Raw genomic sequence first — 57,671 nt, 5'->3', positions numbered from 1 at the left:
CCAAAGTGCCTTTAATGGTTATATTTGTATCGCCACTAAACAAAGGTGCAGCCATTAGTAATGCGGTTAAAAATTGGCTTGAAATACTGCCATCTATTTCAACTGAGCCGCCCTTAATTTGTCCACCCACGATTTTAAGTGGTGGGTAGTCTTTATGTTTAGTATAGGTAACATCACCACCAAGCGATTGAAGAGCATCAACTAAATGCCCTATTGGACGTTCTTCCATACGAGGTTCGCCAATTAACTCATACTCACCAGCAACAGCGGCAAGTACAGCGGTTAAAGGTCGGTAAGCGGTTCCTGCGTTTCCTAAAAACAATGGCTCACTAGGTGTTTTAAATACACCGCCAACACCCTCAACAGTCGCTACAGTGCGTTCGTCATTTAGCGTAACATTAACACCCAATAACTTTAATGCGCCCAGCATATGGCGAATATCGTCGCTATCAAGTAAGTTTTCTACAACAGTGGTGCCATTAGCAAGTGCTGCTAATAACAAAATTCGGTTCGATAAGCTTTTCGAACCAGGTAATGTCACACTGCCATTTACACGAGAAATTGGTTCTAGACGTAATTGTTCCATTAGCTGTTTTCCTTTGCAAAGGCAGCCATAAAATCAACTAATGCTTGAACGCCTTCAAGTGGCATTGCGTTGTAAATACTAGCGCGCATGCCTCCTACAATTCTGTGTCCTTCAAGTGCAAGTAAACCTGCTTCATTTGATTGAGCAACAAATTTGCTATTCAAGCTTTCATCGTTCAACCAAAATGGAACATTCATACGTGAGCGGCAATGCTTAGCTACTATATTTGAGTAAAAATCAGAGTTATCAATAAAATCATAAAGTAATTCAGCCTTGGCAATATTTTGTACTTCCATGGCTTTTACACCACCATTGCTTTCAAGCCATGAAAATACTTCAGCTGCTAAATACCATGCAAAAGTAGGTGGCGTATTAAACATACTGCCCTGCTTTGCTTCAAGTGCGTAATCTAAAATGCCAGGCTTAGGCAAGCCTTCGCGTTCAAGTAATGTTTTGCGCACAATAACAATTGAAATACCCGACGGACCAATATTTTTTTGTGCTCCAGCATAGATTAAATCAAATTTATTAACGTCTATTTCGCGAGATAAAATAGTTGAAGACATATCAGCAATAATTGGCGCTGTTGGATGACTCGGTACATCAAAAATCTCTAAGCCATCAACGGTTTCATTGGGGCAATAGTGGATGTACGCTGCATCTTCTGGTAATTCCCAGTCAGCAACTGCTTTAATTGAAAACTCGCCATCGGCATCATTACGCACATCTGTAAAAGATGTTTGAGTAAATTTACTCGCTTCATCTCTTGCGCTTTTAGACCAAACACCATTCTCGCAATAAAAGGCTGTTTTACCTTCTTGGTGTAAATTTAAAGGTACTGCACTAAATTGACCACGACCGCCACCATGCATAAATAACACTTCAAATTCATCACTAATGTTCATTAAGCGGCGTAAACTGGCTTCACATTTGGCTGTTAGTGCTAAAAAGTCTTTGCTGCGATGGCTTATTTCCATCACAGAAACACCTAAATCTTGCCAATCTAAAAATTCTTTTTGTGCTTTTTGCATAACGGCTTGCGGAAGCATAGCGGGTCCCGCACAAAAATTATATTTACTCATTACCTTTGCCTCATTCCAGTAATTCAAAATTAATACGAATTGCATTAAATCAGCGTTCAATCATAGTGACCAATAAACAGCGCTTTAAAAATAAAATTTTATATGTAGTGTTTCTACTTGAAAATTTTTAACGCAGTTAATAGGTTATTTAGCCTAATTAAATGATCATCATTTTAATTCAATTTGTATAAATGCCTGATTGATCTACAAGCAGGCTACATTAGTTTTATTCAATACCATTAAAAAAAGCGGCCTTAGCCGCTTTTTTAATCTCAATTATTCTGAAGGTGGATTATCATCCGCTACTTCTTCAATAACCGTATCAACTGTCTCAACGTCTTCGATATCGATTAAGTCACTTTCAGTAACTTCAATCTCTTCTATACGTTGTAAACCAACTACTTGCTCTTCGTCAATAGTTCTGATCAAAATAACACCTTGCGTGTTACGTCCAACCGTAGAAACTTCATTAACGCGAGTTCGTACTAAGGTACCACGATTAGAAATAATCATTATTTCATCGTTGTCATCAACTTGCACAGCACCAACAACAGCACCGTTACGCTCACTCACCTTAATAGATACAACACCTTGTGTTGCACGGCTCTTAGATGGGTAATCTTCAAGTAGCGTACGCTTACCGTAACCATTTTCGGTTACCGTTAAAATAGCACCATCGGTTTTTGGAACAATTAACGATACAACACGTTGCTGATCTGGCATTTTAATACCACGAACACCGGTTGCTGTACGACCCATTGGACGAACACCTTTAAACTTAATTTCAGGGTTACCGTTCTCGTCTACAACCGCATTACCGTCTTCATCAACAATAGCTGTTTCTTCTGCTTCTTTAAAGCGTACAACTTTACCTGCGTCAGTAAACAACATAATTTCGTTGCTACCATCGGTAATATCAACACCAATCAGGCTATCGCCATCATTTAAGTTAACAGCAATAATACCGCTGGCACGTTGTCGGCTATAGGCCGTTAATGGTGTTTTCTTAACTGTACCAAATGCAGTTGCCATAAAGATGTATTTATCTTCTGCGTACTCACGTACTGGCAATATAGCGGTAATACGTTCATCTGCTTCAAGTGGTAACAAGTTAACAATTGGCTTGCCGCGCGCGGCACGACTCGCAAGAGGTAACTGGTACACTTTAAGCCAATATAAACGACCGGCTGTTGAGAAACACAATATAGTATCGTGGGTATTAGCAACTAATAAACGTTCAATGAAATCTTCATCTTTCATTTTCGTTGCTGATTTACCTTTACCACCACGGCGTTGTGCTTCGTAATCAGATAATGCCTGATACTTAACGTAACCTTCGTGAGAAAGTGTTACAACAACGTCTTCTTCAGTTATTAAATCTTCAAGGCTGATATCGTGAGCCGCTGCATTTATTTCAGTACGACGTTCATCACCATATTGCGCTTTAATTTCAACAAGCTCATCGCGAATAACTTCCATTAAGCGCTCTGGCGTTGCCAAAATATATAAAAGCTCAGCAATTAAATCTAATAACGTTTGGTATTCACTTATAATTTTTTCGTGTTCAAGACCTGTTAGCTTATGTAAGCGTAAATCTAGAATAGCTTGGGCTTGTTGCTCAGAAATAAAGTACTGCCCATCACGAATACCTAAATCGGCAGCAAGCCAATCTGGGCGAGCAACATTATCCTCGCCTGTTTTTTCAAGCATAGATTTAACATTGCCTAATTCCCACGAACGTTCTGTTAAAGCAATTTTAGCTTCTGCAGGTGTAGGTGAGTTACGAATAAGTTCGATAATAGGGTCAATGTTTGCAAGTGCAATCGCTAAACCTTCTAGCATATGTGCACGATCGCGCGCTTTGCGTAAATCAAAAACAGTACGACGAGTTACTACTTCACGACGGTGAATAATAAACTCTTCAAGCATTTCTTTTAGATTAAAACACTTAGGCTGGTTATTAATTAAAGCAACCATATTCATACCAAACACAGTTTGTAACTGAGTTTGTGCATATAAGTTGTTTAATATAACTTCGCCTACGTCACCACGTTTGATCTCGATAACGATACGCATACCGTCTTTATCTGATTCGTCACGAAGTGCACTAATACCTTCAATTTTTTTATCTTTAACTAGCTCCGCAATTTTTTCAATCAAACGTGCTTTGTTAACCTGATAAGGTATTTCGTGAACGATGATAGTTTCACGATGTGTTTTTTCATCTACTTCAATTTCAGCGCGGGCACGCATGTACACTTTACCACGACCCGTTAAATAGGCTTGCTCTATGCCTTTTTTACCGTTGATAATAGCGGCTGTTGGGAAATCAGGACCCGGGATATAATCCATTAACTCTAAAATAGTTAATTCAGGATTTAAAATAAGTGCTAAACACCCATTCACAACTTCAGTTAAGTTATGAGGAGGAATATTTGTAGCCATACCTACCGCAATACCCGATGAACCGTTCACTAGTAAGTTAGGAACTTTCGTTGGTAAAACGTCAGGAATTTGTTCAGTGCCATCGTAGTTAGGAACGAAATCAACCGTTTCTTTTTCAAGATCGGCTAATAATTCATGCGACATTTTTGCCATACGTACTTCTGTATAACGCATTGCTGCTGCTGAATCACCATCAACCGAACCGAAGTTACCTTGACCATCTACTAACATATAACGAAGTGAGAATGGCTGTGCCATACGTACTATAGTGTCGTAAACTGCACTATCGCCGTGTGGATGGTACTTACCGATTACGTCACCGACAACACGTGCCGATTTTTTGTAAGGCTTGTTCCAATCATTACTAAGCTCATTCATTGCAAACAAAACGCGACGGTGAACCGGCTTTAAGCCGTCACGCACGTCTGGTAATGCACGCCCTACAATTACACTCATTGCGTAATCTAAGTAGGAGTTTTTCAACTCGTCTTCAATATTGACCGGCTGAATGCCATGGGCGAGATCAGTCATTGATATCACATTCCTTCAGTATCTGCTCTCAACAACCCGGTATTAGGTATCAAGAGTATTTGTTATTATTGCTAACAACTATGCTATCACAATTAATTTTAATTTACAGGCGCAAAACTTTGCGATTTATCAATTTTGCCCTATATAATGGCCCCAGATTGACGAGGAAGTATTTTATGACCGAACATCAAAATGTAGATCACGCAGAAATAGCAAAATTTGAAGCCATCGCAGAGCGTTGGTGGGATTTAGATGGAGAATTTAAACCTCTTCACGAAATTAACCCGTTACGTTTAGACTTTATTGCAAATAAAACCCAAGGCTTATTTGATAAAGAAACACTCGATGTAGGCTGTGGCGGCGGTATTTTAAGCCAAAGCATGGCGCGTATGGGCGCAAAGGTAACTGGCATCGATATGGGTCAAGAGCCTTTAAACGTTGCTAAATTACATAGTTTAGAAACAGGCGTAAGTGTAGATTACATAAAAGTACCTGCAGAAGAATTTGCAGCACAGTATCCAGAACGTTATGACGTAATAACATGTATGGAAATGCTAGAGCACGTACCCGACCCAGCTTCTATAATCCATTCAGTAGCAGCACTTGCAAAACCAGGTGCCGATGTATTTTTTTCAACTTTAAATAAAACACCTAAAGCGTACTTGTTTGCCATTGTTGGTGCTGAAAAACTTTTAAAAATGGTACCTGAAGGCACACATGACCATAAAAAGTTTATAAAACCTGCACAACTTATTGCATGGGCAGAGCAAGCTGGTTTAAAAGTACGTGCAAGCACTGGGCTCTCTTATAACCCATTATCAAAGCAATATACGCTTAATAATGACGTTAGCGTAAATTACATACTTCATTTTGAGAAGTTAGCTTAATGACTAGCTTTCAATCACCCCTTGTTGAGTACGATGCATTTTTATTTGATTTAGACGGCACCCTACTAGACACCGCTGATGATTTAGGCGCCGCTTTAAATAAAGTTCTGCGTGCGCAAAACATAGATGAAGTAACAAGTGATGTATACCGTCCTGCAGCATCTAATGGTGCTGCTGCGCTTTTAGAGGCTGGTTTTAAGGATAAGTGGGTTGAACAACCTCAGACACAGCTAATAAAGCAATTAATTGACGAATACGCTAAAAACATAGCAACACATACAACGTGTTTTACAGGTGTTGAGCCTTTACTTATTGCGCTTGATCAAAAAAAGATCAAATGGGGGATCATGACTAACAAGCCTGGTTTTCTAACTGATCCTCTTGTGGCTGCTATTCCAGCATTAAAAAATGCGCAAGTTATTATAAGTGGTGACACGCTAAAAGAGGCTAAACCTTCCCCTCTTCCTTTACTACATTGTGCAAAGCTAATGGGTATAAAACCAAATCGGTGTTTGTACATTGGTGATGCGCAGCGTGACATTCAAGCAGGTAAAGCAGCGGGTATGCATACCGCTTCTGCTCTTTGGGGGTACGTGCCAAGCCTTAACGAAGTTTTGAGTTGGGAAGCCGATTTTAATTGGCAAAGTCCTATTGACGGTTTTAACCATATATAGTGCCATGTTAATTAATAAACACTATATATTGTGATCTAGTCAGTTTTTAGCCAAAGTTTGTCGATAAAAAACTCAGTTACAATTTATTTTTTTAAAGCGCAAATTTAGCATATGATTAGTTGATTTTTGCAAATTTCAACTTAACCGAATGATCAAAGGTTAATGCTCACTAACACAAATGTGTTATCCCAAAGTTATCCACAAATAGGGGCAATTATGTCCCTTGCAAAACGACTCAGACCACACTATCTTGTGATCTCTAAATTGAACAACACCAGATATTGTGGCCAAATGTTATTCAATAAATTCACTCATTAGGTGAGAATTATAATAAACGAGTATATATCTTGCTATTGCGAGGTATAAATCATTGGCCAAAATACTAAACTCCCTAGGAACACAGGCAAAGCTATGAACCAACAGTTATCTGTAAGCAAACGTGACGGTCGTAAAGAGCCACTTGATCTTGATAAGATCCATCGCGTTATTGAATGGGCCGCCGAAGGTTTAAACAACGTTTCGGTTTCGCAAGTTGAATTAAAGTCACACATTCAATTTTACGATGGTATTCGTACTAAAGACATTCACGAAACCATTATTAAAGCCGCTGCAGATCAGATTTCAAAAGAATCACCAGATTACCAGTACTTATCAGCCCGTTTAGCTGTATTTCACTTACGTAAAAAAGCGTATGGGCAATTTGAGCCACCACGTTTATTTGACCACGTAACAAAAATGGTTGGCGATAAGCGCTACGACGCTCACTTACTTGTTGATTATACAGAACAAGAATTAGACGAGCTTGATGCATACCTTGATCATTCTCGCGATCTTAATTTCAGCTATGCGGCAGTGAAGCAATTAGAAGGTAAATACCTTGTTCAAAACCGTGTATCTGGCGAAATTTATGAAAGTGCACAGTTTTTATACATTTTAGTAGCGGCGAGTTTATTTGCTGACTATCCACGTGAAACACGCGTATCTTACATTAAGCGTTTTTACGATGCCGTATCGTTGTTCAAAATTTCGTTACCTACCCCTATTATGGCGGGCGTACGTACCCCAACACGTCAATTTAGTTCATGTGTATTAATAGAGTGTGGTGATAGCCTTGATTCAATCAATGCAACATCATCTGCGATTGTTAAATACGTTTCACAACGTGCAGGTATAGGTATTAATGCAGGTCGTATTCGTGCGCTAGGTAGCCACATTCGTAACGGTGAAGCGTATCATACTGGTTGTATTCCTTTTTATAAGCACTTTCAAACAGCGGTTAAAAGCTGCTCGCAAGGTGGTGTACGTGGCGGCGCTGCAACATTGTTTTACCCGCTTTGGCATTTAGAAGTAGAAAACCTACTTGTGCTTAAAAATAACCGTGGTGTAGATGACAACCGTGTTCGTCACCTAGATTACGGCGTACAATTTAATAAACTAATGTACTCTCGTTTAATTAAAGACGACTACATTACGTTATTTAGCCCATCAGATGTGCCGGGGCTTTACGATGCATTTTTTGAAGACCAAGCTGAATTTGACGCGCTTTACGTAAAATACGAACAAGACGAGTCTATTCGTAAAAAACGTATTAAAGCCATTGAGCTTTTCTCTATGTTTGCTCAAGAGCGTGCAAGTACAGGTCGTATTTATTTACAAAATGTTGATCACTGTAATACACACAGCCCGTTCATTGCTAAAGTTGCGCCTATTCGCCAATCTAACTTATGTTTAGAAATTGCATTGCCAACTAAGCCACTTAATAACGTAAACGACGAAGAAGGCGAAATTGCCCTTTGTACACTGTCTGCGTTTAACCTAGGTGCAATAGAATCACTAGACGAGCTTGAAGAGCTAGCTGAGCTTGCAGTACGCGCACTTGATAACTTACTCGATTTCCAAGACTACCCTGTACCGGCTGCAAAAAATGCCACTATGGGTCGTCGTACGTTAGGAATAGGTGTAATTAACTACGCATACTACCTAGCTAAAAACGGTAAGCGTTATTCAGATGGCAGCGCAAATGCACTGACTCACAAAACGTTTGAAGCGATTCAGTACTACCTAATGAAAGCATCAAACGAGCTTGCTAAAGAACGTGGTGCATGTCCTAAGTTTAACGAAACAACGTATTCACAGGGCATTATGCCAACAGATACGTACAAACGTGACTTAGATAAAATTTGTGATGAACCACTTCACCTTGATTGGGATACATTACGTGCCAGCATTAAAGAGCACGGCATGCGTAACTCAACATTAAGCGCGTTAATGCCATCAGAAACATCGTCGCAAATCTCTAATGCAACTAATGGTATTGAGCCACCACGTGGTCATATTAGTGTTAAAGCAAGTAAAGACGGTATTTTGAAGCAAGTTGTTCCTGAATATGAACGCTTAAAAAATAACTACGAGTTACTGTGGGACATCCCATCAAACGATGGTTACTTACAGCTTGTGGGCATAATGCAAAAATTTGTTGACCAAACAATATCAGCAAACACAAATTATGATCCAAACAAGTTCGAAGGCGGTAAAGTACCTATGCAAGTCTTATTAAAAGACTTACTTACTGCATACAAACTAGGTGTTAAAACGTTGTACTACCATAACACCCGTGATGGCGCATCAGATTCACAAGAAGATACTCCAGAAGTGGAAGATGATGATTGTGAAGGCGGCGCGTGTAAAATATAGTTATTAATTTTTATTTTAAGCGGGCATTTAGCCCGCTTTTTCTGATAGTTTTTTTGAGTGATAAACATGTCTTATACTACTTTTAGCCGAAACCATAACAACCAAATGCAAGAGCCAATGTTCTTTGGCCAAACAGTTAACGTATCTCGTTACGACCAACAAAAATACCCTATTTTTGAAAAGTTAATTGAGAAACAACTTTCTTTTTTTTGGCGTCCTGAAGAAGTAGACGTAAGTAAAGACCGTTTAGACTTTCAAGCATTACCTGATCATGAAAAGCACATATTTTTAAGCAACTTAAAATACCAAACATTGCTTGATAGTGTACAAGGTCGTTCACCAAACGTTGCCCTACTTCCTATTGTATCGTTACCTGAGCTTGAAACATGGATAGAGACATGGGCATTTAGCGAAACGATTCACAGCCGTTCATACACGCATATTATTCGTAATGTAACGCAAGCCCCTGAGCTTATTTTTGATGACATTGTTAGCAACGACAAAATTAGCGAACGTGCCGATGCCGTAACTAAATACTACGACGACTTAATCAACTCAGTATCGCTTTACAATTTATACGGTGAAGGCAAGCACGAGATTAATGGTAAAACTGTTATCGTAAATTTGTTTGAGCTTAAAAAGAAACTATACCTAGCTATGATGTCGGTAAATATTCTTGAAGCGATTCGCTTTTACGTAAGCTTTGCATGTTCGTTTGCGTTTGCTGAGCGTGAATTGATGGAAGGTAACGCTAAAATCATCAAGCTTATTGCGCGCGATGAGGCACTTCACCTTTCGGGTACTCAGCATATTTTAAACATTATGCAAGACGGTAAAGATGACCCAGAAATGGCGATTGTTGCAGCCCAGTGCCGCGACGAAGCGATTAAAATGTTTGTTGATGCTGCAGAGCAAGAAAAAGAGTGGGCTGAGTATTTATTTAAAGATGGTTCAATGATTGGCTTAAATAAACATATTTTATGTCAGTACGTTGAATACATTACTAATGCACGTATGACTGCTATTGGCTTACCTGCGCAATTTGAAACTAGCAGTAACCCAATTCCATGGATTAACTCATGGTTGGTGTCTGATAACGTGCAAGTAGCGCCTCAAGAAGCAGAAATTAGTTCATACCTTGTTGGTCAAATAGACTCTCAAGTTGATGCCTCACAATTTGGTGACTTTGATTTATAATGAGTGACAGAATCACTGCAAGTGTAACGCTTGCAGAAAACAGCCAGTGTATAGAATTTACCACTGGCTGCCCTTCTGTTTTACAGTGCTTAGAATCCATGAAAATAGACGTTGCGTATCAATGTCGCGAAGGTTATTGCGGCGCCTGCAGGGCAACGTTAGTGTCAGGTAGTGTTGAGTATAACGAAGAGCCACTGGCGTTTGTGCGCGAAGGCGAAATACTCCTGTGCTGCTGCAAGCCTAATGGTGACATAAGCATAAATTTAAAATAATTTATGAACAAAATAAAAAGCCGATAATAAATTATCGGCTTTGTTATTTATAAATCAACGACCCAGGGAGATTGTTGTTTTATCATATTATTTTTCTTTTAAGTAAACGGTTTTCTTTTCTAGATATTGCTCTAAACCAAACTTACCGTCTTCACCGCCAAAACCACTTTGTTTCCAGCCATTATGAAAACCTTGATGCTGCTCACCCATACCACGGTTAATATAAACTTCACCCACTTCTAATTCGTTAATAGCTTTATTAATATCAAAAAAGTTTTGAGTGAATATATAGGCGCTTAAGCCATAAATACTGTCGTTACAGTATTTAATCGCTTGATCCATATCTTTAACTTTTACAATAGGGAGTACTGGGCCAAAAGTTTCTTCGTGTACTGCAATGTTATCTTGCTTAACGTCTACAAGTAACGTTGGTTCGTACCAACAACCACCTTCGAAACCCTCAACAGACGCAACTTTACCACCAGTGGCAATGCTTGCACCTTGCTTAATACTTTGTTGAACAATGTGATCAATGTTGTCTATTTCACGTTGATTACATTTAGGCCCCATTTGTGTATCTGGGTTCATAGGATCCCCAACACGAAGTGCTTTTACTGCTGGTATAAATTTAGCCATAAATGCATCGTACACAGACTCTTGAACATATAAACGCTCAACACAGGTACATACTTGCCCGCAGTTAGCAAAGCGACCCCAAAGCGCACCTTCAACAGCCTCATCAAGGTCGGCATCTGCCATAACAACCATCGGGGCTTTACCGCCAAGTTCAAGCATTACAGGCGTCATATATTCTGCGCTAGTTTTATAAATTTGCTTACCTGCAGCAGTAGAGCCTGTCATGGTGATCATTTTAGTAATTGGGCTTTCACACAATGCTTGGCCAACAACAGAACCTGATCCATTAATAACGTTTAGCACGCCAGCAGGAATCCCCGCTTCGTTTGCTAAACGACCCAGCTCGGTGGTTGCTAAAGGTGTTTCTTGGGTAGGTTTTAATACAATAGAGTTACCTGTAATCAACGCAGGTCCAATTTTACGACCAGCCAATGCCAGCGGAAAATTCCACGCAGTAATACCAACAACTACGCCACGTGGCACTTTATGAATGTATATTTTTTCATCTTCGTTATCTGAAGGTAAAATATCGCCTTCAATAGTAAGTGCATGGTCGCATGCATAGTCAATAAAAGTCGCTGTTACGTCGACTTCCATTTGTGCAACTGATAGCAATTTACCTTGCTCTGCAACAAGCATTGGTGCAAGAATATCTTTATTTTCACGAATTTTATTAGCAAACACGCGCAATATATTTTGACGTGTGCGAGCTGTCAATTTAGCCCACTTTTTCTGGCCTACATTCGCTGACTCAAGTGCATACTGCGCATCTTCTATACAGCCTTTTGGTATTTCACCAATTTTTTTACCCGTAGATGGGCTTAATATTTCAATGGTGCCACTTACTTTAGAAGCGACATATTCACCATTTATAAAATTCACATTATTATGAAAGTTCATTGTACTATCTCCCCATCCATCCGCCATCAACCAATAAAATAGCGCCGTTTACATAACTAGCAGCCTCAGAAGCCAAGAACACTGCGGGCCCTTTAAAGTCTTCAGGATTTCCCCATCGACCTTGTGGAATGCGCGCTAAGATGGCTGCATTACGCTCTTTGTCATTGCGTAATGCTTCAGTGTTATCGGTATCAATGTAACCTGGCGCAATGGCATTTACATTAATGCCTTTGCCAGCCCATTCATTTGAAAGCGCCATAACCAATTGCCCAATAGCACCTTTACTAGCTGCGTAACCTGGTACTGTAATACCACCTTGAAAGGTAAGCAAAGAAGCTGTAAAAATAACTTTACCCTCGCCATGTTCTATCATTTGTTTGCCTATTTCGCGGCTTAAAATAAATTGAGCATTTAAGTTAACTTCAATCACTTTATCCCATAAATCATCACCATGCTCAGCCGCAGGAGCACGTAGGATTGTACCTGCATTATTAACTAAAATATCAATTTTTGAAAAATCACTTTTTACATCATTAATAAAAGAATAAAGCGCATCACGATCACCAAAATCACATTGGTAGGCTTTAAAGTTTCGGCCAAGGGCTTTAACTTCTTTTTCTACTTCTGAGCCTTCAAGCTCTAAGCTTGCAGATACACCAATAATATCAGCGCCAGCCTGCGCTAAACCTAGTGCAATACCTTTACCAATACCGCGCTTACAACCTGTAACTAAGGCTACTTTGCCTTCTAAGCTAAATTTTTCTAGCATCTGATTCATTTTCATACCTTTATAATTTTTATTATTGTGGATTACATTCAACAAGCGCTTTCATGCCTTCTGGATTTCCATCCATACTCGCAAATGCACTACCAATATCAGTTAACGAACTAACCGAACTAATGAAAGGTTTAAGATCTATTTGGCCCGATGAAATTAATTCGATAGCCCAATCAAAATCGGCCGCTTCGTATACACGTGCACCTAATAACTCCAACTCTTTCCAAAAGAATTGAAATAAATCGATTTCAGGTTTAACACTGTGAATGGCCACCATTACTATACGACCCCGACGCCCTGCTATTTCGGTCATAGCCTCTATTGCGGGTTTTACGCCTGATACTTCAAATACAACATCTGCACCTTTTGTTTGTGTCCAACTGTCTACATAGGCAGCTAAATCTTCTTCAATGGGATTAACCGATTTAACACCTAGCTCATCGGCAAAAGCACGGCGGCTTTTGTTAGGCTCAGACACGAGTACTTCTGCACCAACACTTTTAGCAACCGCAGCAACTAATTGCCCAATTGGCCCGCCACCAAGTACAACCACTTTCTCACCCGCTTGTAAGCGCGAGCGTCGTACATCATGGCACGCAACCGATAAAGGCTCTATTAATGCACCTTGCTTTAAATCAACGCCTTCTGGTAATTTATGCAAAGTACGCGCTTTAACTGTCCAGCTTGACTGAAAAGCACCTGGTGTATCTATACCCATAAACTTTAAATTTTGACAAATATGCGTATGCCCCGCATTACACGTAGGACAATCGCCACACCAATCTAATGGGCGTACTACCACGTTTTCCCCTACAGCAAAGCCTTCAACGCCTTCACCTATTTCTGCAACAACACCTGATATTTCATGGCCAATTGTTTGCGGAATAGACACTCGTTGATCCATTACGCCGTGGTATATGTGCATATCTGTACCGCAAATCCCAACGTATCCAACACTCAATCTAATCTCACCCGCTTTAGGTTTAATAGATGTGCCTTCAACAATGTTAAATGACTTGTTACCTATATATTGTGCAGCTTGCATATTTTTATACCTTCAAGAATGTTTAATTAAATAGTAACCAAGTAAAGCATCATCAAAACAATGCCGATACGAGGAATATCAAAGTGAACTATCACACCTTAATATGGTTTATTGTTAACAATTTACACCTAGGTATGTTGTTTGTAAAGCCACTATCAAAATTTAATATAACTTTAGAGCGCAAAAGCCAATACGTTAAAAAGCATTAAGAATAGTTATTAAAATTTACTTGTATGTTTTAATATCAACATATATTGTCAACAATTAACATAGTATAAAGAGGGACAATAATGATTAAAAACAAAAAATCTGCGCTTAGCGTAGTGATTATCAGCGCTCTAAACTTAGCGGGATGCAGTCAAAACATACAAACACACACGCCCAGTAGTAAAACAAATAACAACGTAGTCTTTTCTGACGTATCTGAACAAGCAGGTTTAATAACACAAAAAAATTGGAAGTATGGCGGCCCTACCATTGCAGATATAAACAGTGATGGTCACTATGACCTACTACTAACAAATCACGACACCACTCCTATTCGGTTGTTTATGGCAAATGGCGATAATACATACACACTACAAGATAATATTTTTCCACGAGCAGATCTACACGGTATGTCGGCCGGTGATTACGACAACGATGGCGATCTCGATGTACTTATTGCACTAGGCGGTGGAAATGGCACCACACCTCAACCCCAGCGACTACTTAAGAACAATAATGGTAAATTTGAAGATAAAACTGTTGAAGCTGGCTTATCTAAAATGGGGGCTCGCGGGCGCTCTGTGCGCTGGGTTGATGTAGATGCCGATGGTGATCTTGATTTTATACAAGTAAACGCCGAAAAATTAATTCACGAAAACTCACCACGCAATATCATTTTTGAAAATCTCGGTAATGGAAAGTTTACTTATCACCCATCAGCTACTTTTGAAAATATAAAAGCCGAGCGTGTATTATTAACCGATTACAATAACGATGACATACTCGATATTTTTGCTTTTGATGGATACAACGATTTAACTATTTATCAAGGTAATAACGACTTTACCTTTGCCAATGTTACTAAAGATCTATTAGGTGCAAATAGTGAAGCCTACAAAGGCACGCTCGCAGTTGCACAAGCTGATATAGATAACGACGGCGATATGGACTACTACCTTGCTCGCGGAAAGCTAAGCTACGCTATCGCTAATAACAGTCTATCGTTTAATAAAGGCAGCAAACGGCTAGACCTGCGTGATGAAGGTAATAAAAGCCACGATGGCATAACACTCATTACCGACAACACAAACTCAGGAAGTCTTATACTAAGTGACTTTTATCACTTCCCGCGTGCCAAGCTATTAAGCCAAATGGATGTATACATAGGTGAGAAAAAAGAACTAATAAATACACCTAGTAAAAACACCACCATTAGCCAGAAAAAAGCGCAAGGGTTTCCAACTAAGCTTGATAAAACCGGCTGGTACATTGGGTATTTAGGGAATAATAAATGGCGAGTGGAATGGGTACTTACCGACAACCTTGCATGGGATGTACGCGCATCATTCAAAAATGTAAAAAACTATCAAAGCGATTGGCAACCACAAAATCTCGCCCTTCCTGATGTATTACTACGTAACGATAATGGTAAGCTGGTTGATATTTCATCTAAATTATCAGCATTAACAAACAGTAATAACTGGGGAGTTGTACCCGGCGATTTTAATAACGACACAAAAATAGACTTTATGGTCTATCGCTTTGGCGAACTAAAAGAGCGAGTTGCTGATGTTTTACTCATTAACCAAGGTGATTACAAATTTAAAGCAACAATCACTCACAACGCTGATACCGAACGTGGCTTAGACTCACACGGCGATATGGGAGCCGCATTTGACTTTAACCTAGATGGAAAACTCGACCTACTAAGCGGAGATGAAGATAACGGCCAATGGCATTTATATAAAAATACCACTGAGTTAAGTCACGCCCACTTCACCCTTATTAGAGTTGGATACTCAAAAAGTGGGGTTGATCCGTATGGTGCAAAAGTACAAATTAAAACAGCAACTGCGAACCAATATCAAGTTATTGGCTCACAAAGTGCTACTCACTCGCAAAGCTTACTTAATATTGTGCATTTTGGATTAGCACAAGCTGATACGCTTTCATCAGTTGTAATTACATGGCGAGATGGCAGCCAAAAAACGCTCACTAATGTTAAGGTAGACTCACTAATAAAAGTGGGAGAATTTAAGTAAGTCCTGTTTAATATGTACTAGCTCAGGCTTGATCTGACAGTTACCCATTTTTCTAATGATGACTGTTAGTTTAGATTTGAGCTAAATTATTTTCTGCCCAAACCGTTTTTCCATCCAGTGATGTTTTAAGTGGTGTTCGACCGCAACATACTTTCCCTTGATGAGTCCGATCATTGTTGTAGTAATCCATCCATTCGTCCAGATCTTTTTATAGTTCTTCCTTAAGCGTATAGCTAACAATTGAACGAACACCACTACCTGAAAAAAACACGCCTAATTTACGAAGCTCATTGCTGCTTCTATGATGGCCGTGAGCAGGATAGTCAACTGCATATTTAATGACGGCTTGCTCTGTTTCTTCGTCAACGCGATTCTTTATATTTAGTGTACGGTGGTTCTTTTCGATTAACGCATCAATCCCCCCTCATTAACGAGTTCTTGATAACGATAAAATGTATCTCGTGATACGCCCATGACTTTACAGGCTCTTGATACATTGCCTAGTTCTTCAGCAAGGTTAAGTAAACCGGCTTTGTGTTTTATGGTTGGGTTGTTAGTGTGCAACATGAGAGTTACCTTTTTGTTTGTTTTGATTTAAAGATTCGACACCTTTATCAAAACGGGTAACTCTCACTTTTTCAAGTTGAATTGTCAGATATTGTCTGAACTAATACATATAAGTTAACTTAATATATTTTTGCCTTTATTCTCTTGTTGATGAATAGTTACTGGCCATCCTGGATACTGATTACTTGCTTTACCATCGGCTATATCTATTAAAAACTTATATGCTTCCATTGTGTATGTCAGCTTTTCAGAATCAAATGTAATAAAGCCAAAACCACTCCCTTTCTCATGTGCCTTTACATAACGATTACTGGATTTACCAACCTGTGGATTTCCTACCGCATAGACATAAATCTTATTACCGAAAGTGTCATTATATTCGCCAGTTTCGCCAAGGCCGTGTGCTGGCCGGTTTTGGTAAGGCATGCTCATCGAATCAGGTTTCCACCATCTTGGCCAACCGGCAGAAATAGCTGGCGTACAAAAAGCCCAATTGCTATCTCTTTGCTGGTTTACGCCATATTGCGATAAAGAACCTAAATGGGTATCTCCACAAATATGTAACGCCATAGAGTCACGCATTGCGTCAATTGCACGGTTACGTGCAGATGCAGGCCAACCACTCGAATCAAAATCATATTTCAAGAAGCGATCAGGTAGGGGCTGATGAGTAGAAATAGCAGCAAACACCGTTTGACTTAATACCGCTTTTAATTTATGCCCACGCCAATCATTACCCCACTTTATAAGAAAGTTCTCTTGGCGGTTTCCTAACAGGTCTAAGCCGGGGGGATTGAATATAGGATTATAAAAAAGTGGGTCTTCATCTTGTCCCGTTTCGCCAACCGCAACATTAATACGCTCTGGGCCACTTTTCCATTGTCTGTCGGCAAGAATCGCAAAACCGACACCGCCATATAGCATAGTGCCATAATACGAGCTAATACCATTAGTTGGCGTTGGATCATAAGGATCTGGATTATGGTTGAGAGTGGTTTTATGTATCATATTTATCACGCGTGCAGAATCAATATAACCACCTAATGCACTTGCTGAAGGGTCTTTGGAAATGTTTTCCATCCTTGCACCACCTTCCCCCCACAAATTACCTTGGAGTACATCATGATCATCGGGCAAACAAATTGTCGGTTGATTACGCATTACCTCTTTGAAAGCCAAGCCAAACTGATAGAATTTGCGTAAGTAATTTAAAATCGCTAAATTATCTGGAGTACGAATTACACCAAATCCGCCATGACTTTCATAAATTTGATCACCAGAAAAGAACACCAAATCGGGGTTTAGTTTTTCGACATTTTGAGCAACAGGTTGGTACGGAAAACCATAATCATTTTGACACGTGAGCGCGGCCATTCGTAATTTTTCACTCGCTGGGTTCGCTTTTATAATCCCTGAATATATATCTGGGGTTTGTGTACCATCTGTGTGTTTTTCACGGTATACAACCCGAAAAGGCGTATCGCGTGTTTCATCCCAATTAGCAATACGAAAGGTCGCCAACCAGCCATCATGGTCTATGACTTGCGAATCAATAGCGAGCCACTGATCATCACGCTGTATTTGTAGTTCTATTTGCTGATTATCTTGTTCACCTATAGGCCCTGTGTAAGCACTCAACTTCATCACAAAGCCTTCATCACTCAATGTATCGTTTAACGAATACATAGTCCAAAGTATCGGACCAAACGCTTGTTCATCTATTACTGAAAATGCTTCACCTTGCATGGTCCAATTACTAAATTTATATCGTGCGCCCAACTTGTCTTCAGGTGCATTTTCATATGTGACGGATGGAATCGAAAAGTTACTCACCAACGCCACATTGCCTAATAATTCAGTGGCTGCAGCCAAATGAGTGAGAGTACCTATCACTTTTCCTGACGACGTTAAACTAACCGTTAACTCTAAAGCCATGGCACCTGATTGAGGTGTTCCAGTCAGCGTTAAAGTAACAGCTTGATCCTCTATCGGAATCGATATAGGCACGGTGTTATTGCCTAACACTAAATCGTTGTTTTTAATACCAAGGTCATAACCCTGCTGTACAAAACAATTACTACGGTATTCATTTAATTCACTTTTAGCACCAAGACGAATACCCGCGCCACCATCGTTGCTGTTTTGCTCTAAGCGAGACACTTGCACCGACATTGTAAAAGATTGGTCAAGATGCGCTATTTGGTGAGTGAGTGAATGAACACTACGATTACCACCTCTACTTCTACATTCAGCAGCACCATTAACTACGCGCCAATCCTCCATTGGATTAGCCCAATATTGTTTTCCAAGCCATACTCTATCATACGTTTTATACCAATTATCATGATGAGATTTAGTACCGCGGGTAGTTGTTGAAGCCACTGTCCCAAAACTGCTAGTGCAACCAGAAATTCCTGTAGCAGCAACACCAGCAGCAAGCATTTTGAGGACTGAACGACGAGATATGTTTTTGTTCATAGTTTTAATCTCACAAATCAAATATTGTTAACAGTAAACAAACTATATTTGATTTTTTACTAAAGATCAGCATTTTTTTTTTCTAAAAACGGTTACAAATTGATAAAAGTTAATTGCAAGTATTATCAGAGATGTTTACCTAGACACTAAATATTTTAGCTAGCTTGTTATAAAAAGGTATTATTGCAGATAGTTTTCTTAACCCGCCCTATATAAAGCTTTGTTTAGATAACCGATTAGAGCTTCCCACTATGAGAAAACTACAGTAACAATTTCTAAAATGAGATAGATTCTCCACTTTCAGTTAATAAATTTTTTGGGCTTGTTTATAAGTCATATCGCCTTTTTCTACAGCGTCGACAACTTGCAATTTAAAGCCTAATGAATAATCTCGTGTGTTCTTTTAATCGGTGTGTTCTTTTAATCGGTGTATTATTTGACTTGGTCATAATAAGTCCTAAATGTGTAAACACATTTCAGGACGAGACAAGTAACAAAAGCCAAAAAGCCCGCAGAAATGCTGCGGGCTTTTTATTAGATTAAAAATTTAGAAATTAATACGGGTATTAAGTCTCAATGTCCGGCCTGTTTTATATGCGTAAACAGTACGTGATTTAGTTGCATCGCCTTCAAGCGGGCTGCCTTCAGAAAACGTTTGGCCACCAGCATTTAAGAAACGACTGGTAAAGTATTGTCTTACGCCTTCGTCGGTTACATTGGCAACTTGTAGTGATACCGTCATGTAGTTATTTACTTTATAACTTGCAGAAAAGTCGAGCGTTTTACGTCCCTCTTCCCACAGCGATCCGTTTTCCCATGAGCGTTGTACTAGCTGATCGGTTGTCCCTTGGTAAGATAGACGTAATTGATGACCATCTTTTTCCCAAAAACCCGTTACGTTGTAGCTATGCTCTGGCGTATAGGCAACCGCCAATGAAGGAATTTTTACATTATTATCAATCGATGATACTTCTTGATCGTACTTACTGTCTTGATATGTATAGTTAGCCTGCAAGCCAAGGCCGGACCAAATACCCGGTAAGTTATCGTAGGTTTGCATGTATTGAAGCTCTAACCCTTTAATACTTGCCCCTTTACCATTTTTAATTCGGGTGGTGTTAAATTTGGCACACATTTGCTCTAAGTCGCCCGAATACATCCACTCTTTTTGATAATCCTGGCCACCTTGAAAACGCTTAGGCATACATTTTTCTAAGCTATCTTGGCCTGCAATAAGTACTAAATCGTCTGGGTTATAAGATTCGCCCTCTTCGAGTCCCACTCCACGTAGGTCATCCATGTAGGTAACAATCGTTTCAGACTCTTCAAAGTTTGTCATGTCTTTATAAAATAATGATGCTGCTAATAATCCCGAATCGTTGAAATACCATTCATATGATAAATCAAGGTTTATTGATTCAAGTGGATCGAGTTTAGGATTGGTAAGCGTAATTGAGTTGTTACGGTTTTCACCGCCCCATTGTGTTTCTCTTACTTTAAAACCAGGACGTAGTGAATCTATTTGTGGACGAGCCATTGTTTTAGATGCTGCAAAACGAATAATGGTGTCTTCACTTTGCAAGTAGTTAATATTGATACTGGGTAAAAACAAATCGTAGTCGTGCTCACCAGTTACTGCAAACGAGCGTAAGCTTCTGTCTTCTGTTGGTAATAAGTTTCCATTTGCATCAAATTTACGCTCGCCATATATCCAGTTTTTTTCGGTTGATACATCAGAATGGCGCCATAACCACCACTCAGATTCATTTGGATTACCACGTACAGCGTTAGGATCATGACACGCGCCTTGAGCAGGAATAGCCACATCGTCTGATTTATCAATAGTGCCTTTTGTGTCGTAGCCTAGACCATCGGTTCTCGACCAGCGTATTTCTTCGTTGTAATCTGCACCATAAAATTGCGTTGCAGCACACAGTGGTAAGCTAGTATCACGCAACTCTGCTAATTTAAATGGGTCCATTAAACGAGCATTATTTGAAGGGTCAAATGCAAACTGTACACCCGATGCACCTTGCACTTCTACAGTCGTTTTTACATAACGCACACCCACATCACCTGTAACACGTCCATCTGCTAATTCAAAATTTAGCTTGGTGTAAAATGCTAAGTTATCTAGCTCTGTATTGCGAGTGTTTGAATCGTCTGTGGCAAAAGCAACTTCTGGACTCCCTAAAGCTACTTCAAATGCTTTAAAAGCCGAAAATCGATTCCACCCATCGGTTACATTGTCGCGGCCATAACCTAAATCAGCCATAAAATCGTCAACAGGAAACCCTTCACCGTTGGTTATTAAATCACCAGAAATATCTCTTAAACCGCTACCAAGTACTGCAGGTTGGCCTGTTGCAGGGTTTATAACTACAACCCCCTCGCCTACACTATTAAAGGCACCTTGCTGAGCATCTACATATTTTGTACGTTTTGACCATTTTGCACCAAATTCAATTGAGCGTACATAGCTTGTGTCAAGCACGTAATCAAAATCGACAAAGAGCGATTTTTGTTCATCTTCGACTTCGTTGAGGGTTCTGCCCATGTACGATAAATGCTGCGCTTTTAGCTCATCCGGATTAAATCCCGTGGTGCTGTAGTTATCCCATAGATTTGTTGGGTCACCAAAAGTGTCGTTTTCGCCGTAATCAATTAAGCCGGTGCCTGTAACTAATTTACACGGACCGCCTGCTGTACAGTCATAACCAACAGGCTCCATATCCTCTGGTGGCACATTTACTAAGCTCCATGCACTAATATTGGCAAAATTTTGCAGTGCAACGTACACTGAGTTTTCTGGTATTTGCTGCGTTTTAGAGTACCCAACGCCAGCTTCCATCGAAAATGAGTCACTAAAACCGTGATTCATATCAAGTGAGTAAACTTGGTTTTTATTTTCAAATTCACCTTCTGACTGCACTAAACCACCGTTACCAAAGCGGTTGATAAATTTAGTAAATGTATTCGTTTTTAAATCGATTGTACGCCAGCTAGCTTCAGGATCAGTAAATTTAGCTGTCACGCCAGAAAGGCCTGGGTCTTCACCTTCAACTAAGTTTTTAGTTTCCATTGAGCGCGTATTAATACCATGCATTGAGTTATTAACATCTTGTTTTGCAAGGTTTGCGTTAAAGTTAAACTCTGTGTTTTCACTTGCTCGCCACTGCAAACCTAAGTTAATACTGGTGCGGTCATTTTGACTATCAAAAAGCTGATAATTAACTAAACGAGGTGTAATACCTACCGCATTTTCAACAACGTTGCCATTTGTATCTGTTGCTAAAGGCGACTGAACTGCTGTCCACTCTGTAGCAGAGTATTGGTCTTTTCGGTATTCGTTAGTCTCTTTAACTGCAGTAAAAACCACGCCAAAGGTATCGTCAAAAAGCTTTTTCGACATCGTACCCGATATTTTATAATTTTCTTTATCAGATAAATCGTTGTACCTACCTTCTAAAGTCATAGTGGAAATTTCATAATTTAAATCAAGCGGCTTTGTAGTCGAAAGATTGATATTTGCGCCTAGCGAACCCTCTTCATGATCTGCACTCGGTGTTTTTACCACTTCAATTTTAGATAAAATATCGGATGAATACTGCGATAAGTCTACGCCTTGGCTAAAACCTGTAGAACCTAATTGCACACCATTCATGCTAATATTGTTTTGTTGTGAGTTAGCACCACGCACAGATATTCGTGCACCTTCACCATCAACGGATTGTACTGATACACCAGTTACACGCGAAAGCGCATCAGCAATATTTTGATCGGTAGACTTACCTATATCTTCCGCGTTAATCGAATCAACAACGTTTTCAGCAAAACGCTTATCATTAATAGATTTTTTGAGACTGGCGGCTAACCCGCTGACTTCAATTATTTCAATATCGGCTTCTACTTTCGGTTTTTCTTGTGTGCTTTCGTCTTGCTTGGCGTAAACCAATTGTGTTGCAAGTACTGCAGCTGTAATCGCGCTCAACTTGAACGCTTTGTTGATGATTGTCATGTGTGTTCCCTTTCTAAGGTATTATTATGTTGTCAGGTTAATCTTTTGTAAACAATAATATAATAACCAAACAATTGTCAACTGTATTTTGTTAACAATATTTATTTGATTATAAAAAACCAACTTAATGCGTAAGCATTAAATTGCTCTTAAGTAACAGTGTTAAAGTAAATATTTACACAGAGTTTATCGTCAATAGTTCTAGCCTAATCAAAATTCTTTTATATACGGCCAACCAGTAAACTGCTTTTCTGTTGATGGATCTGTATTCCACTCCCAGCACTCTAATTGATAATATTTTTTTGCATGGTTTATTTTAATAATTCCATAACCTTCACTTTTTAAGTTTCTGTCAGCTAAAAACTTACCCCACGTTGTATTTTGTTTAGCAAAAAGTTTATGCGTAACTTTTGGGTTAGCTGCCGCTAGAACTCGCATTTTATTGCCAAACGTGTCGGTAAAATCACCGGTGTTTTTGTCGTTGTTTCGCTGATTTGGTAAAGGTGCGTAGGGTTCAAACCATCGCTGCCAAAATGCTGCGCTAGCTGGGCCTGCAAAAAACAAGCTGCCATCATCAAAAGTATTGATTCCTTGATAGGCAAGCAATCCGAGGTGTTGATCTCCCGCAATTACTAATGCGTTAGCGTCACTTACTAGTTTTACTGCGCGTGTACGCCCATCAGCCGGGTAGCCATTTGCATCGTAATCTATTAATGCTTTGCCATTTTCATCGGTTTGAGGCGACCCCCACATGGAAGCTGTAATACATATTTTAGGTTTACCCGGGTGCATAGTTTGCCAGTCTTTTAAAAAGGCTTCTTGGCGTTTACCTAATAACTCACCCGTTGTGGCAAGCTTATTAGCTTTGTAGTCAGGTGGCGTTTTAAATTTACGATCCTCAACCATCGCAAAACTAATACCGCCATATTCAAATGCAGCATAACTAACCGGAATATCATATTTTATCGGTGTGGGATCGTAAGGGTCCGGATTATGCCCATTTTGCATACGGTAGATCATTCTAACAAGGTCTTTGTCCCACTTATAACCGCCGTCTTCCTCTTTTAGCATATCGGAGTGATCGCCACCATCGCCCCACAAGTTACCTTGCAGCACATCATGGTCATCAACTAAAACAAGTGTAGGCTTATCTTTTATACTATCGGCAAACGCCCAGTACCATAAGTACCATTTATATAAGGTATCTAGTTTGGCATCTTTGGTGTGGCGACCATAGCGAGTCGGGTATGTTTCGTAGTACTGATCGCCACAAAAGACATACATATCAGGGTTATGGTAATTAGCATTTTCTACAAGTTCAGTGTGAGGAAATAAAATATTGTCTTTGGTGTAACGTCCTAAATCGCGCTCGCTACTAATAAGGCGTGTGTAATGTGTGTTGTCTAAGCTTTTAGAAGTAGGAATAATACAAGAGTACAATGCAATCGTGAATTCTTTAGTATTTTGTGGGTCCTTAGCAATAGTGCCAAAGTATAAAGTGTCTTCAGGCTTTTGTGGGTTAACAATTCTGTATTGAGCTTGTTTTAAATAGTTCCAATTACTTAACCTAAACCTTGCTACAAACCCATCTTCAATTTTTGCTGTGCCTGCATGCTGCCAATCCAATTGGTTTTCAAACTTATATTGCAGCTCTACGCGTGAAAATTCTTTAATATTAATAGGCATTAACTGACAAGATAACTTGAGTACCTGTTTATTAACGCTATACATACACCCCATAACCGGGCCTAAGGTATTGGCATTATTTAGAGTTATTTTACCGCCACCGGTTTCAATATCACTAAACCCCCAACGTGCGCCTGCTACAAAAGGCTCTGAGGAGCTTAATAACGAAATCCCCCCTTGCAGTTGATCTGCGGGTACTTTGTGAAGTACTGCAAATCCTAACTCCTGGGCTGTATTTGTGTTACTTGCCACAAGACGAATATCAAAATGGTGTGCATCTATTGGGTCTAAATGGCAATCGAGTGTTATTTTATCGCCGCTTTTATATTGTTGTATATTAAATGGAGTACGATTAATAATAGTAAAATCAAGCGCTTTGCTTTCATCATCAAACTGTCTAAATGATAATTTACCTAAACTGTCAAAGGCGGCAATTATTCCGCCATTTTCGCCACCAGCTCGCTGTGCTAAAGCAGCACCTTTAGCTGATAGCTCACCTTTGCCAATTCCTAATAAAAATCCACAAAAGCCCTCTTCATTCGGTGTTAAATTGCGTACGGTGGCTTTTATACGCCCACTTTGTAATGAGCCATTAAGTTGCCTGGTGAGTAACGATACAGTACGCGCTTCAAAATCTTTTCCTTCTCGGGTACATAAAAGCTCATTACCTATACGCTGCCAATCTTGTAGTCTGTTGCCCCAAAAATGCTTACCAAGCCACACCTGCTTACTAAAATTAGTATTATCTAATGGCGCAGTTGAGGTTAAGTCACCTCGGTATGATGCAAATAATCCGCTGCAACCACTTAACAGGCTTGAACTTAGTAGACCAGCGCTGAGTTTTAAAAAACTTCTCCGTTTCATTTTAATCACCTTTATTATTGTGTGTTAATAAGACGCCTTGTGTAGACAGTGTTTTTACATAAGGGGGTTATGCATTCAGGTAGCCATTAGGGTTATTACTTTGCCAGCGCCATGTGTCTTTCATCATGTCTGCGAGGGTATATTGACATTGCCAGCCTAAAACAGACTGGGCTTTAGATGAATCGGCCCAAAAGGCAGCTAAGTCGCCATCTCGGCGCTTTACAATGTCAAAGTTAATATCAACTCCGGTATACTCAATAAATGCTTTTACTATGCCAAGCACAGAATAAGGAGTACCAGTGCCTAGGTTAAATGCTTCATATAGACTGTGGTGTTGCTCGCCAAGCCATTTAAGGGCTTTAATATGACCATTGGCTAAATCACTAACGTGTATATAGTCACGCTCGCATGTGCCGTCTTCAGTAGGGTAATCGCCTCCATAAATGGCTAATTTGTCACGTTTACCTACAGCAACTTGAGCAATAAAGGGCATTAAATTGTTAGGAATACCTAATGGATCTTCCCCTATTTGGCCGCTAATATCTGCGCCAATAGGATTAAAGTAGCGTAAGCTTGCTACTTGCAAACCAGTATTTGAGGCTACTATTTCTTGTAGTATTTGCTCAATCATTACCTTTGTTTGCCCATACGGGCTTGCTGCACGCCCTAGAGGTAAACTTTCGGTATAAGGCACCGAGGCGCCTTGTCCATAAACTGTAGCTGATGAGCTAAACACGAGTTTATTAACATTATATTTAAGCATGCATTGGCATAAATTTAAGGTAGACACCAGGTTGGTATAATAATACTCAAGTGGTTTTTCTATGGATTCGCCTACCGCTTTTAAACCTGCAAAGTGAATAACTGAATCAAATTTATGCTCGCTAAACGTGGCAGACAACTTATCGTTATCAAGTAAACTGGCGTGAATAAATTCAACTTTTCGCTTTGATAACGCTTCTACGCGAGTTAGCGATTCACGACTCGAGTTACTTAAATCGTCTATTACTACTACGTCAAAACCATCTTTTAATAAGCTTAAAACAGTGTGGCTGCCAATATATCCCGCGCCTCCTGTTACCAGTACTTTTTTCATTAGATTGTCCTTATGCTCTTATAAGTGATACACCAGCTGAAGGTACGCTTGTGTAAATCGTTTCTTTTAATCCTGTTTGTTGCTCGTACTGCGTTTCAATAGCACTAATTACATTCTCTACCAAAAAATTAGGAACAAACGCCACTACACAACCACCAAAGCCACCGCCCGTCATTCTTACGCCGCCGTGTTCATTAATTACTTTTGCGATAATATTCACAAGAGTGTCGATTTGGGAGGTGGTTATTTCGAACAAATCACGCATAGAGGCATGGCTTTGTGCCATTAGTGTGCTTAGTTTGGTTATATCGTTATTAGTAAAAGCTTGCATAGCTTCTAATGTGCGCACATTTTCATACACAATGTGCTCTACTCGCTTGGCTACTTCAACGCTTAATGTATGTTTTTTTGCCTCAAACTCATCAATACTTACATCGCGCAAGCTCGGTTTAGACAAAGCTTCTGCCCCTGCATAACATTGCTCTCGGCGTAAGTTATATTCGCTATCAAGCAAGCCTCGTTTAACGTTTGAGTTAACCATTAAAATAGTCATCTTTGGGTCAATGCTCACTTCAATTAAATCAAGTGAGCGGCAATCTATACCCAATGCTTGTCCCTGCTGACCACACGCCGATATAAGCTGATCCATAATTCCACAGTTGCAGCCCACAAAATTGTTTTCAGCGGCTTGTGCAATTTGAGCTATGTCTTTTCGCTCAATAAACAATTCACATAAATGATTAAATGCATAAGCAATACCTACCTCAAGTGCAGCCGATGAACTAAGACCAGCTCCTTGCGGGACATTACCTGTGATGCATATATCGCAGCCACTGAGTTTATGATTTCGTTTTTGCAGTTCATCAACTACGCCGCGAACATAATTACTCCACGTTTGCGTACTGTGGCTATTAAGCGGTTTATTTACTAAAAAGTTGTCAGTTTGGTTATCGCAATCAAGTGCAAGTACATTTACTACATCGTCTGTTCGAGGGGACACAGCAATGTAAGTAGCGTATTCAATGGCACAAGGCAGTACAAAACCGTCATTGTAATCGGTGTGCTCACCAATTAAATTAACACGCCCTGGGGCTTTGACAACAAAGTCGGCATCGCGTCCAAAGTGGTTTGAAAAAGCTAACCGTGCGCTTTGTTCAACATTCATTTAGTGTTCTCTTTATAATGCGTTAGTGATTGTTTCTTCAAAATAGTGGCAGCTTGCTCGGGTGTAATATCACGCTGTGCTTCGGCCATCATTTCGTATCCAACCATAAATTTTTTAACACTGGCTGATCGTAGTAATGGCGGTAAAAACTGCGCATGTAATTGCCAAAATAAGTGGCTTTGACCATCATAAGGCGCGCCATGCCAGCCCATAGAGTACGGAAATGAACACTGAAATAAGTTATCGTAACGAGTTGTTATATTTTTAATAATTTCAGCTAGACTACTTTGTTGAACGTCTGTCAGCTGTATCATTTGAGTAATCGCAAACCGAGGCAATAGCAGTGTTTCAAATGGCCATGCAGCCCAATAAGGCACAACCACCAGCCAATCATCGTTTACACAAACCACGCGTTCTTGCTTTTCAATTTCACGTTTTGCGTAATCAAGCAGTAAATTACTTTTATACTTTTCGTAATATCGTTTGAGGTTTTCGTGTTTACGCGCAACCAAACTAGGTAATTTATTTTGTGCCCAAATTTGACCATGTGGATGTGGGTTAGAGCACCCCATTACAGCGCCTTTATTTTCAAATACCTGAACCCATTTGTAAGTTTTTGATAACTCTATGCATTGCTCTTGCCATGTGCTTACTACATTTGTAACTTGCGAAACACTAAGCTCTGGTAGTGTTTTTGCATGATTAGGCGAAAAACAAATAACACGCGCAGTGCCACGCTCTGTATGCATACTAAATAGGGGATCGGTTTGCTCCACATCAGGCACACCTTCACGCAAGGCGGCAAAGTCATTAGTAAACACAAAGGTGTTTTTGTAATCTGGATTTACTTCACCGTTAATACGCGTATTGCCTTTACATAAAAAGCAGCTTTCGTCGTATTCTGGTTTAACCTCAATATCTACACTTTCTTCTTGACCTTGCCATGGGCGTTTAGCCCGGTGTGGCGACACCAACACATATTCATTTAATAATGGGTTTAAACGCCGGTGTGGATGCTCTGTCGGGTCAAATTGATTTTGTTGCTCACTCATTCTTTACTTTCCCTAGTTACTGTTTTGAAAGGTACCGGCGTCGAGCACTTGCTTACGAGGAGTAAAACGACAAATATAGTTCCAGTTCCAACTGGCATCGTATTTATGGCACAACCCCCAGCTAATTCCAGGTGCTGGATTTTGCTCAAACCCTTGCGCTGGTCGATATAAGCCTATCGCTTCTGGACCGCCTTTTATATGCGCCATAATTTCAAAATTAATACCGTCCTGAGCAAATTGAATGGTGTTTTTTTCAGGGCCATCGGTTGTTAGCAAACTAGCAATACCCCCTTTATAATTCCAAACAACGACCTCATGACCGCTATTTGAAATAGGGTTATAAGGCGATTTAACATAAGGACCTAATACATCATCAGCAATAGCAACACCGTGTTTTATTTCACGACCACCAAAGTTCATTCCTTCACCTTGGGTTTCGCCTTTGTAGTACAAGTAAAATTTATTATTAAAAAATACTAAACATGGGTCGTGTACTTTATGACTATCAAAACTACCTTTAGCTGTTACTGCAAAACGACTGTCTTCATCACCAAGCCATTTACCATCTTTGCTTGGGCTTACAATCGGTTTTGGTGATTTTATCCACGGCCCAAATGCAGATTCAGAGTGAGCTATTGCAATATGTTCGTACTGACGATTTGTATAAGGTGTTTGTACTGTTTGATAAACCAAATAATAATGACCTTGGTGTTCAAACACTTCAGGCGTAAAAATTGCTCTGTCGTCGTAATCACCTGGTTTACCTGGGCTTACAGCTAAGCCTTGTTCTTGCCATGTAATACTGTCTTTTGAGGTGGCATGCCAAACTTGCGTTAAATCCCATGGAAATACTTTGTCATTCGGATTAGTAGAGTTAAAACCAACCGTTTCCCCCTCACCTTTGGTGTACCAACAATGGTAAACACCATCAATGTATAAAACAGATGAAGGATCGCGACGTATAACCCCTTCTTCATAGGCAAAATCACCCAGCAACGGTTCTATATCAAATTCTGTAAGCCACTGCGGGCCATATTTATCGTAGCCACGCTCTATTGCACGCTTACTTGCTAAACTTAATTTTTTATCAGACATGTTAATTCCTTACTTACCTAGGCTTATATTTAGCGACTGGTATACGTCAAGAGGTAAAATCGCGCCTTGATGCTGCACAACTTGTGAGGCAACACTGTCAGCCATTTCTAATGCATTTTGAGGGTTTTGTGCGCACATTCTGGCGGCTAAGTAGGTTCCGGCAAATGAGTCACCTGCCGCTGTACTATCAACTTGCTTTGCAGCGGGTGTAAACGGACATGACGCTTTAAGATCATCTTTGCAATAAACCTGCATCCCGGCACTACCAGCTTTAATAACAATTTCGTCGATATCAAATTGTGTACAGTACTGAACAATCTCTTCAATGCTTGAATGACCGAATAACACACGGTGATCATCAAGACCTGGTAAAACTACATTACTAAGCGCATAAGCACGCTCTAGCCATTCAATAGCGTGGCTTTTTGATTGCCACATACGCGCGCGATAATTAGGGTCGAACGCAATTGTGCAGCCTTGTTTTTTAAGAGCAGCTAATAATGTGAGTAAACCTTGTTTAGATTCATCATCTAAAATACCTAAACTAATGCCACTGAAAAACACCCAGTCTGATTCTTTCAAACCTAAATTAAATGGCTTTTGAGTATATAAACTCATCATATGCTTCGCTGCTGATTGATTACGCCAATAATCAAAGCTTCGCTCACCATCAGCATCCGTTGAAATAGCGTAAATACCCACGTTATAGTCTGCTGTTGTAATCACGTTTTGTGTATTAATACCTTCTTGTTGCCAACATTTGAGCATATTGGCACTCAGTACGTCGCTACCTACAGCTGTAAATAGCGCGCAATTTAGTGTGTTAGCAAAACGCTTTGCATACACAAGAGCATTGTAAGTATCGCCCGCAAATGACTGCTTGCATTCGCTAATACCTGTTGGTACTAGCTCAACCATACATTCGCCAATAGCGAGTAAAGTACTCACACACCCTCCTGTACTTTTTTAGTGTGTAGGCCTTCTAGGTAGACTTCAATTTCTTCTATCGATTTATTTTTAGTCTCTGGCATAAACTTAAATAACAATGCAAAGCCGGCTACACCCGATACGGTATAAAGTAAAAAGATGTTTGCAGCGCCTAAATTACTTAGCTGCCATGGGAAAAACTGCTGAACAAAATAGCTAATTACACTGGCTATAAATGCAAAGGTAGGAATGGCCACACCTCGAATACGAGTCGGGAATATTTCAGAAAATATTACCCACATAATTGGCCCAATCGAAAAGTGAAAGGCTGCAATAAAGCCCGCTATACCAAATGATATAAGTGGCGCGTTTATAGTTGCTGCGCGTGAAATTAAATCGCTTTCAAATAATTGCTGTTGCGAAGCTGTAAGTACGCTCGCTAAAGCCTGCTTAAATTCAATATCACTGTGATACACGGTACCAATTATGTGCTCCAGTCCTGTAATAGAGTTTAACGCTGAAAACGAGGTTATATCTTCAGCCGACAAACTATATTCTGCCTGGCTAAAGCCTAAATAACACATAAACAAACTAATTGTTGCAGCTGCTAATCCCCAAATAACAAGGGGTCTGCGCCCTAACTTATCTATCAAAGCAATAGCTACCACAGTAAATACAATACTGACTAAACCAATTAAAACAGCGTTAAAAAAAGCAGCATCAGTGCCGACTCCCAGTTGTTCAAACACCGTTGGAGCATAAAACATTATGGCGTTAATCCCCGTCACTTGCTGCACAATAGCAATAGTAAAAGCAATAATGACAGCTGTGCGAACACGACTTTCGAGTAGTTGTTTAAATGAAGAAAAATACCCACCTGTTTCGCTGTAATCAACCAAGCTCTCTTTAATACTCTTAAGTTGCTCTTGGGCCAATTCAGTATTTTTATTTAAACGATGCAAGATAGTTATAGCGCGTGTTTCGTTGCCTTTCATAACTAACCAACGCGGGCTTTGGGGAATAGTAAATAATAATAAAAACCATAAAATAGCAGGAATAATCTCAACGCCTAGCATCCAGCGCCATAAATTATCTTGTACATTCCACTGTGTTACCCACTCAAAATTACTGTGAGCTAAATCAACAAGTAAGTAGTTAGCAAAATACGCTGCGGATAATCCAACAACAATATTTATTTGAATCATAGACACTAATTTACCACGGTACTTAGACGGTGCAACTTCACCTATATACATAGCAGCGACCGATAAAGACGTGAATGCTAATCCACCTATAAAACGAGCAGTAACTAATAGCTCGTAACTTGGCGCGAAAACCGATGCAATTGCCGACAGTATGTATATAAACGCAATGCCTATTAAGGTATTTTTTCGGCCAAACATATTGCATATGTAACCGGTAATGACTAAAGCAAATAGCACACCAAAACCAGGCGCACTTACTACAGTGCCTATTTGGATGTCAGATAAATTAAATTCTGCAGATACAAAACGAACCGTACCTGAAATAAGAGCAGCGTCTAATCCAAAAATAAAGCCACCAAAGGCGACGATAAATGCAAAGAAAAACACATTACGTTTGCTACCATTCATACTTCTATCCAACTTTGTTGTTATCATTGTGTGTTGCTTTATATAGAGAATAAAGCGAGTGCTAGTGTCAAAACCCAACATTGTTAACAATTAACCATGAGTAATGACTTCGAGACTATTTCAAAATTAACGCACTTGCAACATCTATTTTAAGAAATCATGCTTTAACTTAAACTCTTTTACAATTAACATTAAAAATTAGTTAAACAAAATCAAAAGTTTATTATAAATAACACATAAAAACAAAAATTGCATATTGTCAACAATATTCAATTTGGTTTTTTTGTTGTATGGTATGTTAAATTGTAATTAAAGGTTGAACAGCAATGAAATATAAAAAGAACATACTACTCACATCGCTCTTACTTGCGCTAAGTGCCTGTAACCAACAAGAAATCAAGGTTGAAAAACCAACCAATGAGCCTACAGAGGTTAATTCAGCAGATACATTAATGTATTTATTTGCTGATGCTGCACACACACAGCTAACCCCAGTTCAATACAAAAGTAATGCAGCCACTGTAAAGGCAGAAAACTCTGTATTAGATGTGACATTTCAATCTAAGAAAAATTCGTACGCTAGTATTGTTTTTTCACCGGAAAAACCTTGGGATTGGAGTGAATTTAGTGATTTTAATCTTGCCTTTGAATTGGCAAACCCAGGAACACACTCTGTACAAATCTATTTAGATATCTCCGATATTGACGGTGCTAACTATACGCGTAGCGTTAATGTACCGGTAGGTGGATACAACACGTATTACGCAAAGCTTGATGGGCATGACCTTGCAACCCCTGATGGCGAGGAAAATGTAGAACTAAACTTTACCTCAGGACTTCGTTCAAACCCCGATACGTGGGAGTCTGATGAGGTACAGTTTATTTCTATGTGGGGTAAAAAAAATCTTAATTTAAAAGGTATAAATAAAATATCCATTAGCGTGCAAAGTACATTGCATGACAAAGAGCTGGCAATAAAATCTATTTCACTTCGTAAAAACCCTCAATTTAATACTGCTTTTTTAACCAAAATTGTTGATGAATTTGGCCAAAATGCCAAACAAGAATTTTCAGGGAAGGTACATTCAGAAGCCGAGCTATTGAGCGACAAAAAACAAGAAGCAGCACAGTTACTTTCTAAACGCCCTACTAATCGCTCACGCTTTGGTGGCTGGGCAGAAGGTCCAAAATTAGAAGCTACTGGTTATTTTAGAACGGCTAAATATAATGATAAATGGTCATTAGTCGACCCTGATGGCTATTTATACCTTGCAACTGGAATTGATATTATTCGTCTTGCAAACTCAACAACACTAACTGGTTACGATTTTGATCAAGCGTTGTTGGCTAAACCAGCTAATGCAGGTGTAACACCTGAGGATTCAAAAGGGTTAAACCAAGTAAATAAAGAAGCGCTAAAAAGCCGATTTGTAGCGTCACAAGTGCGTAAAAATTTATTTGAATGGCTACCTGATTATAATGAGCCTCTAGGTAAACATTTTGGCTATCGTAAAAGTGCGCATTCGGGTCCGTTAGAACACGGCGAAACATATAGCTTTTACGCAGCTAATTTAGAACGTAAGTACGGACAAAATAATACAGATTACATGCAAAAATGGCGAGAAGTGACTCTTGATAGAATGATCACATGGGGCTTTAGCTCACTGGGTAATTGGACTGATCCAAGCTACTACGATAATCAAAAAGTGCCCTACTTTGCCAATGGTTGGATTATAGGTGATTTTAAAACCGTATCAAGCGGAAGCGATTTTTGGGGAGCCATGCCGGATGTATTCGACCCTGAATTTACAGTGCGTGCTAACGAAACCGTTAGTGTTGTTGCAAAAGAAGTTAAAAATTCGCCTTGGGCAGTAGGCGTATTTATTGATAACGAAAAAAGCTTTGGCCGCCCTGATTCCGTTAAAAGCCATTATGGTATTGTTATTAATACCTTAGGCCGTGATGCTAAAACAGTGCCTACTAAAGCTGAATTTTCTCGTTTAATGAAAGAAAAATATACCGATGTCGCTAAGCTTAACAAAGTATGGCACTTAAACCTTGCCTCATGGGTTGAGTTTGACAAAGGTGTAACGGTTGATATTAAAAACGAAGAACAACTGAGTGATTTTGCTATTTTACTTACAGCCTATGCCGACAAGTATTTTAGTGTTGTAGATGCTGCTATGGATAAATACCTGCCAAATCATATGTATTTAGGTGCACGTTTTCCGGATTGGGGCATGCCAATCGAAGTGGTTAAAGCATCTGCTAAGTATGTAGATGTAATAAGCTTTAATGCATACAAAGAAGGCTTAAGAGAAGATAAATGGGCATTTTTATCACAATTTGATAAACCAGCAATTATTGGCGAATTTCATATTGGCGCATCTGACTCGGGTTTGTTTCACCCTGGGTTAATACATGCAGCTAACCAGCAAGACAGAGCAAAAATGTATACCGATTATATGAACTCAGTGGTCGACAACCCCTACTTTATAGGTGCTCATTGGTTTCAGTATATAGATTCTCCGATTACAGGCAGAGCTTACGATGGCGAAAATTATAATGTAGGCTTTATAAGTGTCACTGATAGACCCTACATTGAAATGATTGAAGCCGCTAAAGCGATGAATGAGTCTATGTATGAGCGACGATTTAAAAAATAATTGCACATTCATCATTTAATTGTATATTTATTGGTCTGTTGTAATGTGTTAACAATAGACCATTCCTTTTTTTTTATATACACTGAGATAAGTACATGATCTTAACTCGAATAACGACTATTTATTAACCGTAGCTAAGGTCACATAAAGTAAATTAAATCTAGGAATAAATATGGCTGGTAACAGAGCAACAAAAATTTTGTCTGTAAAAGATCAAATCGCTGAACAATTACGTTCAGATATAATCTCTGGTGAAATGCCACCACAAACTAAGTTAAATGAAAAAGAGCTGGCAGAGCGCTTTGGTCTCTCCAGAGGTCCAATTCGAGATGTGATTTTGCAATTAACAAAAGAAGGTCTGTTGATTTCGCGAAACAATTGTGGCGCATCAGTCAACAGCGTACTAGAGCCTAAGCTACAGCGTTTAATGATTAAACTTCGTCGCAGCATAGAAGAGTACGCAATCACAGAGTTAAACGGTAATTTAACTGAGCAAAACATTGCTGAACTTGAAGGTATCTTAGCATCTCTAGAAGACGCACTCGATCGCGAAGATTATACCGAAGTAACTAAAATCGATATTTCGTTTCATCAGTATTTAATATACCAAGCTGGGGGCGAAGAGCTGGTAAATATTTGGTATCCGTATGTCATGCGTATGCGTTTAAACTACAAACGTATTACCTCAAGCTCTGAGTGTGTTAATGAGCATCGCGCTATTTTAGAAGCACTTAAAGCTCAAGATAGCGCCGCAGCAGTTAAGGCTGTAAAACATAATATCAAGTAACTACTTTCGAAGTCATTTTGATACTCCGTTATATAAACTAGCGGCTATGAAGTCATAAGGGCATGTTGATCTTTGTGGATTGAAATTTTTTCAATCTAGGAGCCGATTTAATCGCTGCCCGAGATTTGTAGTCTAGTGGGCTACCGAGCAAAACCTCCGCATCCAGCTCACGCCCCTTACCATCATCCATGTAGGTAAGAAAGAGTAAATCGCCCTAGTTTATATAAATTTCAGTTATAAAAAACTACTCTTTATTTATTACATTAAATGCATGAACACTCAATATCACTGAACGAGCTTTACACGCATTGAAACTGATGCGCTACGCCCTAAATTATCAACCACTCTTACGTCAAATTCGCCTACTTGCGGGTGCCAGAAAAAAGGCGTATCTCGCTCTACTTTACCAACAAAGCTGTTATCTACAAACCAATATAAAATACGTGAATCTGTATCTGTGATTGCGCTAAAAGGCAGGCCTTCTTGCTTCAATTTACTGGCTCTTATCGTGTAGCTAATTAAATTACTCGGGGATGTAATACTCGGTGCTGAGCCTCGTGTACTCGTGTCATTAATTAAGCATGAATCTAAATAAGGTGGAGGCTGGCGTTTAACAATACCTGCTTGTTTAAATAATCTGACTAAGTCAGATGGCCAAAATTCATAAACTGCCTTTGTAGTTGTAGATTCAACATACTGACAAGCACGTAATCCCGATACTTTATCAATATAAATTTCACGATGTACATCGGACACTTTAATTGGCGACTTACCTGGAATAAAAAGCCCTTTTTCTGTTTTAGGGCAATGCACATTAGGTAAATCACCTGTTGTTGAACAAATATCTACTTCTGTAATATTTAAACCACCTGGTTTTATATTGCCTTTGATTAAGCCGTAACTATCTAATGAACGTATTATTTCAAAAAATAAAGGCGCGGCTGCTTGTCGCCCAATAAAAGATGGGTGCCCTTCTCCTGAGAAATTACCCACCCATGTAGCTAAAACATACGGACCAACAATACCTACTGACCATGCATCGCGAAAAGCAAATGAAGTACCTGTTTTCCAATATACAGGGTATGCCTGCCTTCTTTCTTTTTGAAATGAGATCTCATCAACTGCACTGTTTTTACTTAGCATTTGTAAAGTCAGGTAGGCTGCCTCTGGGCTGATGAGTTGTTTGATATGTTTGTTTGGGCTGTTTGGGTTGTTTTGGTTAATAGCAGCGGCGTCTTTTTTTAATATAACTTCATCCTTATACACTCCTAAATTAGCTAACATAGCGTATAACTTAACGAGCTCTAGCATCGTTACTTCACTGCCGCCCAGCGCAAGCGCTAAACCATAAAACTCTTTAGGCTGAAGCTTTTTAACATCGGCTGCAACGAGTAAATCGTATAACCCCACTTTTTGTAAGCGATACATCAAATTAACGGCAGGCACATTACGGCTCAACACGAGCGATTCAGTGGCTGATATAGGGCCTAAAAACTGCTGATCGTAGTTCTCTGGTGTATATCCTCCAAAGCGTTTTGGGGCATCTTTTACGAGCGTTAATGGATGAATTAACCCTTCATCTATCGCCAGAGCATAAATGAATGGTTTAAGGGTTGAACCTGGCGACCGTTTAGCCCTTACACCATTTACTTGACCGCTAATGTCATTATTAAAAAAATCCACAGAGCCTAATTCAGCAACGACTTCCATGGTTTTATAATTTAGTAAAATAGCAGACGTATTACTGAGCCCGTCTCTTTGCCTACGATTAATATAATTTTTTGCATGGCGTTGAAGTAAGTTTTGTAAATTAAGGTCTATCGACGTTTTATATTCTCCCGGCTTTAAGTGCGGGTATTCGCTTTGTAAATTATTAATAAAATGTGGGGCTTCAAAAGGCAAGTCTGAAGAGGCATATACCTTTATCGGTAATTGCATAGCTGCTAGCCAATGTTTATCGTCTGGGTATTTTTCAAGCCAACGAGTAAACAGTTTTTTTCTTGTTTCTAGCAATATCAATTTAGCCGATTTTTTAATGGGATTTCGTTTGGTTGGGTTTTGCGGAATTAAGCTAAGTAATAATGACTCAGGTAAATTAAGATCAATGGCTGGTTTCTTAAAGTAAATTAAACTGGCTGCACCAACACCTTCAATATTTGATCCATAAGGCGCTAAGTTAAAATACGCCTCAAGTATTTGGTTTTTACTGTAGTGTCGCTCAATTTGTAACGCTCGAAATATTTGTTCGACCTTTCCAAAAATAACATGCGTGTTCATCCCAAAGTGTAACCGGGCTACTTGCATAGTTATTGTTGAGGCACCGACTCGGTGACTTCTTTTAATATAACTAGTATAAAACGCATTTATTAAAGCAATAAAATCGACACCAACATGCTCATAAAAGTCTTGGTCTTCATACAATAAAGTCGCTTGTTGAACGCTCAAAGGGATTTTATCTATTGGCGTCCATAATCTATATCTATCGTCTGCGGCTAAATTTAAACGAAGTAATTTACCACTGCTATCGTAAAAAGCCGTTGAGTAAGCATTAGGCTGAGTGATATCAGGCTTTGGAGTAAATAAATACAACAGCACTGCAAGCAGTGCTGTTGTAAAAAAAGCCGTTTTTATTATAAAACTAAACTTTTTATTTAGCGGCGGTAACATCAAAACGATCCGATTTTGAGTGCGCTTTAATACTTAAATCATACATAGATTCAGCATAAGCCGATGGCACTACAAAGCTGCCAGATGCAGTAGCCTTAACTTTGTAAGTAAGCTCAGTCATGCTATCGCCAAAGCTGCCATACAATATAACGCGATCCTCTCGTATATCTTTATAATCAGAGGTCCAGCGATTATAACTATTGCGAACGCTGTCTCTGAGTACTTCAAACCCACCAGGTAGTAAATCAATAACAGCAACATCCGAAATATTTTTACCCGTTGTACTACGCACTCGTAATACAACGTTTAGTTCTTGACCTTGAACAGCGGTGGTTATCACATTACCTTTATCGTCTTGGTATTCTCTGACAACTTCTAAACCATTACTTAATGACTTTTGTGGCACGTTTGTATCAAAACCAGCTTGGCTCATCATGTAAAATGAGCGAGGTGGCGCTAATACATCAAGCGTTTTAACGTCATTTAAAAACGAGGCTTTAGGATAAGGTGTATAGGTTACGTCTAATGCCTTTTTTTCTGCCATTGTCGTTGTTGCCATTATTTTTACATCTTCAGGCTGGGCTTGTGATAACGCAACTTTTGAGTATGCCGTCATAGCAAGTACAGACCAAGCAGACGACAACGTGTTGTAGTCTCCTTTAAAAATAGGGTCAACGACATTAAACAAATCATCTTTAGTTAACTGCTTTAAGCGAGCAGGAAAATGTTTTGATAACAAATAAATATACTGTCCGTCGTGAGCTAAACGTGAGTCGTAAGCGCCCCAATTATCGTGTTGCGTATTTTGCCCAATTTTATAGCTATTGATCAGTGCTTGCGCTTTATCGCTTGCACGTAATAGCTGGTAAGTTGCGCCCATAAACGCGGACGTTATATCTTGTTGCCATACTTTGCTATTACTCGCATTTACGCTTTTTTCTAAATCAGATAAGTAATTAGTTGTCACCTCACCTTGTCGTGTTAGCAAATAAATAGCATAAGCGCGGTTTCTGTCATTCGTCTCTAAAGATCCGCTCGCTATACTACGCACACCTTCAAAACCACTGTTCCACATATCATAAGGTATTGCTACGCCCGCTTCTTTTGCATCTAATAAAAAATGCATAACATAAAGAGAAGAATAAATAGATGCACTAGAATTGCCCGGCCATAACATAAATCTGCCATCAGGTAATTGACGTTGACGAAGGGTGTCTATTAAGTTGTTTATACGCTCATGTTTATAAGATACATCGCCCATATAACTTGGGTGTTCTAAATAACTCAGCACCGGAAACACACTACTCACCACTTGCTCGGTACACATATGAGGAAAGTTATCTAAATAACTAATAAGACCATCAACAAGCGCTAACGGGCTTTGTGAAGCGGTAATATTATTTTGTGATAAGTTAGGATATAGCTGTCTCGAGACCGCTATTTCTTTTTTACCTGATTCACTAAAGCCACTTTCAAAGCTACTAAAAAATGCAACCGCAGGGCGCACACTTAACGTTGCCGTGCGTTGGCTAACATTGTCACCCGATAACGCAGTAAATGTAATTGATGCAGCGCCAAGCTTATCGAGCACTTTTACTCTAAACGTTAATGTGTCTTCTGAGTTTTCATCAATATTTAGCGTTAGTTTTTTATCACTTATTATTTCAATGTTGCTTGAAGCAAGCGCCTCTACCGTAATTGGCAGTTGTTTACCTGAATCCTCAACGCCATTGGCAATACCAAGTACAATATCAAACTCATCGCCAGGTGCCGCTGTCGTTAATACATTGGGGCTTAATACAAAAGGCCCTTTTACTAGTGTTGTACTTTCTTTAACACCAACACCCTCGTCATTTACGGCAATCGCGATTACACGTACCTGACCTGCAAAAGTATCTGGAATAGTGAACGTATGCTTTTTCGTTTTAGCATCAGCCGATAAAATACCAGACCAAAATGCGACTGGTTTTTGTACCTTACGAGAAAACGGGTTAAGTTGCTTGCTCTTGCGGTTCAATGCCATTGATTCAGCATAACCACCACCGGCAGCTGCAAGCTCTTGCACTAGTTTAAATTCAGGTAAAATAAGATCAACAATTTGCATAGTGCTAACTTCTAAAGCACGTTTTTGTAAGAAGTGATTTAACGGCTTTGGCGTCCGATAATTCGCCACTTGTAAAATGCCTTCATCTACAGCAAATAACAGAACACGTGACGGTGATTTAGCACTATATGAAATGACTAAATCGTCACCTGGTTTTACTTTATCAGGTATATTTACGTCAAAATCTATTGCACGTTTACTACGATCAATCGCAAATGGTTTAACTGCGTAGCTTAGTGGGCTTGTAAATATTTCTTTCGATTCAAGGCTTCGAACAAATGAAACATTAACATACGCATTGCCTTCTATCCCTTTAGGTAGCATTATTGTTTGTATGCTACTTGTTGTTTTACTCTCAAACCATTTAAAAGCGTGTACTTTATTGGTTTCAATTGTAATTAAACCCGAGCCAACATAAGGCGCTACAATACTTATTTCAATTGTTTCGCCAGGTTTGTAATCCGGTTTATTTAATTGCACTTGCAGTTCAGCATTTTTTTCAAGCTTACCCGCTATGTTACCCGTACCGGTTACCGTAAACGATACTCTACTGACGGTATTTCCTTCGCCGTCAACGAGTTCTACTAAGTAATCACCTGGCTCAGCTGTGGGTAATTCGTAGTCTGCGCCATCTTCTTTAATGTAAAACGGATTGCTTGATACCTGTTTGTTTTTTCTAACCGATTGGTACTTATAAGTGCCGTTATTTTGTTGCACCAACGTAGACACATATTGTTGTTCTATTAAATTTATCGATAAGTCATCACGCGCAACTTGCTCAGTTTCTGAATTAATATTAATAAATTTTACAACACGTTTTGACTCTTTTGATATGTAGCTTAAATCGCCATCGGCTTTATAACCAACTAACTGCTCAACGGGTGAAACAAGCACCGAGCTGCTTGCACGAACACTTTTACCACCGCCTTCTTCATACCCTTGTACTGCAAAATTTAACTGATAAGTACCTGCCTCATAGCGGGTTAAGTCAATATCAAACTCTGCTTTGCCTTGTTCATCAGTTTTGGTTTCGGTTAATGATTCATTACTGTGTCTAATATTTTTCCCTTCACTGTGGGGATCTGAAAACACATAATCTTTGTATTCATTAAAGTAAAAACCAGCTGGCGATAAACGTAAATCAGCGGTAACACGTCTATTTTGAGCAGGTGTACCAAATAAGTTTTGAAGGCTCACCAATGCTTTAAATTTTGAGCTGTTTACCCACCCCTTAGCAGATGACTGAGAAAATTGACTGCTAATTTTCAATCTATCAGGCACAAACTCTTCAACTTTAAACTCAGTACTGCCTAATTGATCGCGGCTATTATTATTTTTAATAAGTTGCACCGATACGTAATACGTTCCAGTGTTGGCGCTACTTTGTGTTTTAAAGTCAAAATCAAGCAATCCGTACTTATCCAAGCTCACACGTTTATTATAAACAGTTGCCCCTTTAGGATCGGTAATTATAAGTTCAAGCGGTATATCGCCCAGTTTTGCAAAGTTTTGTTGCTTAACAATCGTGGCAAGTTTAACGCTATCGCCTGGTCGATAAATTCCACGGTCAGAAAAAACAAACGCATCTATTTTATTACTTCCACTGAGCCCCGAACTTACACCCCCGGTATCAAACCGAGAGTAGTTAACCATTCGAGCATAGCGATTATAAGGAATAAAAGACATGTCATTTTTAGTTTCTACTACAAAAGCAACGGGAGTTTGGTCCTCTGTAAACCATGTTGTGTCTTCGAAAAACGCGTGCCCTTTAGAGTCGGTTTTAGTATTTAAAATAACTAATCCGTTTTTACCCAGTAAAGACACCTTGGCTTTTGCTACCGGTTTTCCTGTTTCAATAGATTGGACAAATATATCGCGAGATCCATCAGCATTGTTTTTTACCAAAATACCTAAATCAGTAATAAGAATAAGTCGTTTTTCTTGGGGTCCATATACGTAATTATCTTCTGTATTTAACGCTTGAGCATTTATAAAAAATAAGCCTAAACCAAGTGACTCATTATACTTACTACTCAAATCAATAGATGAATAAACCGCTTTTTTAGGATGCTGTGGTTTTAAATTAACTTGCCTGGTAAAAATTGAACTTATGTTTTCTTCTGTAAAGTAATAATTATTAAATTCTGGATTAGAAATATCACCACTGGTTTGACTTATAAGGTGGTTAATCTGATTGGCTTCTACCCTACCTACTTTAACTTGAAGTGCGTTTACACCCCGGGTCAAAAATGACAATTTATGGTCGCCATTTTTTGATAATATAGACCCCTTAGACATAATATTTACTTGTGTCGGATAAGCCGGCGTATCTAAAATAGTGTCGTATTTATTCACCATCGTAAACTCACCCGTCGACTTTAATCCTTTATCAATCGCGATATAAACTTGCTGATTTTGTGGGGCATCAAACGTAAAACTGTGTAACTTAGTTGTATCTTGCGCAGTAGGAATCGCATGTAACTTAACTTTTTGAGATTGTTTAAGCACTGCATCAGTTATCTCTCGTGGGCTACTGAAGTACTTATAATTACCTTTTGAATCTTTAGTCGGTAATACGTAAGCAATAGTTTTACTAATAACATCTTGCGACGAAATATCGTCTGTGAAGTCTAAAACAAGTGTTTGTTCGGGTTCCCCTTGCGTATTTTTTACCATCAACACATTGGCCGTATTTACTCTAAAAAAGCTATTTACACTTGGGATCAACACAGCGTCTTTAATCTCTGCTGTTGTTTTAGAAGGGCCCATAACCGGCTTTACACCGCTATTAAGAACAAAATACAGATAGCTTTCGGTATCTTGAATACGTATTTGCTCTGAAGTAATGTAAATCTCTCGTTGATGCTTGTCGTAAGTAACATCAAATTTATATTGCGCGAGTTCGTTTTTGCCATCTTGCTCAAGTGATTGAGTCAGCTTTAGATTATTTTTTATAGTGCTTATATCTGTTGGGTGAGTCGCGTTTAATGTTGCAACCACCTTGTGACTTTTTTTAACGTTAGGATCTTGATAAAAAGCGAGCGAGCTTAGTGTTAGTTCAAAGTTGGGAGTTTTAAATACATGCTCATTATCACTTAGATGTATATCACTTTTAAAAATAGATGAATCAAAACGTACCTTATATTCTTGCCCTGCTGACCAATCTTGTTTTGGGATAAATTTAAGCTGGCTTTCACTATTCCAAGACCACTGTCCAATTAGCTCTGGCGTGACTTTTATACCTTTGGGGATCACTTTGCCAACAAGCGCAAGCTTTGCGACCGAGTAAGACACTGCATCCGTATTTTCTACATCATCTAAAACAGGAGCAAAATCTATATAAAGCGGTTCAGGGTTCAAAACATCAGATAAAGTGGTAACAGCAGGTGTAGAGTGAGTTACTTTGTAACTAATTGGCTGTGGTAAAGAAAGGAAAAAACAATAGCCTGCTATTATTACTACCAGCATTAGCACGGCGCTAAAAAATGCTGCTTTGCGCTCTTTAGCAAACCTAAGCACATTATTTATAGCAGTAATTAACCACTTTGGCTTGTGCCAAATAATGACACCAAATACATTTAAAATAACAAAAAACGTGGTCAGTAAAATCCACACACTGCCAACTGTTTTTTCGGTTACATTTACGTTGCCAAATAAGCTTGCAACCAAACCAAACAAGCCCGTGCCTATGGCTGAAAAAACAATACTCATAAATAAGCTCGCTATTTGGGGAGCGAGTTTACTTTGTTTAAGATTAACCTCTTTTGGGTTAGCCTCTTTTGAATCGGTTTTTGTATTCACGTTCAAATCCTTTTTCTTTATACTGCAATATCAATAAATGAGAAAACTCATATTTATAATCTGGTTATTTATATTCTTCTGGGACGAAACGGTAATGCCCCGTAATTTTAAAATCGAAAAGCATGTCGCTTTTTTCAGGTCCTCTTCCAATATTATGAACAATTAATGGATTCCCTGTGTCTTTTGCTAACTCATTCACAACCATCCCAATGTGCGGCAAATTACCTGGCAGCATCCACGTTACAATGTCACCCGTTTTATAGTCTTTCGCATTACTTGATTTAGTGAGCACTTGACCATGATTTTTAAAGTAAGCCTGTAAGTTTGGCACACGGCGGTGATCTATATTTTTATCCGGTTTGGTTAAACCCCAAATACGCTTAGAGGGATATAGCTCAAAGCTTTTTAACATGTCCTCATGCACAAGCTTTTGCAAATCAATACCTAAAAGTCGATATGATCGAATAACTACATCGGTACACACCCCTACATTAGCGGGCACATCGCCACCCGGATAAGCAATAGAGCGATAAGACCCATCGTAGGTAACGTTATGTGTTGTTCTTTCAAGTAACGCAGCCACAATATCGTCATCAAACGATGCCGCATAGGCATTTACACTAAGTAAGCTCAGTAAAAAAACAGTAAAGCGTGTCATATGCAATCCTTTGAAAATGTTAATTAACTACAACGCTTGAACCACGTGTTCAGGCACGTTTATTTTCTTGCCATTATTTGTAAAGTGCTTATCAAGACCATACGCCATGACTTCAAGTGGTGCAGCATCATAACCAACCTGCTGAATTTCGGTTATGTAACGCAACATAAAAGCCTCGGCGCCAAGTTCACTCCATTGGGCTACGTGAACAAGTTCATGAAAATGCACAGCTAAATTATCAGCCACGTAAGGAAGCATGTAGTAAGTGTTTTTGTATGTAGTACCAGCCGCATCCATGTCAATAAAATCGCCTAGCCCCATTTCACGCAAAAAAGGAAAGTTAGGTTTGGGGATTTCATCGACAACAACGTAAAAGGCATTTTTTAAAAATTCAGTAGGATAAAACCCAGCAAACTCACTGGCAAATTTTTCACAGCTAATTCTTTGGGTTTTATATTTAATATTTGTTGCATCAATCCATTGTTCTATTTGTTCGAGCATGTCCATTCTCTTAATCATCAATGTTTGTTGGCTTGACATTTCCCATTGCGATACAAGCCGATAAGTTAAATGATACCAAAACCAAGGCAAATAATCGAACTCCAAAACCTAAAAAGTGAACACATAATAGTCTCGAGTTGTAGTTCATTCCTTATTTCATAGGTATGAGCATTAACTAATTCACACGAACAATCAGTGGGTGTAAGTAACGCTAATTAATAAAAAACTTATTTTAAATCGTGTAACCATTTTACTAATTTTTGAATATGCCCGCTTGAACATAAGATTAAATGGCAAGCTTGTATGTAACCCATTGAGTGCAAAACGTTTAGTGTTTCTGTCGGTAGTTGTTGTAGTGTATCTGCGGCAATAGAATACAAGCCATTGTAGCCTTGTGTTTTGCCATTTGATTTAGTGATGTTTAGCTGCACTGCTTCAATTAAATCGTGTTTTAGTAAGGTATTGATAAAAGCGGTTGTACGTTCGCCGCCATGCATAAGCTTTATCAATTGCTCACTCACATTATTTAGATATGTGGTTGGCTCCCCTGTTTCGTTAAATAACCGTGTTCCCTCACTATTATTTACTCTTGGGTGTTGTTCGTTAATTGTAACAGCGAGATCTGTTTGCTCGGTCTTGTTAGTAAGTTTATTTCCTATTCCTAGCTTAAATGGTTGTCGCTGTAAGTGTAAAGGTACGTAAGTGGCAAGCCATATATCATTTTGTAAAAATAAGTTTTGCCCCTCATCAAAGCCAGTTAAAGCATATAGTTCAAACTGGCCAGTTTGATTGTTCTTCATAAAATAGACTGGGTAGTCTAATGCAAGTTGAGCAAGCTCATCGGCAACAACCGGAATGTAGTTTACTGCTTCGCCGTATTGTGTACCGCGTTCAGTTTTAATGCGAGTGTACTTATGTGTATTTTTATCGAGTAATACTGAGTTTGTCATAGTGTGTCGCTCTTATGTTTTAACTATATTTGCTGCATACCAAATTGATTAATTTGCGCTAATAATGCTTTATTGGTAGGTAATTTATTAAGTAATTTTTGGGTGTATTGCTGGTTGTTATTAACAAGCGCAATGGCCTTTTTAAAATAACTTTCTGAATTGCCATACAGTTCGCTTGAGCCTGTAAACCCCATGCCATACATGACATATTGATAGCTTGCTGCTGGAAACACTTCTTGTGAATGATCAAAGTGGTTATCGCTTGGTGTATGATATTCCCAAAGTGATAAGTTATCTTTTAAGCTTTGTGGAATAGTATTTTGATGACAGTGCGCTTGCCAAAATGGGCTGTCGGTTCGTTTACTCAACATATAATGCAACTTTAAAAAGTCGATTATTCGCTCCCATCGGTAACTAAATATGCGGTTAAAACGCTGCGCTGTTATATTCATTACATGCCTATTGGCCGGAAATTGCTGCGCAACAAAATTGGCTGATATTTCTACCAGTAATAAAGCAGAGGCTTCCAGTGGCTCCAAAAAACCAGCTGAGAGGCCTACTGCGACACAGTTTTTATGCCAAAATTTTTCACGATGTCCTGGTTCGAAACTAAGCTTTTTAACTTTGTATTCGCTTTGCTGATCTTTATTAATATTTAAGTAATCAAATAATTGCTGCTTAGCATCTTCATCACTAATGTGTTTACTAGAGTACACATGCCCTATTCCACGGCGTGTTTGTAATCCTATATCCCAAATCCAGCCCGATGTTTGTGCTGTAGATAAAGTATGCGAGCATATTGGTTCGTCATCTTTGTATGGCATGTGTATGGCTAGCGCACTATCAGCAAATAATACATCTTTACAAGATTTAAACCCGACCCCTAAGTTCTCACCTAGTAATAACGATTTAAAGCCACTGCAATCAATAAATAGATCCCCAGCTATCTCTATTTTATTATTAAGGCTAACGCTTTTAATATCGCCATTTGTGCAATTGTTTACACCAACGACAGTGCCTACAATGTGTTTAACATTAAGATTATCAATGCAGTGGTTTTTTAAGAATGTAGCGAATAAGCCTGCATCCAAGTGATAAGCATAATTTGCTATTGCACTAAATTCGGGTGTGGTGATTTGTTTGGGAGCTAATCCACTTTCGCATATTGATTGCTGCGCACTTACATACTGGGCAAAAGGAGGTTTTGCGTTATTAATATTAAGCCAACTGGTGGCTAAATTATTTTCAAACATATCCGTAGGTAGCTCAAGCGGGTGATAATAGTAATCATCATTTTCTCCGGTTACCCACTTAGCAAATTTAGCACCTTGCTTAAACGATACATTACATTTTTTTATAAATTCAGTTTCACGAATACCCATGTCTTTAAGGGTTCTGCGCATTGTAGGCCAAGTTCCTTCGCCAACGCCAACTGTAGGAATATCTGAGGACTCTAACAGCGTTATATTTATTTTTTTGCTGTGATGTTTTTGCAAATACGCCGCAATTATTCCTGCACTTAGCCATCCTGCAGTTCCACCGCCAACTATTACTATTGATTTAATATCATCGTTCATAGCAACCTCGTTAGTTAAAAAGCAAAACGACAGCGCTGAGCTGTCGTTTTGTATTATTTGTCAAAAACTAACTTATCATTTACCATTTAGCACTTAAGCCAATGCTAAAGCGCGGACCATATTGCTCAGCAGATACTAATTGCTCTGCAAAACGACCATGGCGGCGTGTTGTTTCATTAGTTAAATTAAGTGCATCAAAGCTAACACCCAAGGTGTCGTTAATGGTGTAATTAAAACTAAAATCTAGCTGACCGTACGCCTCTGTAAATGTAGGCTCAGTTCCCAAAGACAGTAAGAAATCATCGCGCCAGTTATAGGCTAAACGAACTTGGTAATCATCGTTTTCGTAAAAGCCGACCAAATTACCTGAGTCGCTTAGTCCTGCTAGTGCAATTGTTTGGTCAAAATCATACGGTTTAAACGATTCATCGCTATTAACTATCGTATAATTAGCAACCACGCCAAAGCCTGTATCAGGCACCATGTACTGCGCATTTAATTCCCAACCATCTACTTCACGATTTTGAAGATTATCTGGCGTTGCAATATCAAATTTAACAATCGGGTCTGACGCTTGGCTTAAACATGCTGGGTTAGGTGTATCTGAACTATCAGGACAACCAGGGCGAGGGTTAACACTTGGATCGCGCAACGGCTCGCCATTTACATCATTTAGCGTACCTTGCACTACGCCTGCACCAATGAAGTTTTCAACAAACTTTTTAAAGTAACCAACCGATGCATAGCTTCCGTCGTCTCCATACCACTCAACTGAAAAATCAAAGTTATCTGACGTAATTGGCAATAAGTTAGGGTTACCTTGCGATGCATTAAACGGTCCTTCAGGACGGGCGTTAATGGTAGTTGATGGGAACATACCACCAATACCTGCACGGGCTAAAGTACGACTATATGAAAAACGAGTTTTAAAGCCGTCATCTAAGTCGGCGCTTATATCAAAGTTTGGTAATATACGTGTATAACCACCTTCAAGCTCCTGCGGTGTTGCTGTTGCAGCAAATACAGGGCGAAGCTCTTCAGCATGACGATAGTTAAAAGCAACAACCCCAGGCTTGACTGAATAACCTGTTACATCGGTGTCTTCGTAGCGCACACCGACATTCATATCAATTGGAATATCGTTAAATTCGGTTTTAAGATCAAATGATACATATATCGCGAGCGTTTGCTCCTCAACCCCATTTGTAGAAATATTTGGCTCAATAAATAATCCTTCATCTCTGACAATATCTACAAAATCGTTGGCACTGTAACGTGGAATAAATGGAAATAGCTGATCCGAACCTGAAAACTCATCAGCAAAGTCACCTTGTTCATCAAAGGTTAGCCCTAGGTTGTCTAGGGGAATATCCACAAATGAAAACTGCTCAGAAAGATAAGTATCAATTTGGTAATCGGTATACATTACACCAAAATTAATAGCGCTGAGTGCCCCACTCTTCAAATTCTCCCATTGTCCACTTGCATGATACTGCTTAATGGTATTTTTCATTTCATAGCCACGGCGCTGATATAAATCTGACACAATATTAGCTGGGTTGTAAGCCCCACCCGCCAATGTTGAATCATCAACCCCAATACTCGGAATATCACCAGAGAAGTTAGCACTGATGGATTTAACCGAACCTGGGACATTCTTTAAATTCGCGATTGTTTCAGCTGTATCACCATCTGGGTTTGAGTGCGATGTAGAGTTATGAGCGTCAAACGTAAGTTTCAATGAATCGCTTGCTTGCCACGCTAAATTTAAGCCTAATGAATCGTTTTCTTTTTCCTCGTAAAGTTCCCACGCCCAAAAATTTAACTCATCATTTGCATTTTTAATATCGACTAAAGTGCCATTTTCATCGGCGGTGCCTGTTGGGTTATCGAACCAAAATGCCATTTTATTTGTGTTACTAATTTCTTCAAAGCGCGATAAAGTGTAATCAAGGGTAGCCGTTAAGTTGTCACTAGGAGCGTACTGTAAAACCAACTGCGCATTTTGGCGTTCTCGCTTAGTTTCAAAGCGCTCCATTTCTGGCGTCCAAGGTACCCAATAAGTACCAGTTGGATTAGCTGTTGTATCAATTGCACTGCTATCAACACCTGCAGCATTTGCTCGGTTACGCACCCAACCTTGCGATGTGCCTACGCGCTCTCGGCCACTTTCTCGCTCTGAATGCGACAGGGCAAGTAAAACACCAAACATATCATCAGCGAATGTTTGGCTAACCATTCCCGAAATTTCTGGTGTTACGTTTGATTTCTCTGAACTGGTGTCTTTAATTGCCTTTGCATTTGCAAATGCTTTAAAACCGTCAAAATCAAATGGTTTTGCTGTATTTATATTAATCGTTGCGCCAATACCGCCTGAGGCCACATTCGCTTTGCCCGTTTTATAAACGGCTACGCCCGACACACTTTCAGCCGCTATTTCTCTAAAGTTAAAGCTGCGTGAAACACCCGCCTCTTGCAATACAGAGGAGTTAGGCATTTGACGACCATTTAAGGTGACAAGGTTAAAACCTGGACCAAAACCACGGACACTAACTTGGTTGCCTTCATTGTTTGCACGGTCGATTGATACACCACTTATACGTTGCAGCGATTCAGCTAAGTTAGTATCAGGTAACTTACCAATGTCCTCTGCTGATATAGCATCAACTACGCCTGATGAATCTTGCTTTATTGAAGCAGATTTACTTAATGCGCTTCTGATACCTGTTACTTGGATAACTTCAACATCACTTTGTACAGTTGTCTCGTTTTCCTGTGCGGCATAACTTACAGGAGACGTTATCAGCATTGCTGCGCAAATCGCATTTAATTTAAATTGTGTGTTAGTCATTTTTGCACCTAAATATTGTGTTTATTACGTGTAATCGTTGACGGATTATTTACGGGATGATTATTGTCATCATAATATTGTTAACAATTAACTTTACAATAAATTAGTTTAGCTAATTAAGTCAAACAAATTGACCATTTATTTTACAGTTAGCGTTGGTTTTTTATTCGACATTGTAAGCAAGCAGTAAAGTACTGAGACTTATGCATGACTGTTGAGCGGGTTGCTCCCTACAAAAGCGCTAGTTGGTATTAGCGCTCTAATAATGAGGTTATTTTTTGGGCGGTATTTTTAAGCTCGCTAATTACACTGTGTTTATTAGCGTGAGTGTTTAGGGTTGAGTCAAAAGAAGAAATGGTCAATGCAGCTATTAAATTTGCATTAGGCCTGCCAATTAAGACACTAAAATCGTGTACTCCGGCGATAAGTGGATTGCTTTGCATTATGTGCCCTTGCACTTTGATTGTGTTTAGCTCATTTAATAATGCTTTATAGACGTCTTTACTAGCACTGTAAATTTCATCGTGTTCGATAAGCATTTGCCGCACTTCGTCATTACTGTTAGCTAAAAGCAGTTTACCCGCGCTTGAGCTACTAAGTGGAAATAAAGCCCCCTCTGCAATACTCAAATGCATAGGGCTTTTGCTACGCGCTTGCACTACCACCATAGCTTGGCTTTGATAAAGCATACTTAGATGACATGACTGTTCAATATTTACAGCTAGATCTTCCATATGTGGCAAGGCCGATTTTAGTACATTATCCATTGGTGAAATACTTCGCGATAAATTATACAACTTTAATGACAAATGATATCGACCAGAGGTTTCAGAGCGAATTAGATAACCGCGTTTTTCAAGCCCAACAAGTACTCTATAGACTTCGTTAGGTGTTTTTAAAATACCAGCCGCTATCTCACTTTGTGTACAAGGCCTTTTATTTTTTGCTAAAAATTCTAATATATCCAACCCCTTATCTAAAGCAGGAACTGCATATTTAGTTTTTGATTTATCGTTCATTTGTACTTATTTATGCCTTTTAAAATTGATAAACAATACGTTTGTTTATATATAAATTTAAAACTTTTATTTAGCTTGAAATTTTCAATAATAATTTAAAATCAATAACTTAATAAAACAAAATCCATTCATATATGAATTCTATATTTTTATATAAATTACGCTTGACCTAAATGCTTAACCGAGCAATCATTGTTAACAATATACAACTGCAAGAGAAAATGGAAATATATTTATGTCACACACTTATTTAACACCACAACAAATAGCTGATTTTCACCGTGATGGTTATATTATTGTCAAAAATTACTACAGCGCTGATGAAATTGAGCTATTACAACAAACTGCTTTTAATGACGATACACTCTATGAGCGAGCATGGGACAAAAAAGACGCCGACGGCGCTGTAAGTAAAGTCTGTTTATGGCAAAAAACAGGCGACGATTTATACAGTATGTTTTCTCGCGGTCGTCGCTTAATTGAAGTATGCGAAACACTTATTGGCGAAGAGGTGTACCACACCAGCACTAAAATTATGATGAAAGAACCATTTGTAGGTGGTGCCTGGGAATGGCACCAAGATTTTGGCTACTGGCATCGTGATAACTACATGCTTTATCCAAAATCAATTAGCTGTATGGTCGCCATTAATAAAGCGACGCAAGAAAATGGTTGCTTGCAAGTACTTAAAGGCTCACATCATTTGGGACGATTGGATCACAGTAAAACGGGTGACCAAAAAGGCGCCTGTTTAGAGTTTGTAGAAGAAGCAATGAAGTACCATGAACTTATCAATGTAGAACTTGAACCAGGTGATGTACTGTTTTTCCACTGTAATTTACTGCATAAATCAAATCAAAACCGTGCTGCAGAACCTCGTTGGTCAATGATCAGTGCTTACAATGCGATTAGCAACCAACCATTTAAAGAAAACGAAGCTGTTTATTATCCATTAAATCGCGTTAACGATGATGCTATTTTAAATTTTAAAGCAAAAGAACGCACTTAAAGTAACCTTCTAGCCTAAACCAGCTTATGCATTATAGCCCAATGCATAAGCTGGTTTTTTTATATGGAAAATTCTGTATGTTAACCTCAGAGCAAAAACACCTTATACCTCACGCTACTCCTAAAAATGACGAAGACCCGCACGGGAAAATAATTGGCCAAGGTCAATTTAAATACAAAATAGACGCCCACTGGGGGAAGTTAAACCCCAATAAATACCCTATAGAAAATTGTCATGCGATGGTGATGGACTCACAAGGGAGAATATTTATGATCACCGATAACACGACTAATAATATTTTAGTGTATAGCCAAAACGGTGAATTACTTGACGCTTTTGGAAGCTCTTTTCCTGGTGGACACGCTATAAAAATTGTAAAAGAAGGCGAGCAAGAATTTTTATACGTTGTAGATAGTGGCTGGATTGTTAATCGCCACTGGGATGGTCACAGCACAGAGCAATGGGATAGCCCTACTAACAATGTCATTCCACAGGCTGGCTTTATTTCCAAAATGACCTTAGATGGCAAACTGATTTACAGTATTGGCCATCCACAAACGTGCGGTGCTTATAAACCCGAGCAACCTTTTCGCCCTACTGATATTGCCATTGCCCCCAATGGGGACTTATATGTAACCGATGGTTATGGCAGCGACTTTTTACTGCATTATGATAAACAAGGCCGCTATATAAACCATTGGGGCGGTCACCATAATGATGACGAAAATTACAATTTACACAACACCCACGGTATTGAAGTAGACTTACGCGATCCATCAAATCCCACATTAATAGTAAGCTCTCGTTTTGAGCAATGTTTAAAAGTATTTTCGTTTGATGGTAAGTACCTTGATAGAATTAGCGCTAATGGGGCATATATTGGCGGTCCCGTGTTCAAAGGCGAACTATTTTATGCACCTGTTTGCTGGTCGCATATTGACAATAAAAATGCTGACGACTCTGGCTTTATTAGTATATTTGATAAAAATAACACGCTCATAGCTAATTTAGGAGCACCGCAACCCCAGTACAAAAATGGTGAACTACAGCCGATGCAAAGTAACGGGGACATTTTTAATCACGTGCATTGTATTTGCGTAGATCAAGACGACAACTTATATGTAGGCCAGTGGAACTCCTCTAAAACATACCCAATTAAATTAATAAAACAACCATGCTAAGTTTAACGCTCTGAGAATAGTGTTTATTTTTAATAATGAGTACCTTGTACTCATTATAAAGCATAAAACTCACAGGCTTAACAGCAAAAATACACCTAAAGCCATTCCTCGCATATTTAGTATTAGTTTATTTGTATTGTGTTAGGCAGTTGTAGCGATACAAATAAAAAACTGCGAAGCTATCATATAGATAAACCCGCAGTTTGTTTATTACTAAACCTTTATTACACGTTTTTAGCGAGTAATACGTTTACTCATTTTAAAGTTTTGTAATGTAAGTGAACTAACAGCGCCGCCAGTGTCTGGAAATGTCACTTCAATACTATTCGTTTTTGCAAGGTCGCTATAAGGTACCGGTATTTCAAGTACACCAAAGAAACGTTCGCGTCCTAACCCTCCATTAACCTGGTCGTACCCTCTAAAATCAGTAGGTACAGCGACTTTATTACCATTAACAGTAACCGTAGGTGTAAGCGACTTACCATGAGGACGACCAACACCTAAGCGTAATACTGCCTCGCCATTAGTTCCTTTATCAACGTTATTAATTGTAAAAAACTGAGTTGAGTTAGCAACAATATCTTTAACCACAGCACTTGCGTAGTGCTTAGTTTCTTGATTAATATTATTAATTATCACATTACTTTGATGACTAATTTTAATGATCATCGTTGACTCTGTGCCCAAATTAACTAAATCAGGTAATACTGTACTATCGTTATCATCAAGGACTGGTTTACCTTGAGCATCAGGATGTAAATGCTTAATGTTTACGCCAGTAACGCTATTAGAACCACCGCCTAAAACACTTAAATCAATATTGGTTGGTGAATTTTCAAGGCTGTTTAATACCAAATAAACATCTTTGCCATCAACATACGCGTCAGCTTGAATATCCATATCGCTTGCCCAGCTATCAATTCGCGTCCCTTTTATGTCAGACCATAACTGGTAAAACTTAACCATTTCTGTGTAAACCCACTGCTCGCCGGTTTCGCCTTCACCTTCTTTAGCTTGACGCAGTAAACGCCAGTAATACGGAATGGTATCGCTTATACGGCCCCACTCTGCTTTTAATGGAATAAACGGTATGGCTTTATCAATACGGTTAGGCCTTTCCATAAAGCTCATAAGCATAGAGCTCATTGCTTTTAAACATAGCCAATCACGTTGCGGTGTCCATTTAGTGCCAAAAGACCCTTGCAGTTGCGATCCATATTCCGAAATGACTATTGGTTTAATACTCCCCCACTTATAAGCCATGTATTGCTCAACCATATCAAGAGTCGCTTCCATGTTACTACCTTTACGGTATTGCTCTTGATGTTGACCACCAGGGCCGCCTGGAAAGTTTGGAAAATCGTATAAGTGCATCGAAATAAAATCCATTTTATCTCCTGCAATATCTAGAAATGCCTTGTCGCGTTGCTTCCAATTATCAAAATAGTTTGCCCCTTTTTCATAATCAGGAAATGCCACTGTAAAACCGCCTACTTTTACATCGTTCAATGCTGAATTATTATGAACTACATCTGCAACTGAGTTATGTAGCCTAAAGATGTCATATAGACTTTCTTTGTCATAACCTTTATGAGGAAAGTCGTGTAGTTCAAATAGTGGCTCGTTCATAACTTCAAGGTATGTTGGGCGCTTTTGACCTAGAGTATCTGATGCGCCAGCTTTAAAGTACTTTTGTAAAAACTGCGCCATATAATCACCAAGCGCGGTGCCTAGTGGTTCGCCGGCAGTATCAGTTTGCGAAAAAGACCAGTTTTGGTTACCAATTTTAGTACCATCTGGGTAATAAGGGTGCTGCTGTGCTGCGACAATTAAATCACTGTTACGCCCTTCATGCTTTCGCATTGCTTTAGCTTCATCTGTGGTAATATTGGAGTAATTCCATTTAACACCGCCACCATTAGTTGTAGCCGTTACCGCACTTGCATAACCTGGTTTAGCCGAATCTTCTGGTAACTGTGTTAATTGATATTTCATGCTGCCGGTATCGCGGCCAAAATATACATCATAATTTTCTAAAAAGTTCGTCATTAAATTAGGATCAGCATTAGGCGCATTTAAACTTTGAGCATTATTTCCAAACCAGTCACTTTCGGTATTAGATGAGTGCAATGTAATAAACTTACGACGATCAAAACTATCAAACTGACCCACCGCATGCTTAGTATCAATATTAAACTGTACCTTGACTGTATCGTTACTAACGTTTGCACCGCTATTTACTTGTTGCTCAACAACAAACTTACTTTGATTTGCACCACACTGCGATTTAACAACTAAATTACTACCGTCTGATGTGTTAGTTGGTTGAACACATTTACCTCCTGATACATGCTTAATAGCATTAGCCGACGTTTTAGTAAACTTCACTCGGTTATCAAAGTCACAACCCGACCACAAAACAAGTTGCTGTCCATCGACGGGGTTTGCTAAGCCGCCAGGGTGGACGCATAAACCCGACTTAACGTGCTTTATACTCCCACCAGATGTCCAGCTAAACCCTGCTGCATCACCGCTACAGTTATTGTTTAATACTACTTGAGTACCATTTACTGCATTATCAGCGGTTCTAAAACACATTTGTGAAGACGTTTGTTTAATAACAGTGCCAGCGTGTGCATTAAAAACGCTTGAAAGTAATAGCGCGCTCGAAATCGCGCAATACAATGAGCTTTTTTTCATTTTTTGTTACCTATCTTGGTGTGAAAATTAATCCTTTGTGTAAAGGCATCGAATTCACAATCAATATAATGTTAACAATTAACTGTATGCAACAATAAATTAATGATTTGTTCAAATTTCACACTTTAGTACCATAAATAGGCACGTGAATTTAAAGTTTAAATGAACAACATGAACACAATATTTATAGTTACAAATAATAGTCACTTATAACACACACGACAAAAAACAACCGTAAGCATATGTTACTAAATACTTTTTAATTTATCGGCATGAAATAAGTACAAGAATTAAATTTTTATATATGCACTTAGTTTTTTAAGAATATATTTTTTTACGACAGATTCGAATTGATATTTTAGAGGTTAAACTGTTAACAATTATTATATTTTATACTTAGACATTTAAGTAAATTGGAAGTTTTAATGAATGTAATTATTAAGATGGCTGGTCTAATTTGTTAATAAAGCAGTATTACCAAAACATTAACGAGTTTAGTTATGCACCCAGATATACAAAACAATCTTAAAATAAGACCTGCTCACATCGCCTCATTTATTGTGTTTTTATTAGGGCGTGTTGATCTTTGCGGTATAAAAAACAAACAGCATGAGGATAAGGTATAATTGAATTCGCTAAAAAACGTTACACCGAACCCTCATG

34 protein-coding genes and 1 pseudogene (1 of these 35 running past the window's edge) are annotated in these 57,671 nt (G+C 39.0%); 10 read left to right on the top strand and 25 right to left on the bottom strand.

All coding sequences use genetic code 11. The features are described from left to right. The 3 genes from aroA to gyrA form a co-directional block, all read right to left on the bottom strand. On the bottom strand, window positions 1-586 hold the beginning of the coding sequence (gene aroA, locus GQR56_RS09970; RefSeq protein ID WP_166110910.1) for a 3-phosphoshikimate 1-carboxyvinyltransferase. Its footprint begins 692 nt before the window's first position; 586 of the gene's 1,278 nt are visible here — the first part of the coding sequence; its start codon is at window positions 584-586; its stop codon lies beyond the left edge, outside the window. Beyond that, complete coding sequence (gene serC / locus GQR56_RS09965) at window positions 586-1,668, bottom strand: 3-phosphoserine/phosphohydroxythreonine transaminase (RefSeq protein ID WP_024612804.1); 1,083 nt, start codon at window positions 1,666-1,668, stop codon at window positions 586-588. The genes aroA and serC overlap by 1 nt, the downstream gene beginning before the upstream one ends. A 276-nt stretch (window positions 1,669-1,944) precedes the next feature. Then, entirely contained in the window at window positions 1,945-4,644 is a 2,700-nt protein-coding gene (gene gyrA, locus GQR56_RS09960) for a DNA topoisomerase (ATP-hydrolyzing) subunit A (RefSeq protein WP_166110907.1), read from the bottom strand. Window positions 4,645-4,820: 176 nt separating this feature from the next. Here gyrA and ubiG point away from each other — a divergent pair, with 176 nt between their 5' ends. From ubiG to yfaE, 5 genes are all read left to right on the top strand, one after another. Beyond that, entirely contained in the window at window positions 4,821-5,531 is a 711-nt protein-coding gene (gene ubiG, locus GQR56_RS09955) for a bifunctional 2-polyprenyl-6-hydroxyphenol methylase/3-demethylubiquinol 3-O-methyltransferase UbiG (protein WP_166110904.1), read from the top strand. After that, window positions 5,531-6,205, top strand: a complete 675-nt coding sequence (locus GQR56_RS09950; protein ID WP_166110901.1) for an HAD-IA family hydrolase — start codon at window positions 5,531-5,533, stop codon at window positions 6,203-6,205. Before ubiG ends, GQR56_RS09950 begins: the two co-directional genes overlap by 1 nt. Window positions 6,206-6,616: 411 nt before the next feature. Next, entirely contained in the window at window positions 6,617-8,899 is a 2,283-nt protein-coding gene (nrdA, locus tag GQR56_RS09945) for a class 1a ribonucleoside-diphosphate reductase subunit alpha (protein WP_024612807.1), read from the top strand. Window positions 8,900-8,965: 66 nt separating this feature from the next. Continuing rightward, the gene (gene nrdB / locus GQR56_RS09940) at window positions 8,966-10,096 is read left to right on the top strand and encodes a class Ia ribonucleoside-diphosphate reductase subunit beta (RefSeq protein ID WP_166110898.1); all 1,131 of its coding nucleotides are present in this window, start codon (window positions 8,966-8,968) and stop codon (window positions 10,094-10,096) included. Beyond that, entirely contained in the window at window positions 10,096-10,368 is a 273-nt protein-coding gene (yfaE, locus tag GQR56_RS09935) for a class I ribonucleotide reductase maintenance protein YfaE (RefSeq protein ID WP_166110895.1), read from the top strand. The genes nrdB and yfaE overlap by 1 nt, the downstream gene beginning before the upstream one ends. Window positions 10,369-10,455: 87 nt before the next feature. Here the strand turns inward: yfaE and aldA are convergent, their stop codons facing one another. Genes aldA through GQR56_RS09920 form a run of 3 tightly spaced genes read right to left on the bottom strand, consistent with a single transcriptional unit; the run spans window position 10,456 to window position 13,727 of the window. Beyond that, a complete protein-coding gene (gene aldA, locus GQR56_RS09930) occupies window positions 10,456-11,904 on the bottom strand; it encodes an aldehyde dehydrogenase (RefSeq protein ID WP_166110892.1) in 1,449 nt (482 codons plus the stop codon). Window positions 11,905-11,908: 4 nt separating this feature from the next. Beyond that, the gene (locus tag GQR56_RS09925; protein WP_033012689.1) at window positions 11,909-12,673 is read right to left on the bottom strand and encodes a 2,5-didehydro-3-deoxy-L-galactonate 5-reductase; all 765 of its coding nucleotides are present in this window, start codon (window positions 12,671-12,673) and stop codon (window positions 11,909-11,911) included. A gap of 31 nt (window positions 12,674-12,704) precedes the next feature. Further along, a complete protein-coding gene (locus tag GQR56_RS09920; RefSeq protein WP_166110889.1) occupies window positions 12,705-13,727 on the bottom strand; it encodes an alcohol dehydrogenase catalytic domain-containing protein in 1,023 nt (340 codons plus the stop codon). A gap of 290 nt (window positions 13,728-14,017) precedes the next feature. Between GQR56_RS09920 and GQR56_RS09915 the strand changes: the two genes are divergently transcribed. Continuing rightward, window positions 14,018-15,976: a CRTAC1 family protein gene (locus tag GQR56_RS09915; protein WP_166110886.1), complete on the top strand. Its 1,959-nt coding sequence runs from the start codon at window positions 14,018-14,020 to the stop codon at window positions 15,974-15,976. Window positions 15,977-16,046: 70 nt separating this feature from the next. On the opposite strand, the pseudogene GQR56_RS09910 reads toward GQR56_RS09915, so the two are convergent. From GQR56_RS09910 to GQR56_RS09865, 10 genes and pseudogenes are all read right to left on the bottom strand, one after another. Continuing rightward, a pseudogene (locus GQR56_RS09910) lies at window positions 16,047-16,543 on the bottom strand (helix-turn-helix domain-containing protein). A gap of 114 nt (window positions 16,544-16,657) precedes the next feature. Next, a complete protein-coding gene (locus GQR56_RS09905) occupies window positions 16,658-19,021 on the bottom strand; it encodes an alkaline phosphatase D family protein (RefSeq protein ID WP_165727481.1) in 2,364 nt (787 codons plus the stop codon). A gap of 547 nt (window positions 19,022-19,568) precedes the next feature. Beyond that, entirely contained in the window at window positions 19,569-23,039 is a 3,471-nt protein-coding gene (locus tag GQR56_RS09900) for a TonB-dependent receptor (protein ID WP_165741745.1), read from the bottom strand. 210 nt (window positions 23,040-23,249) lie between these two features. Then, window positions 23,250-25,589 carry an alkaline phosphatase D family protein gene (locus GQR56_RS09895; protein WP_166110883.1) on the bottom strand — a complete coding sequence of 780 codons (2,340 nt, stop codon included), beginning with the start codon at window positions 25,587-25,589 and terminating at the stop codon, window positions 23,250-23,252. A gap of 67 nt (window positions 25,590-25,656) precedes the next feature. Next, on the bottom strand, window positions 25,657-26,685 hold the full coding sequence (gene galE / locus GQR56_RS09890) for a UDP-glucose 4-epimerase GalE (protein WP_166110879.1): 1,029 nt from the start codon (window positions 26,683-26,685) through the stop codon (window positions 25,657-25,659). Between the two features lie 10 nt (window positions 26,686-26,695). Next, the gene (gene galK / locus GQR56_RS09885; RefSeq protein WP_166110876.1) at window positions 26,696-27,850 is read right to left on the bottom strand and encodes a galactokinase; all 1,155 of its coding nucleotides are present in this window, start codon (window positions 27,848-27,850) and stop codon (window positions 26,696-26,698) included. Continuing rightward, on the bottom strand, window positions 27,847-28,902 hold the full coding sequence (locus GQR56_RS09880; protein ID WP_166110873.1) for a UDP-glucose--hexose-1-phosphate uridylyltransferase: 1,056 nt from the start codon (window positions 28,900-28,902) through the stop codon (window positions 27,847-27,849). Before GQR56_RS09880 ends, galK begins: the two co-directional genes overlap by 4 nt. A 12-nt stretch (window positions 28,903-28,914) precedes the next feature. Beyond that, on the bottom strand, window positions 28,915-29,997 hold the full coding sequence (locus GQR56_RS09875) for a glycosyl hydrolase (RefSeq protein WP_165727475.1): 1,083 nt from the start codon (window positions 29,995-29,997) through the stop codon (window positions 28,915-28,917). A 9-nt stretch (window positions 29,998-30,006) separates the two neighbouring features. After that, a complete protein-coding gene (locus GQR56_RS09870) occupies window positions 30,007-30,945 on the bottom strand; it encodes a sugar kinase (protein WP_165727474.1) in 939 nt (312 codons plus the stop codon). After that, window positions 30,942-32,537 (bottom strand): MFS transporter, encoded by a 1,596-nt coding sequence (locus GQR56_RS09865; protein ID WP_165727473.1) that lies wholly within the window; start codon window positions 32,535-32,537, stop codon window positions 30,942-30,944. The genes GQR56_RS09870 and GQR56_RS09865 overlap by 4 nt, the downstream gene beginning before the upstream one ends. A gap of 326 nt (window positions 32,538-32,863) precedes the next feature. On the opposite strand from GQR56_RS09865, the gene GQR56_RS09860 reads away from it, so the two are divergent. Both GQR56_RS09860 and GQR56_RS09855 read left to right on the top strand, forming a co-directional pair. Next, window positions 32,864-35,203: an agarase gene (locus GQR56_RS09860; protein ID WP_166110870.1), complete on the top strand. Its 2,340-nt coding sequence runs from the start codon at window positions 32,864-32,866 to the stop codon at window positions 35,201-35,203. Window positions 35,204-35,375: 172 nt separating this feature from the next. Continuing rightward, entirely contained in the window at window positions 35,376-35,990 is a 615-nt protein-coding gene (locus GQR56_RS09855) for a GntR family transcriptional regulator (protein WP_007586156.1), read from the top strand. 285 nt (window positions 35,991-36,275) lie between these two features. On the opposite strand, the gene pbpC is transcribed toward GQR56_RS09855, so the two are convergent. The 8 genes from pbpC to GQR56_RS09815 form a co-directional block, all read right to left on the bottom strand. After that, a complete protein-coding gene (gene pbpC, locus GQR56_RS09850) occupies window positions 36,276-38,657 on the bottom strand; it encodes a penicillin-binding protein 1C (RefSeq protein ID WP_166110868.1) in 2,382 nt (793 codons plus the stop codon). Beyond that, a complete protein-coding gene (locus GQR56_RS09845; RefSeq protein WP_166110865.1) occupies window positions 38,638-44,562 on the bottom strand; it encodes an alpha-2-macroglobulin in 5,925 nt (1,974 codons plus the stop codon). The genes pbpC and GQR56_RS09845 overlap by 20 nt, the downstream gene beginning before the upstream one ends. A gap of 64 nt (window positions 44,563-44,626) precedes the next feature. Next, entirely contained in the window at window positions 44,627-45,220 is a 594-nt protein-coding gene (locus GQR56_RS09840) for a DUF1287 domain-containing protein (RefSeq protein WP_166110862.1), read from the bottom strand. Window positions 45,221-45,247: 27 nt separating this feature from the next. Continuing rightward, window positions 45,248-45,727: a hypothetical protein gene (locus GQR56_RS09835; protein ID WP_197112216.1), complete on the bottom strand. Its 480-nt coding sequence runs from the start codon at window positions 45,725-45,727 to the stop codon at window positions 45,248-45,250. Window positions 45,728-45,948: 221 nt separating this feature from the next. Continuing rightward, a complete protein-coding gene (locus GQR56_RS09830; RefSeq protein ID WP_166110859.1) occupies window positions 45,949-46,671 on the bottom strand; it encodes a SapC family protein in 723 nt (240 codons plus the stop codon). Window positions 46,672-46,694: 23 nt separating this feature from the next. Then, a complete protein-coding gene (locus GQR56_RS09825; RefSeq protein WP_166110856.1) occupies window positions 46,695-48,248 on the bottom strand; it encodes a tryptophan halogenase family protein in 1,554 nt (517 codons plus the stop codon). Between the two features lie 79 nt (window positions 48,249-48,327). After that, window positions 48,328-51,099: a TonB-dependent receptor gene (locus GQR56_RS09820; RefSeq protein WP_166110853.1), complete on the bottom strand. Its 2,772-nt coding sequence runs from the start codon at window positions 51,097-51,099 to the stop codon at window positions 48,328-48,330. 251 nt (window positions 51,100-51,350) lie between these two features. Beyond that, window positions 51,351-52,118 (bottom strand): IclR family transcriptional regulator, encoded by a 768-nt coding sequence (locus GQR56_RS09815; protein ID WP_166110848.1) that lies wholly within the window; start codon window positions 52,116-52,118, stop codon window positions 51,351-51,353. Window positions 52,119-52,353: 235 nt separating this feature from the next. Between GQR56_RS09815 and GQR56_RS09810 the strand changes: the two genes are divergently transcribed. Both GQR56_RS09810 and GQR56_RS09805 read left to right on the top strand, forming a co-directional pair. Further along, on the top strand, window positions 52,354-53,127 hold the full coding sequence (locus tag GQR56_RS09810) for a phytanoyl-CoA dioxygenase family protein (RefSeq protein WP_007378079.1): 774 nt from the start codon (window positions 52,354-52,356) through the stop codon (window positions 53,125-53,127). 77 nt (window positions 53,128-53,204) lie between these two features. Continuing rightward, window positions 53,205-54,308: a hypothetical protein gene (locus GQR56_RS09805; protein ID WP_007586172.1), complete on the top strand. Its 1,104-nt coding sequence runs from the start codon at window positions 53,205-53,207 to the stop codon at window positions 54,306-54,308. Window positions 54,309-54,542: 234 nt separating this feature from the next. On the opposite strand, the gene GQR56_RS09800 is transcribed toward GQR56_RS09805, so the two are convergent. Further along, window positions 54,543-57,008, bottom strand: a complete 2,466-nt coding sequence (locus tag GQR56_RS09800; protein WP_166110845.1) for a ricin-type beta-trefoil lectin domain protein — start codon at window positions 57,006-57,008, stop codon at window positions 54,543-54,545. Between the last annotated feature and the right edge of the window lie 663 nt (window positions 57,009-57,671).

This window comes from Pseudoalteromonas sp. Z9A5, from assembly GCF_011378875.1.
GTDB lineage: Bacteria > Pseudomonadota > Gammaproteobacteria > Enterobacterales > Alteromonadaceae > Pseudoalteromonas.
Note: the sequence above shows the minus strand (reverse complement) of the source record. Positions and strands in the feature narration are given on the sequence as shown.

Excerpts from the sequence above, each read along its gene's own strand:
- galE (WP_166110879.1), bottom strand. The coding sequence starts at position 26,685 with ATGAAAAAAGTACTGGTAACAGGAGGCGCGGGATATATTGGCAGCCAC.
- GQR56_RS09835 (WP_197112216.1), bottom strand. The coding sequence starts at position 45,727 with ATGGACATGCTCGAACAAATAGAACAATGGATTGATGCAACAAATATT.
- GQR56_RS09950 (WP_166110901.1), top strand. The coding sequence starts at position 5,531 with ATGACTAGCTTTCAATCACCCCTTGTTGAGTACGATGCATTTTTATTT.
- GQR56_RS09810 (WP_007378079.1), top strand. The coding sequence starts at position 52,354 with ATGTCACACACTTATTTAACACCACAACAAATAGCTGATTTTCACCGT.
- GQR56_RS09880 (WP_166110873.1), bottom strand. The coding sequence starts at position 28,902 with ATGAGTGAGCAACAAAATCAATTTGACCCGACAGAGCATCCACACCGG.
- GQR56_RS09875 (WP_165727475.1), bottom strand. The coding sequence starts at position 29,997 with ATGTCTGATAAAAAATTAAGTTTAGCAAGTAAGCGTGCAATAGAGCGT.
- GQR56_RS09900 (WP_165741745.1), bottom strand. The coding sequence starts at position 23,039 with ATGACAATCATCAACAAAGCGTTCAAGTTGAGCGCGATTACAGCTGCA.
- GQR56_RS09805 (WP_007586172.1), top strand. The coding sequence starts at position 53,205 with ATGTTAACCTCAGAGCAAAAACACCTTATACCTCACGCTACTCCTAAA.
- GQR56_RS09855 (WP_007586156.1), top strand. The coding sequence starts at position 35,376 with ATGGCTGGTAACAGAGCAACAAAAATTTTGTCTGTAAAAGATCAAATC.
- GQR56_RS09925 (WP_033012689.1), bottom strand. The coding sequence starts at position 12,673 with ATGCTAGAAAAATTTAGCTTAGAAGGCAAAGTAGCCTTAGTTACAGGT.
- GQR56_RS09865 (WP_165727473.1), bottom strand. The coding sequence starts at position 32,537 with ATGAATGGTAGCAAACGTAATGTGTTTTTCTTTGCATTTATCGTCGCC.
- pbpC (WP_166110868.1), bottom strand. The coding sequence starts at position 38,657 with ATGTTACCGCCGCTAAATAAAAAGTTTAGTTTTATAATAAAAACGGCT.
- GQR56_RS09800 (WP_166110845.1), bottom strand. The coding sequence starts at position 57,008 with ATGAAAAAAAGCTCATTGTATTGCGCGATTTCGAGCGCGCTATTACTT.
- GQR56_RS09840 (WP_166110862.1), bottom strand. The coding sequence starts at position 45,220 with ATGACACGCTTTACTGTTTTTTTACTGAGCTTACTTAGTGTAAATGCC.
- gyrA (WP_166110907.1), bottom strand. The coding sequence starts at position 4,644 with ATGACTGATCTCGCCCATGGCATTCAGCCGGTCAATATTGAAGACGAG.
- nrdB (WP_166110898.1), top strand. The coding sequence starts at position 8,966 with ATGTCTTATACTACTTTTAGCCGAAACCATAACAACCAAATGCAAGAG.
- nrdA (WP_024612807.1), top strand. The coding sequence starts at position 6,617 with ATGAACCAACAGTTATCTGTAAGCAAACGTGACGGTCGTAAAGAGCCA.
- GQR56_RS09820 (WP_166110853.1), bottom strand. The coding sequence starts at position 51,099 with ATGACTAACACACAATTTAAATTAAATGCGATTTGCGCAGCAATGCTG.
- yfaE (WP_166110895.1), top strand. The coding sequence starts at position 10,096 with ATGAGTGACAGAATCACTGCAAGTGTAACGCTTGCAGAAAACAGCCAG.
- GQR56_RS09830 (WP_166110859.1), bottom strand. The coding sequence starts at position 46,671 with ATGACAAACTCAGTATTACTCGATAAAAATACACATAAGTACACTCGC.
- ubiG (WP_166110904.1), top strand. The coding sequence starts at position 4,821 with ATGACCGAACATCAAAATGTAGATCACGCAGAAATAGCAAAATTTGAA.
- aldA (WP_166110892.1), bottom strand. The coding sequence starts at position 11,904 with ATGAACTTTCATAATAATGTGAATTTTATAAATGGTGAATATGTCGCT.
- GQR56_RS09905 (WP_165727481.1), bottom strand. The coding sequence starts at position 19,021 with ATGAACAAAAACATATCTCGTCGTTCAGTCCTCAAAATGCTTGCTGCT.
- GQR56_RS09915 (WP_166110886.1), top strand. The coding sequence starts at position 14,018 with ATGATTAAAAACAAAAAATCTGCGCTTAGCGTAGTGATTATCAGCGCT.
- GQR56_RS09920 (WP_166110889.1), bottom strand. The coding sequence starts at position 13,727 with ATGCAAGCTGCACAATATATAGGTAACAAGTCATTTAACATTGTTGAA.
- galK (WP_166110876.1), bottom strand. The coding sequence starts at position 27,850 with ATGAATGTTGAACAAAGCGCACGGTTAGCTTTTTCAAACCACTTTGGA.
- GQR56_RS09895 (WP_166110883.1), bottom strand. The coding sequence starts at position 25,589 with ATGAAACGGAGAAGTTTTTTAAAACTCAGCGCTGGTCTACTAAGTTCA.
- GQR56_RS09815 (WP_166110848.1), bottom strand. The coding sequence starts at position 52,118 with ATGAACGATAAATCAAAAACTAAATATGCAGTTCCTGCTTTAGATAAG.
- serC (WP_024612804.1), bottom strand. The coding sequence starts at position 1,668 with ATGAGTAAATATAATTTTTGTGCGGGACCCGCTATGCTTCCGCAAGCC.
- GQR56_RS09860 (WP_166110870.1), top strand. The coding sequence starts at position 32,864 with ATGAAATATAAAAAGAACATACTACTCACATCGCTCTTACTTGCGCTA.
- GQR56_RS09825 (WP_166110856.1), bottom strand. The coding sequence starts at position 48,248 with ATGAACGATGATATTAAATCAATAGTAATAGTTGGCGGTGGAACTGCA.